The sequence below is a fragment of the Paraburkholderia sp. XV genome (assembly GCF_020177535.1).
GTDB lineage: Bacteria > Pseudomonadota > Gammaproteobacteria > Burkholderiales > Burkholderiaceae > Paraburkholderia > Paraburkholderia caribensis.
The window spans coordinates 57,672-103,027 of record NZ_JAGUUD010000017.1 but is presented as its reverse complement, the minus strand read 5'-3'; the positions used below and the strand labels follow the sequence as shown (position 1 = coordinate 103,027).

Annotated in this window: 33 protein-coding genes and 11 pseudogenes; 24 read left to right on the top strand and 20 right to left on the bottom strand. The window is 59.9% G+C overall.

Annotation, left to right across the window (positions count from 1 at the left end; all coding sequences use genetic code 11):
* The coding region (locus tag KFO72_RS12065) for an AraC family transcriptional regulator (protein ID WP_225032204.1) at positions 1 to 488 on the top strand (488 nt) is incomplete at its 5' end.
* 133 nt (positions 489 to 621) lie between these two features.
* Here KFO72_RS12065 and KFO72_RS12060 read toward each other — a convergent pair.
* The 5 genes and pseudogenes from KFO72_RS12060 to KFO72_RS12040 form a co-directional block, all read right to left on the bottom strand.
* Positions 622 to 879: an ATP-binding protein gene (locus tag KFO72_RS12060; RefSeq protein WP_318248444.1), complete on the bottom strand. Its 258-nt coding sequence runs from the start codon at positions 877 to 879 to the stop codon at positions 622 to 624.
* A pseudogene (locus KFO72_RS12055) lies at positions 876 to 1,250 on the bottom strand (IS21 family transposase); the annotation flags it as partial. The gene KFO72_RS12060 and the pseudogene KFO72_RS12055, both read right to left, overlap by 4 nt.
* 286 nt (positions 1,251 to 1,536) lie before the next feature.
* The gene (locus KFO72_RS12050) at positions 1,537 to 3,006 is read right to left on the bottom strand and encodes an NAD-dependent succinate-semialdehyde dehydrogenase (RefSeq protein WP_225032203.1); all 1,470 of its coding nucleotides are present in this window, start codon (positions 3,004 to 3,006) and stop codon (positions 1,537 to 1,539) included.
* Positions 3,007 to 3,093: 87 nt separating this feature from the next.
* Entirely contained in the window at positions 3,094 to 4,248 is a 1,155-nt protein-coding gene (locus KFO72_RS12045; RefSeq protein ID WP_225032202.1) for an alkene reductase, read from the bottom strand.
* A gap of 28 nt (positions 4,249 to 4,276) precedes the next feature.
* The gene (locus KFO72_RS12040) at positions 4,277 to 5,434 is read right to left on the bottom strand and encodes an iron-containing alcohol dehydrogenase (RefSeq protein ID WP_225032201.1); all 1,158 of its coding nucleotides are present in this window, start codon (positions 5,432 to 5,434) and stop codon (positions 4,277 to 4,279) included.
* Positions 5,435 to 6,126: 692 nt separating this feature from the next.
* On the opposite strand from KFO72_RS12040, the pseudogene KFO72_RS42520 reads away from it, so the two are divergent.
* From KFO72_RS42520 to KFO72_RS12020, 4 genes and pseudogenes are all read left to right on the top strand, one after another.
* Positions 6,127 to 6,306, top strand: a pseudogene (locus tag KFO72_RS42520) (MFS transporter); the annotation flags it as partial.
* Positions 6,307 to 7,214: 908 nt separating this feature from the next.
* Entirely contained in the window at positions 7,215 to 7,898 is a 684-nt protein-coding gene (locus KFO72_RS12030; RefSeq protein WP_412101778.1) for a glutathione S-transferase, read from the top strand.
* A gap of 242 nt (positions 7,899 to 8,140) precedes the next feature.
* Positions 8,141 to 9,595, top strand: coding sequence for an aldehyde dehydrogenase family protein (locus tag KFO72_RS12025; RefSeq protein ID WP_225032200.1), 1,455 nt, complete (start codon positions 8,141 to 8,143; stop codon positions 9,593 to 9,595).
* Between the two features lie 388 nt (positions 9,596 to 9,983).
* Positions 9,984 to 10,361 (top strand): hypothetical protein, encoded by a 378-nt coding sequence (locus KFO72_RS12020; RefSeq protein WP_225032199.1) that lies wholly within the window; start codon positions 9,984 to 9,986, stop codon positions 10,359 to 10,361.
* A gap of 463 nt (positions 10,362 to 10,824) precedes the next feature.
* On the opposite strand, the gene KFO72_RS42515 is transcribed toward KFO72_RS12020, so the two are convergent.
* On the bottom strand, positions 10,825 to 11,121 hold the full coding sequence (locus tag KFO72_RS42515; RefSeq protein ID WP_412101777.1) for a DDE-type integrase/transposase/recombinase: 297 nt from the start codon (positions 11,119 to 11,121) through the stop codon (positions 10,825 to 10,827).
* Positions 11,122 to 11,147: 26 nt separating this feature from the next.
* Between KFO72_RS42515 and KFO72_RS12010 the strand changes: the two are divergent.
* Positions 11,148 to 11,330, top strand: a pseudogene (locus KFO72_RS12010) (IS110 family transposase); the annotation flags it as partial.
* A 21-nt stretch (positions 11,331 to 11,351) separates the two neighbouring features.
* Here the strand turns inward: KFO72_RS12010 and KFO72_RS12005 are convergent.
* Positions 11,352 to 11,789, bottom strand: coding sequence for a winged helix-turn-helix transcriptional regulator (locus tag KFO72_RS12005; protein WP_225032198.1), 438 nt, complete (start codon positions 11,787 to 11,789; stop codon positions 11,352 to 11,354).
* A 90-nt stretch (positions 11,790 to 11,879) separates the two neighbouring features.
* On the opposite strand from KFO72_RS12005, the gene KFO72_RS12000 reads away from it, so the two are divergent.
* Entirely contained in the window at positions 11,880 to 12,473 is a 594-nt protein-coding gene (locus tag KFO72_RS12000; protein ID WP_225032197.1) for an FMN-dependent NADH-azoreductase, read from the top strand.
* 612 nt (positions 12,474 to 13,085) lie between these two features.
* Here KFO72_RS12000 and KFO72_RS11995 read toward each other — a convergent pair.
* Positions 13,086 to 13,340 carry a phage integrase N-terminal SAM-like domain-containing protein gene (locus KFO72_RS11995; protein ID WP_225032196.1) on the bottom strand — a complete coding sequence of 85 codons (255 nt, stop codon included), beginning with the start codon at positions 13,338 to 13,340 and terminating at the stop codon, positions 13,086 to 13,088.
* A 693-nt stretch (positions 13,341 to 14,033) separates the two neighbouring features.
* Here KFO72_RS11995 and KFO72_RS11990 point away from each other — a divergent pair.
* Positions 14,034 to 14,510, top strand: a complete 477-nt coding sequence (locus KFO72_RS11990; protein WP_225032195.1) for a hypothetical protein — start codon at positions 14,034 to 14,036, stop codon at positions 14,508 to 14,510.
* Between the two features lie 535 nt (positions 14,511 to 15,045).
* Here the strand turns inward: KFO72_RS11990 and KFO72_RS11985 are convergent.
* The gene (locus tag KFO72_RS11985) at positions 15,046 to 15,621 is read right to left on the bottom strand and encodes an H-NS family nucleoid-associated regulatory protein (RefSeq protein WP_225032194.1); all 576 of its coding nucleotides are present in this window, start codon (positions 15,619 to 15,621) and stop codon (positions 15,046 to 15,048) included.
* A gap of 755 nt (positions 15,622 to 16,376) precedes the next feature.
* Here KFO72_RS11985 and KFO72_RS11980 point away from each other — a divergent pair.
* Complete coding sequence (locus KFO72_RS11980; RefSeq protein WP_225032193.1) at positions 16,377 to 17,600, top strand: alpha/beta hydrolase; 1,224 nt, start codon at positions 16,377 to 16,379, stop codon at positions 17,598 to 17,600.
* On the opposite strand, the gene KFO72_RS11975 is transcribed toward KFO72_RS11980, so the two are convergent.
* The 3 genes from KFO72_RS11975 to KFO72_RS11965 form a co-directional block, all read right to left on the bottom strand.
* On the bottom strand, positions 17,579 to 20,794 hold the full coding sequence (locus KFO72_RS11975) for a CHAT domain-containing tetratricopeptide repeat protein (RefSeq protein WP_225032192.1): 3,216 nt from the start codon (positions 20,792 to 20,794) through the stop codon (positions 17,579 to 17,581). The genes KFO72_RS11980 and KFO72_RS11975 overlap by 22 nt on opposite strands.
* A gap of 231 nt (positions 20,795 to 21,025) precedes the next feature.
* Complete coding sequence (locus KFO72_RS11970) at positions 21,026 to 24,235, bottom strand: FecR domain-containing protein (RefSeq protein WP_225032191.1); 3,210 nt, start codon at positions 24,233 to 24,235, stop codon at positions 21,026 to 21,028.
* 89 nt (positions 24,236 to 24,324) lie between these two features.
* The gene (locus tag KFO72_RS11965; protein WP_225032190.1) at positions 24,325 to 25,803 is read right to left on the bottom strand and encodes a tetratricopeptide repeat protein; all 1,479 of its coding nucleotides are present in this window, start codon (positions 25,801 to 25,803) and stop codon (positions 24,325 to 24,327) included.
* 1,639 nt (positions 25,804 to 27,442) lie between these two features.
* Here KFO72_RS11965 and KFO72_RS11960 point away from each other — a divergent pair.
* Positions 27,443 to 28,273, top strand: a complete 831-nt coding sequence (locus KFO72_RS11960) for a hypothetical protein (protein ID WP_225032189.1) — start codon at positions 27,443 to 27,445, stop codon at positions 28,271 to 28,273.
* On the opposite strand, the gene KFO72_RS11955 is transcribed toward KFO72_RS11960, so the two are convergent.
* A complete protein-coding gene (locus tag KFO72_RS11955; RefSeq protein ID WP_225032188.1) occupies positions 28,230 to 28,709 on the bottom strand; it encodes a DUF488 family protein in 480 nt (159 codons plus the stop codon). The two genes, KFO72_RS11960 and KFO72_RS11955, sit on opposite strands and share 44 nt — an antisense overlap.
* Positions 28,710 to 28,924: 215 nt before the next feature.
* Here KFO72_RS11955 and KFO72_RS11950 point away from each other — a divergent pair.
* A pseudogene (locus KFO72_RS11950) lies at positions 28,925 to 29,308 on the top strand (transposase); the annotation flags it as partial.
* 67 nt (positions 29,309 to 29,375) lie between these two features.
* Here KFO72_RS11950 and KFO72_RS11945 read toward each other — a convergent pair.
* On the bottom strand, positions 29,376 to 30,098 hold the full coding sequence (locus KFO72_RS11945; protein ID WP_225032187.1) for an SDR family oxidoreductase: 723 nt from the start codon (positions 30,096 to 30,098) through the stop codon (positions 29,376 to 29,378).
* 132 nt (positions 30,099 to 30,230) lie between these two features.
* On the opposite strand from KFO72_RS11945, the gene KFO72_RS11940 reads away from it, so the two are divergent.
* A complete protein-coding gene (locus tag KFO72_RS11940) occupies positions 30,231 to 31,148 on the top strand; it encodes an AraC family transcriptional regulator (RefSeq protein ID WP_225032186.1) in 918 nt (305 codons plus the stop codon).
* A gap of 745 nt (positions 31,149 to 31,893) precedes the next feature.
* On the opposite strand, the gene KFO72_RS11935 is transcribed toward KFO72_RS11940, so the two are convergent.
* Positions 31,894 to 32,475: a TetR/AcrR family transcriptional regulator gene (locus KFO72_RS11935; protein WP_225032185.1), complete on the bottom strand. Its 582-nt coding sequence runs from the start codon at positions 32,473 to 32,475 to the stop codon at positions 31,894 to 31,896.
* 255 nt (positions 32,476 to 32,730) lie between these two features.
* On the opposite strand from KFO72_RS11935, the gene KFO72_RS11930 reads away from it, so the two are divergent.
* The 7 genes and pseudogenes from KFO72_RS11930 to KFO72_RS11900 form a co-directional block, all read left to right on the top strand.
* Positions 32,731 to 33,843, top strand: a complete 1,113-nt coding sequence (locus tag KFO72_RS11930; RefSeq protein WP_225032209.1) for an alpha/beta fold hydrolase — start codon at positions 32,731 to 32,733, stop codon at positions 33,841 to 33,843.
* Between the two features lie 10 nt (positions 33,844 to 33,853).
* Positions 33,854 to 34,054 (top strand): annotated as a pseudogene (locus KFO72_RS11925) (helix-turn-helix domain-containing protein); the annotation flags it as partial.
* 434 nt (positions 34,055 to 34,488) lie between these two features.
* Positions 34,489 to 34,740: an FAD-dependent monooxygenase gene (locus KFO72_RS42070; RefSeq protein WP_263627383.1), complete on the top strand. Its 252-nt coding sequence runs from the start codon at positions 34,489 to 34,491 to the stop codon at positions 34,738 to 34,740.
* Positions 34,741 to 34,935: 195 nt separating this feature from the next.
* Positions 34,936 to 35,058 (top strand): annotated as a pseudogene (locus tag KFO72_RS11915) (2-dehydropantoate 2-reductase N-terminal domain-containing protein); the annotation flags it as partial.
* Positions 35,059 to 35,286: 228 nt separating this feature from the next.
* Positions 35,287 to 36,811, top strand: a pseudogene (locus tag KFO72_RS42510) (ParB family protein); the annotation flags it as partial.
* A gap of 18 nt (positions 36,812 to 36,829) precedes the next feature.
* A pseudogene (locus KFO72_RS11905) lies at positions 36,830 to 37,160 on the top strand (STY4526/YPO1902 family pathogenicity island replication protein); the annotation flags it as partial.
* A pseudogene (locus KFO72_RS11900) lies at positions 37,141 to 37,371 on the top strand (helix-turn-helix transcriptional regulator); the annotation flags it as partial. The pseudogenes KFO72_RS11905 and KFO72_RS11900, both read left to right, overlap by 20 nt.
* Positions 37,372 to 37,879: 508 nt before the next feature.
* Here KFO72_RS11900 and KFO72_RS11895 read toward each other — a convergent pair.
* Entirely contained in the window at positions 37,880 to 38,821 is a 942-nt protein-coding gene (locus KFO72_RS11895; RefSeq protein WP_225032208.1) for a LysR substrate-binding domain-containing protein, read from the bottom strand.
* Positions 38,822 to 39,073: 252 nt separating this feature from the next.
* Between KFO72_RS11895 and KFO72_RS11890 the strand changes: the two genes are divergently transcribed.
* The gene (locus tag KFO72_RS11890) at positions 39,074 to 39,490 is read left to right on the top strand and encodes a nuclear transport factor 2 family protein (RefSeq protein WP_225032183.1); all 417 of its coding nucleotides are present in this window, start codon (positions 39,074 to 39,076) and stop codon (positions 39,488 to 39,490) included.
* A gap of 316 nt (positions 39,491 to 39,806) precedes the next feature.
* A pseudogene (locus tag KFO72_RS11885) lies at positions 39,807 to 40,008 on the top strand (conjugal transfer nickase/helicase domain-containing protein); the annotation flags it as partial.
* 111 nt (positions 40,009 to 40,119) lie between these two features.
* On the opposite strand, the gene KFO72_RS11880 reads toward KFO72_RS11885, so the two are convergent.
* Both KFO72_RS11880 and KFO72_RS42505 read right to left on the bottom strand, forming a co-directional pair.
* Positions 40,120 to 40,896: a DODA-type extradiol aromatic ring-opening family dioxygenase gene (locus KFO72_RS11880; protein ID WP_412101776.1), complete on the bottom strand. Its 777-nt coding sequence runs from the start codon at positions 40,894 to 40,896 to the stop codon at positions 40,120 to 40,122.
* Between the two features lie 124 nt (positions 40,897 to 41,020).
* Positions 41,021 to 41,634 (bottom strand): annotated as a pseudogene (locus KFO72_RS42505) (FMN-dependent NADH-azoreductase).
* Between the two features lie 88 nt (positions 41,635 to 41,722).
* On the opposite strand from KFO72_RS42505, the gene KFO72_RS11870 reads away from it, so the two are divergent.
* Positions 41,723 to 42,127: a winged helix-turn-helix transcriptional regulator gene (locus tag KFO72_RS11870; protein ID WP_225032181.1), complete on the top strand. Its 405-nt coding sequence runs from the start codon at positions 41,723 to 41,725 to the stop codon at positions 42,125 to 42,127.
* A 349-nt stretch (positions 42,128 to 42,476) separates the two neighbouring features.
* Here KFO72_RS11870 and KFO72_RS11865 read toward each other — a convergent pair whose 3' ends face one another.
* Positions 42,477 to 43,217, bottom strand: a complete 741-nt coding sequence (locus KFO72_RS11865; RefSeq protein ID WP_225032180.1) for an SDR family oxidoreductase — start codon at positions 43,215 to 43,217, stop codon at positions 42,477 to 42,479.
* Between the two features lie 101 nt (positions 43,218 to 43,318).
* The gene (locus tag KFO72_RS11860; RefSeq protein WP_225032179.1) at positions 43,319 to 44,317 is read right to left on the bottom strand and encodes an alcohol dehydrogenase catalytic domain-containing protein; all 999 of its coding nucleotides are present in this window, start codon (positions 44,315 to 44,317) and stop codon (positions 43,319 to 43,321) included.
* Between the two features lie 290 nt (positions 44,318 to 44,607).
* On the opposite strand from KFO72_RS11860, the gene KFO72_RS11855 reads away from it, so the two are divergent.
* Positions 44,608 to 44,937 (top strand): winged helix-turn-helix transcriptional regulator, encoded by a 330-nt coding sequence (locus KFO72_RS11855; RefSeq protein WP_225032178.1) that lies wholly within the window; start codon positions 44,608 to 44,610, stop codon positions 44,935 to 44,937.
* A gap of 18 nt (positions 44,938 to 44,955) precedes the next feature.
* On the top strand, positions 44,956 to 45,264 hold the full coding sequence (locus tag KFO72_RS11850; protein ID WP_225032177.1) for a hypothetical protein: 309 nt from the start codon (positions 44,956 to 44,958) through the stop codon (positions 45,262 to 45,264).
* Positions 45,265 to 45,356: the final 92 nt, after the last annotated feature.

Genomic DNA, 45,356 nt, shown 5'->3' with positions numbered 1-45,356 from the left:
TGCGATGGTGTATCGAGCGCATGAGAGAGGAATTGCGCGAGCCCCAGCCGGGTGGTGGCATTGTCGCGCAGCAGCTGGCTACGCTTGTGCTAGTGCAGGCGTTGCGGCTGCAGTTCGCAGGCGGGCGTAACGAAGCCGTCGGCTGGCTTTACGCGCTCGCGGATAAACGGATGCGCGCCGTAATCAACGCCATGCACGAGACGCCCGGCGCAAAATGGACGCTACAGACGCTGGCCGAGCGGGCTGCCATGTCGCGCACGAGTTTCGCGCTCCGCTTCAAGGAACTCGTCGGGCTCTCCCCGATGGACTATCTGACGCGTTGGCGTATGAACCTCGCCGCTGCGAGGCTGGCGCACTCGCGCGACTCGATTGCTGAAATCGGCCGTGCGCTCGGGTATGAGTCGGAAAAGTCTTTCAGCGCAGCTTTCAAACGGATCATGAAGTGCGCCCCGCGACAATACGGTCGCCGACAAGCCGACGGCGGCTAAAGCTGGCGCAATACGGCCTTCGCTCCAATTAAGAACCTGCTCACGGCCCCATGCGGACCAAACAGCAGTGCTGTGGCGCCTTTCTCAAGCCACGAATCGCCGGTCGCGAGCGCCATGACGTGCGCCTTCGAAATCATCGGCACCTGCTGAAGTCGAAGGTCGCAAGCGTCTTGGTCGGATCGAGATGCGACTCGGCACGATGTCGTTCGATGCGCCGTTTAGCTCGCTCGACCAGTTCATGTTCGAGCAGTGCGCCGATCAGCCGCGTGGCCTGCCAGCCATCCTTGCCGGAGCGCTCCGCAAACTCCAGCCACAGGCGGGCGATGGTCGGCAGGCACAGTTCCTTGAGCATCATGACAAGACGACCGGCGTCGTAAGCGCGCGTAGTCACGCTACCTCCTTGCCCAGCAGGTCGTCATAGCCGCTTGCGGGTGGCCCCTCAACATTTACGACGGAGCAAGCGGCGTGACGAGGCGCAAATTCGTCTCGCAACGCCTTCAGATCAGGCAGCTTGCCGCAACCAGCAACGGGTTCAGGCGCGCGGCCAGCAAGACCTCGACGCCATCAAGTGCGGCGAGTTCAAGTAATCCAACGATGACTTTGCACGCCTCGCGTTGAGTCAGCCTCGCCTCCACCTGCTTCCACGCCCGGCGATAGGCGTCACGCCGGAAACAGCTCGTCGCGAAACGCAAGCCCCTTGAAGGCCTGTGGCTTGCGTTTGAGGCTCTCAATGAAGTGCCGGTAATCCAATGCACGGCGTCCTGTACTGGAAACTGCGGGTCCGAATCCTGACGCTGGTCAACGCGATTTGTTCATGGACGTCATCCCTGCCACGGCCCTCGCTATTTCTGCGTGTCAAGGCGTCGTACCGCACGTGCACAAATCGTTCGGGTCGCTTCTAACGCGTCCGCCATTTTGCCTGGCTCCCCCCGAGACGTGATCCTGAAGTCAGATCCAGCTGCCGTGATAAAGCTCGTAGGGGACTCGAAGGTAATCTTGCGCGGCGCCCGTTCCTATCCTTCGGTGCGGCAAGAGAGCAGATCGATCCTCACAGGCCTCCCACACTCATGTACTTGACTTGCAGGAACTCCTCGATGCCAAGACGTGACCCTTCGCGGCCAATGCCGCTGTCCTTGACCCCGCCGAAAGGTGCTACTTCGGTCGTAATGATGCCCTCGTTGATGCCGACCATGCCGGACTCCAGCGTTCGCGCGACACGGAAAGCGCGCGCAAGATCGCGCGTATAAAAGTAAGCGGCGAGCCCAAACTCGGTCGCGTTGGCAGCAGTGATCGCGTCCTCTTCCTGCCTGAAGCGAAAGACCGCTGCCACTGGTCCAAAGGTCTCTTCATGGGCGATCAGCATGTCAGCGGTGGCGTCGACAATAACTGTCGGCTCGTAAAAAGTCCCGCCAAGCGAATGTCGCCTGCCACCGGCAAGCAAGCGGCCGCCCTTTGACAGTGCATCTTCGACATGCGCAGCGACCTTCTGAACGGCGGCCTCATTAATTAATGGCCCTTGCTGCACGCCGGCCTCGAATCCATCGCCGATCTTCAACGCCCTCACGCGCTCCGTGAAGCGCTGCACAAACGCGTCGTAAATGCCCTCCTGGACGTAGAACCTGTTTGTACAGACGCACGTCTGCCCGGAATTGCGATACTTTGCCGCGATGGCGCCATCGACCGCCTTGTCGAGATCAGCATCGTCAAAAACGATAAACGGCGCATTTCCACCCAGCTCCATCGACAGCTTCTTCATGGTCCCAGCTGACTGGGCGTAGAGTAGCTTACCGACGCGCGTTGAGCCAGTGAAGGTAAGCTTGCGGACGAGCGGATTACTGGTGAGCTCGCCGCCAATCGCGACCGCGTCGCCCGTGACGACATTGACAACACCTGCTGGAACGCCAGCCTTTTCGGCAAGTACTGCCCAGACCAGTCCGCAATAGGGCGTGAGTTCGGACGGCTTGACGACGACAGTGCAACCTGCCGCCAACGCCGGCGCAATCTTTCGCGACAGCATCGAGAAGGGGAAATTCCAAGGCGAAATGGCGGCGACAACGCCGACCGGCTCGCGGGTCACGAGGATCCGGTTATTCTTCCATGGCGATGGCACGATCTCGCCGTTGATACGGCGGGCCTCTTCCGCGAACCACTGGACATAGCTCGCCCCTAGCAGCACCTCGCCTCTGGCTTCGGCGAGCGGCTTTCCCTGCTCGAGCGTCAGCATTGAGGCCAGCAGATCGGCGTTCTCGCGTATCACCGCTGCCATGTGATGGAGCATGGCCGCCCGCTCGCTTGCCGATGTTGTCGACCAGCTCTTGAAAGCCGTGTGCGCCGCCTCGATTGCCCTCTTCGTTTCGATGGCTCCGGCCCAGGCGATGGTGCCCATGATGTCGCCCGTGGCCGGGTTCGTGACGTCGCAGGTCTTGCCGCTGTCGGCGGCGTGCCATTCGCCGCCGATCGCATTGTTCTGGCGTAGCCAGCCGTCGGCCCTGAGGTTAGCAATGGATTTGTCTGTCATCGGAATCTCCGTTAATTGCGTCGCACCGCCTGCTGATTCACATCTCGTTGGGGCGGCGCTCACAGTGAGCGCAGCCTCGACGGACGTTCAGGCTGTCTCCGATGGCTCTACATCACAAGTCTGGTGGAACGTCGGATAATCGGTGAATCCTTCCGCGCCGCCACCGTAGAGAAGCTCCGGGCGTAGCGTGTTGAGCGGCCACCCATTGGCGATCCGAGCCGGAAGGTCTGGATTGGCGATGAATGCCCGACCAAAAGCGACGAGGTCCGCGAGGCCCGCCTCAAGAAGGCGAGCGCCGCGTTCGACCGTGTATTTTCCTGCGTAGATTATCCTGCCTGAATATGCCTGCCGGACCGCTTGCCGAAAGCTCAGTGGCAGGTCCGGTGCGTTGTCCCAGTCAGCTTCGGCAATCGACAGATAAGCGACACCGGCACCTTCCAGCAGCCTGATGGCCTCGATATAGGTCGTATGTGGATCCTCTTCGACGAGGCCGATATAGACACGATCCTGATCGGTGCTCTCGAAGAGTGGTGTAAACCGTACACCGAGCCGCTCGGGGCCGACTGCCGCTGACACCGCCGAAACAATTTCGCGCAGGAAGCGCAGCCTGTTTTCCAGCGAGCCGCCATACTCGTCTTCACGACGGTTTGCGTGGGCCGAGATGAACTGGTTTACCAGATATCCATTCGCCGAGTGGATCTCGACTCCATCAAACCCGGCGCCGATCGCATTGTGCGCTGCCCGGGCATACAGTTGCACCAGTTCCTTCACTTCAGGCACTGTGAGAGCGCGGGGTGTGGGCGGCGACACCAGATGTCCAACACCAGAGCCCGTCTCAATGAACGCCTTGACCCTCTGAGGCGCGATGGCCGACGGCGCGATCGGGGCGTCACCGTTCGGTTGCAGCGCGCTGTGAGAGACGCGACCGACATGCCATAGCTGGGCAAAGATCACACCGCCAGCATCGTGGACCGCCTGTGTGATTTTGCGCCAGCCCGCAATCTGCCCCTCGCTGTAGATTCCCGGCGTCCACGCATAACCCTGGCCGCGGGGTTCTATCTGGGCGCCTTCGGCGACCATAAAGCCTGCGCTCGCCCGTTGGCGATAGTACTCGGCCATCAAATCCGTCGGGATATCGCCAGGCTGCGCCGCGCGCTGACGGGTCAGCGGGGGCAGAACAATGCGATTTGTCAGTATATGTCGGCCCAATTGCACGGACGTGAAATAGATTTGATTCTTCATGATTCGTGATGTCAGATGGACCACGCCGTCAGCCAAAGGCAGCCTGATAGATCCGAAGGGCATCTTCGAGCGTGACGGGACGTGGATTGTTGATGAGGAGACGGCCTTGCTGCATGGCTTCCCCGGCCATATCGGGCAGGCTACTTTCCGGAACGCCGATCGCCTGCAGCGTCGCCGGCAGGCCGATCGCCGGGACGAGGTCACTGAGAGCATCGATCATCGCCTCGGCACGCGTGACTTCAGATGCCGCAGCCAGATCGGGAAAGATGTCGCATGCGATAGTCGTGTAGTCGCGGCGCGCTTCCGGCAGGTTGAACCGCATGACGTGCGGCAGCATCAGGCCGGTCGAAACACCATGCGCAACATGGAAACGGCCCCCAACCGGATAGGCGAGCGCGTGCGCCGCAGCTACAGGCGAGTTCGCAAACGCCTGACCCGCGAGAAAAGAGCCCAGAAGCATGGCGCTACGCGCACCCAGATCGTCGCCATGATCGACGACACGACGGAGATTACCGCCCAGCAGACGTAGTGCCTGCCGCGCCAGACCTCCAGAGATTGGGTTGCGGTTTGGCGATATCGATGTGTAGGCCTCGATGGCATGAACCATTGCGTCGATCCCGGTAGCAGCCGACACAGCTGGCGGAAGGCCGATCGTGAGTTCGGGATCCAGGATTGCGGCATCAGGCAGCAGATGAGGTGAGATGACGCCTTTCTTTGTCTGACTGGCCACGAGGATCGCCACTGGCGTCGCCTCGGAGCCGGTGCCGGCGGTCGTCGGGACAAGTACCAGCGGCAGACGTGGCCCAGTGGCGACATTCACGCCATACACCTGGCTCAGGGTCTGACCGCTGCCGACCACCAGCGCAACCACCTTGGCAACATCCATGGCAGATCCGCCGCCGAAGCCGACGACGCCCGTTGCTGTCATGTCCCTGGCTATGTCTGCGGCGGTTTCGACATTCATGTCCGGCGGCTCCGGCAGGACGCTGTCGAAAACAGCAACCGTTGCCCCGGCCTTTTCAAGGGCTGCGATGAACGGATCAGCCAGGCGAAGGCGGGTGATGCCCGCGTCGGTGACGACGATCACCCGAGGACCAAGCAGGCTAGCAATGTGGAGCGAGGGCGTGCCCGCTATGCCCGGGCCAAACCAGATCGCTTTCGTCGCGTGGATAGTGAATGGTCGCATGGACCGTGGCTCCTCTCGTGCCGGGATGTATAAGGATTGAGGCGCCCCGCCAGGTCAAAGCTCTGGATGCAGGACTCGGACGGTGCTCACGCTTACAGGCTGGGGCGCGACCGTCGGGATCGACGACCCTGTAAGCGAGCTATCAATGTCTGGACGTTGATTGGCAGACCTTCCCTGCTCGTGCCGAACAACATGAGCACTCCTGACCGAGGGCAGTAACGTTGGGCGGCACGATCGCGCCCCGCACGTAGGTGGCGTCGACCATCGAGTCCTTGACCGTAAACGGCACGCCGTGAGGAACGCCGATCTGGTGATCTCCGCGAACCGGGGCGTCCGCCGCCTCTGTTCTTTGCCTGGATTAGATCCAGATGGGCCTTGACGTCCTCCATCCTGGAGATCCCGCGACTGCCGATGATGTAGGTGAGTCTTGTCGCATCCGAATAGATCATGTTGTGACTCATAGCTTTCTCTTTTAGGACGTAGCGTTGATTGACAGCTTCCATACCTATCGTTCGTTAGGTTAACCATACGCCGTTGCGTTTCCACTTGTCAATACTTAGGGCCACCCGTGCGTTTGCGCCTGATCAAGCGATCTTCGCACCAGGACACTATGGAAGCGGCGGTAGACGGGATGTAGGCGCGGCCCAGCAACCGTCGTAGAAAGCGAGCGTCGTTACGATCAGTTGGCCGCGGTCGGTTCCCGTGTCTTGCAGGGCGTCAGTGGCGACCTCCTCGCCCATGCGGCGCAGATGATGATCGCCCGAGCTGCGGGCAAGCACATGGCCCGCGTGGCAGGCTTTATGGCGCATCCTGTTCTACTCGCACCGGTGGCGGGTCCGGTCATCGCTGGCGTCATCCTGCAATACGCATCGTGACGCTGGCTGTTTCGGGTAAATCTGCCGGTCGGAGGTTCGCCGGTCAGATGCTCATCGCTGCCTTTTTGATCTAGGCGTGCGGCCGCGCGCCCGATGAAATGGGCTGGACGCTCGCGCCGCAGGGCGTCGGCATGATTCGCAGCGCAGAGGTAGAGAAGAACATGGCTGCGATGTTTGTACACCCCTGGGCTCGAGCGCTCTGCCATCGCCCTCCTGGACCTCCATTGACCACCGTGTCAAGCACAGAGGCGCGGGTCCCGCATTTCGCTCCGGCGAACGCCAACACCTGGGCCCCCAAAAACCAGGAATGCGTTGGTCACGACAATTCTCCTGGTTTGAACGCGATGCCAGAAGCCTCGCCTACTTTCGCCCTATCCCCTTCGCCGACAGCTGCGGCTCAAGGTGCCGAAGTCGTGAACGCCTACCGGAACTGACGCATCGCACCTTCTTTCGTTTTGAACGTCGAATAGCGGCAAACGGTCGAGTCCCGAGTCCATGAGGCGTTCTCGTGCGATATAGCGACCTAAACACCCTGCTCGCGCAATCGCCCCTTGAGCTTGGGCAACCCGCGCGAGGAACCTCAGCAAGCTCCACGGGTCTGGGGCTCGGTCCCTAAGGTTCGCGGTCCACGCGAAACAGCGAGCCCATTCGATGTGCCTCCCATTCCGACGCCCTCCGAACAGCTCGCGGCCCGCCCCGCGTGCACCCGCGCACTTAGCGCAGCGGCCATCAGCACTCTTACTCTGGCCCAATCCCGAGTCGTTCGTCATTGCGATGGTTTTGGCGAGACGAAATGACTGTTGACACTGGGAACCACAACCGTTATGGTAAACCTACCAAACGTTAGGTAGAGTAATGCAACTCCGCATCCCGCATCCCAGATACAACCACCTCGAGAGGTACACATGACATTAAACATCGTTGATCCCGCAGTTACCGAACTTCCGATCATGACGATCCACGATTTCCCGGAGGGGCCTTATCCGACACGAGTACGTATCGCGGTGGCGGAAAAGAATCTGCAATCGCGCGTCGAGTTTGTGATGGTCGACCTCTATAAGGGTGAGCACAAGAGGCCCGAGTTCATCTCGGAGAAAAACTACTCGGGAACGTTGCCGGTTCTTGAGCTGCCTGATGGGACCTGCATCGCCGAATGCACCGCGATCACCGAATATCTCGACGCGCTCGATGGCGAACCCACACTGACCGGCAAAGCACCGCTCGAAAAGGGCATGATCCACATGATGAGCAAGCGCGCGGAACTGGAATTGCTCGACGCCATTAGCGTCTATTTCCACCACGCCACGCCTGGGCTGGGGCCGGAGGTCGAGCTTTACCAGAATCCGGAATGGGGGTTTCGTCAGCGCGACAAGGCCGTCAGGGCAATGCACTACTTCAACGACATCCTGAAAAAGCAGCCCTTTGTGGCAGGAAGTGCGTTCTCGATGGCCGACATCACGGTCATTGGTGGCCTGGTCTTTGCGTCGATCGTGAAGTTGTCGGTGCCCGCAGAGTGCGAAGCCCTCCTCGCCTGGTACGCGAGAATGCGCGAACGCCCAAGCGTCAGTAGCCAGCCGGCGTTCGCCTGAAATCCCAACCCATATTGGCCTTCATTGATGGGCGACCGATCCTGTCCGCAAAAACACGTCGATCGCTGCACATGATTCCATAACTAATAGTCAGTCACAGCCTGACGACTCGGACGCAAGCGCAGTGCGGCGGGTCAGTCTGTCGTTTCGGCATCGCGCAATGAGTTGCGGTGCTCAGCTCTCACGCGGGTCTCGTTTGCACCGATACAAATCAACCACACCTTTCCACCGGAGAGTCATTCATGTCCGCATCACCACAAACAGCTCAACGCGTAAGCGTTTTCGACGGTCCGTACTATCTCAGTATCGCCGGCAAGCTCGTCGAGTCGAGACAGACCTTCGATGTCGTTAATCCGGCCACTGGCAAAGTCATGGCCCAAGCCCCGGCGGCAACCGCCGCGCAACTCGACGCCGCCATTGCTGCAGCCAAAGCCGCGTTCAAAAGCTGGTCTGCACTTGGCTACGATGGCCGGCAGGAATATCTGGACGCCTATGCTGACGCACTCGAAGCGCACCGTGACGAACTGGCACGCCTGCTCACACAGGAACAGGGCAAGCCGCTGAAGACTATGGCTGAGCCGGAGGTGGACCAGTCGATTTCATGGATTCGACAGATCGCCGAGCGACGCATCCCCGTCGAAATTGTCGAAGAAACGGACGAACATTTCGTCGAACTGCACCACACGCCGCTCGGCGTGATCGGCGCTATCACGCCATGGAATTTTCCGGTACTGCTCGCGCTCTGGAAGGTGGCGCCAGCGCTGATCACCGGCAACACCATGGTAATCAAGCCTTCGCCATTCACGCCACTGTCCACACTGCGGTTCGGGCAAATCGCCCAGTCTGTCCTGCCGCCGGGCGTGCTTTCCATCGTCTCGGGCGGAAACGAACTCGGACCTCAACTGACCAATCATCCCGACATCGCGAAGATAAGCTTCACCGGTTCGACAGAGACCGGCAGGCACGTTCTGCGCGCCGCCGCAGGTACCATCAAGCGCGTCACCCTTGAACTGGGTGGCAACGATGCCGCTATCGTACTTCCGGATGCCGACTATCGGTCAATCATCCCGCAGTTGTTCTGGGGAGCCGTTGGAAACTCGGGGCAGTGGTGCGTCGGCATCAAGCGGCTGTATGTCCATCGCTCGTTCCACGAGGACTTCGTGGACGCGTTCGTCAGTTACGCACGGCAGCAAAAACTGGGCAACGGACTCGATCATGATGTCACGGTGGGCCCCGTCCAGAACAGGATGCAGTTCGACAAATTAAAAGCGTTGCTTGACGACATTAAGGCTAACGGCCAAAGGATCGTTCTCGGTGGTGACATCGACAATAACCTGTCGGGATATTTCATTCCCGTCACCGTGGTCGACAACCCTCCCGAAAGCTCCAGGATCGTGCAGGAAGAGCAGTTCGGTCCGATTGTTCCAATCATCGCTTACGACGACGTGGAAGACGCAATTGCACGTGCGAACGAGGGCCCTTTCGGATTGGGTGGGTCGGTGTGGGGAAGCGACACGAAGGCAGCAGTTGCTGCTGCCAACCGTCTGGAGACAGGTATGGTATGGGTGAATGAAATTCACACCCAGGGCGTCGATATTCCGTTCGGAGGCCACAAGCAATCGGGCCTCGGCACAGAGCATGGCTTTGAGGGCCGGCTGCTCTTTACCAATCCGAAAACTGTGCTGATCCGGAAATAGCGTTCAGCCTGCACCCTGCCCTTCCTGCCAATCGGTTCTGGGGTGCCTCACCTTACCTGCAGGACCCAGCAGCCTCGAAGGCGAAGTGATAGTCGACGTCGTTGCCGCGCCAGCGCTGTCGTATGCGCAAGAAGTGTTCAGCGGCGAGCGCCATTACCCGATCGAATTGCCGATCGTGCCTGGCTGCGGGGCTATCGGTCGCGTGCGTTCGGTTCCGACACCACACATCTGAAAACGGGCGGCCGGGTTTTCTGCGATCCGACCGTGCGTTCACGCGACGATGCGCTCACGCCCGACGTTACATTGTGGGGCTGAGGTTCACGTGGCGACGGCGGCCTGCGGCTCGCGCGCCAATTCCACGACGGGCCGATTCGCCGCATAAATACGCGTGCCGACCGAGTACGCCATTCGCATCGGTGAAATTGATCCCACCAATGCCGCGAAATGGTGCGCGCTCAACACCATGCTGGTTCCGTGCGGCGGGCTGCTTGCATCGAATCTGCGGGCTGGCAAGCCATTGCTCGTGAGCGGCGCGACCAGCAACTTTGGCGGCGAGTGCGTCGCCGTCGCTCCCGCGACGGGTGTGCGCTGCGTGGTCGCGCCCGGCCGCAAGGAATGCGTGCTCGCGGATCTGGAAATGCGCATCGGCGAACGCATCCGTACCGTGAAGCTCACCGGCAACGAGGACGACGATCGGGAACGGATGCGTGCGGCTGCCGGAGCCCCCATCGACTGCGTAATGGATTTGCTGCCGCCCTCGCGATGACGAGGACGGTGCGCGCAGCGCTGATGTTCTTGCGCAGCGAAGTCGCTGCAGCGGGCGCACACCGGGTCTTGGACTTTTGCCTGGGTGAGCGTGCGCCATTCAGCGAGTTTCTCAGCGCGGAACGATGACTTCGCAAAGTTGAGGTTGACCCGGTCCAGCGGACAGATCTGCACTCAGAGATGAATGTGATTTAGCCTCCGTCGAGCGCTGAGCAGCGGGTTGTCCACGGACGGTAAGCGGGGCGCCTCTCTCCCCTACGACGCTGCCCGGCGGAGGGCAACCCGCGATGCGATGTCGGTCGATTATGCACGTATTCAGATTCGAGCGGCGAGCAATAACCGATGCAGCTGTGCAGGCGGCGTACGTTGTACAAGCCATTCCGGGAATGAGAACACATGTTGACGCGCCTGATAATGAGTTGCGAAGTGCTCGCGCGACAGCAACTCCGCTTCAAAAGAACGACTCACACATCGCGTTGCCATAGGCGTCGCCGGCCGTTGTCGAGCGCACGCAATATCAGTTCCGTGTACAGACGGTTCGGCATCGCCGAGCCCACGATGCGGCGGCTAAACACATCGAGCACCACAGCCAGATAGAGAAACCCCTCGCCGCTCGGAATGTGGGTGGCATCTGCCCACCCACAGCACGTTCGGCGCGTCGGCGCTAAAGTGCCGGTGCACCAGATCGGGCGCACGTCGTGCCCCCGCACGCGGCCTCGTACGTGGCCAGCGCGCCGGCTGGCACCACACGGGCCGGCCATGCGCACCAGACGCGCTACCCGCTTGCGTGCTAGTCGAGGCCGCTTGAGGCTACCGGCACCCGGCACGTGTCAGCCCCGAGATTCAGCGGCGACATGAAGGCATCCCCAAGCCCATCGTCGATCGCGCCTGGGACGCGCAGGTGCGACTGTGCCGGCGTTATCGCAAACTCGTCGCCCGCGGCAAGGAGAAGAACAGTGCGGTGGTCGCTCGTGACCTGAGATCATGCTGACTACCGACGCGAGCCGCCCTCTCCCCGCCGAACGGCGGGCCTGCCAGACCCGCGTCGATCGGAGCGAGCAGGTTCGTCCTGATCATAGCGTGCCCGGTTGTTCTCGATCTCGTCGAGATGCTCTCCCGCCCATGCACCCAGCGCACGAACCGGCACGGCGAGGGATTGTCCGAGCGGCGTCAGCGCATACTCGACCTGCGGGGGCACCGTCGGGTAGACCGTGCGGCTCACCATGCCGTCGCGCTCGAGTGCCTTCAGGGTACGCGTAAGCATCTGCTGCGAGATCCCGCCGATGGTCCGTTTGATCTCGTTGAAGCGGCGTGGCCGATCGATCAGTACCCTGACAATCATTACCGTCCATTTGTCGCCAACGATGGCGAGTACCTTGCCAACCTTATGGCACTGGGTGCTGACGCCCGGGGAGGCAGGCATATCCATGTGACCTGGTCCTAAAAATATGCGTTCTTGGCGGATCGCCTCTGGTTATTTAGCATAGTGCTGGTCACAAATCCAGACCAGAGGCCAAAAGTGAACCTGCTTCATCTCGATTCCAGTATCATGGGCGCAAATTCGGCGAGCCGCGTGCTCTCTGCCGCCATAGTCGAGCGGATTGTCGAAACACACGACACCGTAAATGTCACCTATCGCGATCTTGCCAGCGAACCGCTCCCGCATCTCTCCTTCGACGCGTTCATGACGCTCGACGCCGGCAACGACGTGCAGCAGTTCCTCAACACGGACGTCGTGGTGATCGGGGCGGGCTTCTACAATTTTTCGGTTCCCACCCAACTCAAGGCATGGATCGATCATATCGTCGTACGCGGCAAGACCTTCGCACGCGGCGAGAACGGACCGATCGGTCTTGCCCAAGGCAAGCGCGTGATCGTCGCGCTGGCGCGCGGCAATGTTTACAGCAAAGAATCCCCGTATCAGGCGTTCGAGCACGCCGAGACCTTGCTTCGCTCGGTGTTCACGTTCATAGGCGTGTCCAATATCGAATTCGTCGTCGCGGAAGGGCTCGGGCGCAGTGAGGAGGTGCGCCGCGCCTCGATCGCGAACGCGCTTGAAGCGGCGCGCAAGATTCCTCCGAACGCTGCCGCTCCAGCTACCCCCGGAGCGTGAGGGCACGGGCGCGAATACACCGCATGTCCATGTTTTTGCGCGCCGCAAGACGAGGACGGGGTCGGTGCGCGCAGTTCCTTATTGCTCTCACACGACACCTGTCCAGCAACCAGTGTTCAGCGTCCTCGGGGTGTACGGGACGAACGTTTTCGGTCCAGTTCGCGTAACTCAGGCGTTCGTCCCGTTGTCAGGATCTGCTGGTCCAGGTACCGTCGTGAAGGTAAGTCGGGGACCCGGCTCGGCAAGTTCTTGCTTGCCGTCCTCATGGATTGCGCGACGTAAGTCTCATGGCGCTGGAACGCACCGCGGCGCGAAGATCCGTGGCGTCTAGTGGCAAGCGACGCTTACGATGCATCGCCGCCGCAGGCAGTTGTCGAAATTTCGCGCAAGGCCGACGATGGTCTGGCGAGACGACTCGTGTAGTCCACGTGACATGGGGAGAACGATTTCCGACACGCCTGCGCGCCTCACCATGCTGCTCGCCGGCGGGCTGTCACTGTCCAATAGAAACGGATACACCTGTCGATTAGATGCGGATACAGCGGACGCTATCATCCCGCTTCGCCTTACTGGGCGTGGTGTATCCCTTCGACATGGGATCTCATCGATCAACTACTCGCGTTTGAGCGTGACGGTGTACAGGAAGCGCAGCGCGGCGGTGGCTACCGCCAGCGTGCTCCGGGAACGCCGCTGGATCTCGGCGAGAAGCACCTGGTAAGCGCGAATCTCCTCCGGGCCCAGCAGCGAAGGCGAGCGCCCGAAGTACTGGGCGAACCCACTGACCTGCTGCAGGTACGCGCGCTGGGTATTGGCCGCGAGGTTGCGCACGCGCATATCCTCGACCATGCGTCGACGAAGTGCCGTCATGACCGACTCCTCTCGAATGGACAGGGCAGAAACTGCACTGCCATGGTCCCATTCAAAGGAACGCAGTCCTGCGGAGCGCGCCGGAGTCGACGCCGTCGGCTAACTACTTGCTACCGCGTCAGCGGTTTAGTTCAAGAAGAATTTTCATAATAGCCGTGCCTGCAGGCACTGCTTGTGCAGGCGGCAGCATGTCCAGCTTTCAGCGAGACGGGGGCAAGGTCGGCAACGCGTTGACCGCAATACGTCGCTTCTCCCCGCGGATGTCATCGCCTCATTCGTCGCACCCCGCCTCTGCCACTTGCTTTAGTACGCCGGTTGCGCACATCCGTCGGGCACAACTCGCGCGGTGCAAGGGCCCCAAGGGCGCGACTGAAATCTCCCTGCCTGACGGCGGGTTTTCGCCGCTTCGAAAATCCCGCTGCAAATGGGCGGTCATTCCCCCGTCCCATCCAGCCCTCGTCCGGCAATACCACGGGCAGGCATCTGTAATCATCAATCGCTGGAAGCGCAGGTTCCAACCTGACATTCGTCGGAGCGCTACTCGGCGAGCCTGCTCATCTACTAAAGGTAACCTGACATCTGAACAAGCGAGATATCAAACTCCGGACCGCGGTCGATGCCCACGCAAATACGGTCGACACGCTGCTCTCGTATCTGCGCGACTGCCACTTCGAGAAAACGCATCTCACGCCGATGCACCTAGCACTGGTTATCGAATACGCCTATCAACGTCATCCGAGATTCTGGCGCGATCTCAGCACGTCGGTGTTGAAGGACACGATGTCGCGGCACATGCCGAGTTGGAGTACGGCATCCGCGATGATGCACGGTGGCGCAGACAACCTCCTACAAGAGTTGGGAAAGATCCTGCGAATTAACGCGTTCGACGAAGCGAATACGGAAATGTTGTCGACGCTGCCGGTGGCCGAACGTCCGACAACGCCCTCTGCTGCATTCGCGTGGATTTCCACCGAATTAGAGACCAAAAGTCTGACGGCAGACCTCGAGTTCGCGCGACCGGACGCCGAACGCCGCGGTGAAAGAGGCGCTGGTTGCCTACGTAACGGACTGTCAGTCCAGGAACCACATCCACGTTTCTGGCGAGACCCGAGGCTAACTTCCGCCGTCGAGGCGATAGTGCGGGTGTTCCTTGACTGGAAGCCCAGCTGAAACAAAGCTCCGCGCCGCCGTCGCTAGAACCTCGTGCGGGAGTTTAGAGGCGGGCTGGAAGTCGCCGCTTTCGACAAACTAACGTCGGAATGCTCGGCTCCCATGCCGGTGCATGAGCGTCCTGATGACCGAAGGTCAGCAGCGGATTGTACTTGTGCCGAATATCGACGCGACGGACGAGTGACAGAGATGCAGAAACAGCGGTTGGAACGATCCATAACCTGACGCGCGAAGAACAGACTGCGGCTACCGCAGCATGTCCGGTGGAAGACGAGCACGGTTCGCAGGACGCGAGCAGGATTGAGGCACCCTGCTCGCCATTGTCAGAGCAATCAAGCGGCGGCCGATTCAGCCGCGGCAACGTTAGTCGGCGCCGGCGCCTCCGGAGCAGCGACCGTTTTCTTCGCGGCAGCCTTCTTCGCCGTCACTTTCTTTGTCGCGATTTTCTTCACGGGTGCCTTTTTGGCCGTTGCAATGCTCTTTTTGGCGGCGGCCTTCTTCTCAGCAACCTTCTTGTCACCTACCTTCTTAACACCTACTTTCTTCGCGGCAGCTTTCCTGTCGCTACCATCTTCGTCGCCTTCGGTTTAACGTCGCCTTCGCCAGCACCGCCGTCAATCAGAAATGCCGTGCGGTCCTTCGCGTCGGCCAACCATGCCGGCGCTGGTCCACGCCCACTCCAGGTAGCTCCGCTCACCGGATCACGATACTTGGGGGCCTGCGGCCCGCGAACATAGTTTCCGGCGTTGGCTGCCGTCCTGGCAGCGGGCGCCGGGGCGTCCGATGCGACATCTGTCAGAAACTTACTACGGTCCTTTGCGTTCGCGATCCAGGCTGGGGCACGTCCGTGACCGGTCCAGGTTGCGCCGCTCTTCGGGTCGCGGTACTTTGCAGCCGACGCAGATTTTCTGGTGGCGACCTTAACGCCTGACTTACGACCGCGCTTCTTCGAACCACCGATGTGCGCCTCAATGTCGGCCTTGGTCAGCCCGTGCTTTTCCATGATGTCGCGAATCTTCGCGATTACACTGGACGACTGCTTTGCAGCCAGGGCTTCCGCCTGCGCCTGAAGCTTTGCGATTTGCGCCTGGACCTTCTCGAGTGTTGACATTTATATATCTCCCCGTAGTTAGCAATGGTCGCACTATGCCACCATGCCGATAGACCACACATCTACTAACCTTATCAGCAGATACAGAATTTCCGAGTAATATTCTGAAGGCACGGAGTTTGTACTGGTTTAACAGATTGCCAGCATGGTGCAACGGTAAAGCGGGGTATCTCATGGATGAGAGAAAGCGCGATAGCATGGTCTGTCCGATCCCGCCGCCATGTCGCGCTCCCTTGCCGACTATCAATCCCGACGTGTTCGTTGTCTTAGGTCCACATGGAAAAGCCCGCAAACTACCGTTCTTCTCCGCTCACGATGACGTGCGCATAATGTAGGTTTGGTCCAAACATTTTCCCGATGTAGTTGCAAAAGCCTGCATCTCGTTTCTTAAACGCCCCATTGCTGTCCACGTGATCTCTGGCTCCGGTGCGCCAGACGGCGCACCGCATGCCTACGTAAGAAAGGCGCGGTGCATCGCGCTGCTGCCCCCCTTGGCCCCCGGTCAATAGCGGCCACACGGCGCCAATTTCGCTTCGCTCTACGTGTGCGCGGTCCCACCCTTACAGGTGAAATTCGCTAGGTGCGGTTCACGCGAGCACTATCATATCGGAAGTGTCGGTGCACAACGCGGTCAATGGTACAACGAGGCGTATCGCTGCAATACGCCGCTCGGCAGCACGATAGTGACATTCCCGACCGGCATAACTGCAAAGCAAGCGCCCAGGCGCTTACTTTGGTCGACAGGAGATGACATCATGAGGTGCGTCAAATTTGCATTTCTTGGCGTCATGGTCTCAATGCTCGCCGGGTGTGCAAGTCAGAGTAACGGCGGGTCCCCCAACGTCGCTGTCCCGCCCGCTGACCAGTTGCCCGGCTATGAGCTGATCGCGCCTCCGACACTGGATGAAACCGGATTTGACGCGACGATCGATTCGCCTCGCGGCGCAAATGGTGGTTCGACACAACAGCCATCGCCCAATGCACCGGCATCCTATGTGTCAGCACCTTATAAGGTCGTGCCAGTATTTTTTGGGACCGACCGCGAGAAAATAGGCTCCACCGGATTCGGCGGGACCCGCTCAACTACGATCAGTTACGGTCAAGTTTCTGTGAGCATTCCGCGAGACCATCAGATGGGCGCACTGGAAGATCGGTCGTGGTGGAGTCTGCGGTTTGCTTCGTCCCCGGAGAAGGACGTTATGGTTCTTAGCATTTCGCCCCAGTCTCCCGATGCATTCTTTGCAGCCCTGCGTGCCAAGGTCTCGAAGAGCCCCAAAAAAAGCCTGTTTGTATTCGTTCACGGCTACCACGTGAGTTTTGCCGATGCTGCACGCCGTACGGCGCAGATGGCGTATGACCTAGGATTCGACGGAGCGCCTGTGTTTTTTAGCTGGCCGTCCCAGGATCGCATGCTGGCTTACATGGTCGACGAGCAAAGTATCGCCGACGCAGAGCCTCATTTAGAACATTTTTTGAAAGATGTCCTGAAGCAGTCGACCGCGGAGAACGTTTACCTCATTGCTCACAGCATGGGAAACCGTGCACTCACCCGAGCACTTGGCACCCTGGCGGTCGCTGCACCGCAAGAGGTGAAACGGATCAAAGAAGTCATCCTCGCCGCGCCGGATATAGGCACCGTCGAATTCACGGAGCAGATCGTTCCGGGTCTCAGGGAACTTGGGGCACCGATCACACTGTATGCATCGTCTAACGATCGCGCACTAGTGTTGTCCGAGCAATTGCATGGAGGAAAAAGAGCCGGCGAGTCTGGAGATCACCTGGTTGTTCTAAACGGCATTGAAACGATCGACGCGTCAAATACTGACACTGACCTCGTCGGACACTCGTATTACGGCGACCGGCGGACCGTCCTCGCCGACATGTGGTATCTGATCAACGGCGACATGCGGGCTCATCAGCGCTGCTGTTTGAAGCCAGAATTGTTTCGTAGTCGGCCCTATTGGATTTTCTTGAGGTGACGATCCGCGCAGCGATCGTCCACCCGGGTAGCACGACGATTCAGCGAAATCACTTCCGCCCCCCCCTCCCCCACATTCACGAACGGTGCCCAGAATATCGGATGTGCAAACTTTTCCTGATTCCCGCCGTCCAGCAACGACACCATCGCCCGCCGCAGCGCCTCTGCCCGACCGATCTCCGGACTCTCGGCTAGTGTGCGCGTCGCTGTCGTCATGATCGCCGCGGTCGAGTCGGACGCAACCGACCAGTGACTAACGAGCAGTGCCCGGCTGCCAGCAAAGAAGAACGCCTTGGCGAGCCCCGACAGTCCTTCGGCACCTGCCCGTCCTTCTGGCGCGGCGGTGTTGCAGGCCGAGAGTAACACCCAATCAGCGTCGAGCTTGAGCGTCGCGATCTCGCTCGCCGTCAGCAGACCGTTGTCGGTGGACAGCATCGTCACAGGAGGCGTAAGCACCAACGCGGGCTCCGCTACGCCACGAAACTCGCCGGCCAACACTCCGTGCGTAGCAAATGCAACAATCCGATAAGAGGCGAGGTCCGTCTGCATGACCATCTGCTTGGTCGCACGCGAACCGAAGTAGAGATCGCTGTCGCTCGCGTTTAAGGCACGTGCGACGGCCGTAAGTTCATCGTGCGTTTGCGGCAACGGAACTAGTGTCGTGCGTAGCAGCGCCGGATCGATACCTGTGGCCAGTCGGTCGTTCAGTAGCCCACGCGTTGCCGTGCCGGTTCCCTTCAACACCGGGTCCCCGAAACCGATAAACGGCTTTGGCGCCCGCGAATCCTTCGTGACTGTCCGCAATACTATGAATGAGCTTATCGAAGGTTCGATCGAAAATGCGAAATGACGGGTCAGAAAATCGAACCGGGCAAAGTCCCGCACGTTCTTCGGCGGCCCATCAACGGGCGTGCCAAGCAACACGGACAACGGCAGATTCTGCATCGCACGATCGACGATGGCCACGATGTGATGTACGCCAGCCAAGTCTGACTCGAAAGGCCGGAATAGCTGCTCATACAACATGCACGCCGACGTGACATCGAACGGCGGCAGATCCGAGAGTCTACGGGCGTTGCGCAAATCAAGGCCCTTGCGGATCGAATCGACGGCCTGCTGCAATTGCGCGCTGTTCAGGTCCGTGCGTACGAACCTCAGCGTGCGTCCCGTGACGAGGAAAAGATAGGTTGCGCGCGCCGACGTAACTTGCAGCATCAGTGCCTCCGCCGGCTTCAACAAACCTTGGACAACGCTAGCAGAGACCGGACGCGGATTCGTCAATTCCGCGTAATCTGGAAATTCTTGACGTAGCGTGTCGTCAAGCTTATCGATCGATTGTGCAAGTTGCGCTAGCTTGGTACGGGACCCCGGGTTGTTGTCCAGGTCAGGCGCCGCGCCTTGCATTTGAGTCAGCCCATCGACGACGGAACGGTCGAGTGCGCGCCAGCGCTCGACGTTGTCTTGCCGCTCGCGCACCAGCGCCGCGAGACGCCCCTTGCCAGCACTGAAGCGCGCTGCCATCTGGCTGACCGCGCCGGCCGTGCCGCTCAGGTGTGGGAGTTGGGCGACTTCGAACGCCTCGCGCGAGAGCGCGTCATCGGTCGAAGCGTGATTGACCCAACTGAGTTCCAGGAACTGTTCGAAGAGCATGCGCGCCTGCAGCTGTTCGCCGAGTGCCGACGACGAAAGGGCGCGTTGCGCCACATCCAGCCGCCGTTGCGCGATGCCGACCGCCTCCCGCGAGGTGCCGAGCGCGTCCATCGGACGGCCCTGGGCGAGGCGCAGATTCGCGAGTTCGGACAGACTCTCCGCAAGTCCGGCCGCCGTGGCCGCCCCATCCTTACGGCGGATCAGGACCGCTTGAGCCAGTTCGCGGCTTGCATCGTCGAAGCGGCCCTGCACGCGATGGATGCGCGCGAGGTCAGTGAGTCCTGGCGGCAAATCGGAAGACTGGCTGCCGCGCACCTTGCTGATGAGCGCGAGCGACATCACATAGGTTTCCGCGGCCTCTTGAATGTCGCCCGTGCGATGAAGCGCGCGTGCAAGCACCGCATTCGCATAGCCACGCTTGAGGTCCCACTTTCCGGACAGGCGGTTGTAGATTGCGAGCGCGCTGCGTGCCTCGCGAATTGCATCGTCGGCGTGGTCCGCGTCACTCAGCAGCAACGCATATTCGAGGCGAGTCGCGGCAACCGAAGCGTCGTTCTCACCGAAGCTCGCCATGAAGATGTCGATTGCGTGCAAATAGAGGCGCTCGGACTCGCCAAATTGACCCAAATCCTTATAGACGATGGCAAGGCAATGCAGTGTGCGTCCTATCGCCGGATGGTTCTTACCCAGCATGCGCCGATAGATAGCGAGCACTTCCTCGTAGACACGCTCAGCCTCAACCGCCTCGCGCCGGAGGATCTCGATCCAGCCGATGTTGTAGAGCACCGATGCCCGCGCAAGAGCGTCGGACGACCGCGAAGCATCGAGCCGTTTCAGCGCTTCATCAAGACGCTCCTTTGCGCTGTCAAGCCGGGAGTCGCGGATGTCGATCTGTGCAAGCATTACGTCGGCTGTCGCGAGCGCGGCGTCGTCCGTGGGCTGCTGTGCGGCCAGTATCGCACGCGCGGTCGTCGCCTCCGTCCTCGCTTGTTCGGTGGACTCTTGGCTCAGATGCACGGTCGCGAGATCGAGGTAGGCACTCGGCGTCGCAGCACCGTTGTCGCCACTTAGAACGCGCGTTGCCCGTAGCACCTCGGCGAATTGCTTTTCCGCCGCATCGAAACGCGAAAGTTCGAGATAGGCGACGCCGAGGTTGTGCGCAATCTGAATGCTGCGCTCGTGATTGGGTCCGACGTTCTTCACGAAGACCGCATAGCTCTCTTCATAGAGCGTCGCGGCCTGCTGATACTGCCCTTTCGCCGCGTAAATCGACGCAAGGTCTTTGACGAGCCAGGCGTGTTCGTTTGAACCGCTACCTTTGGCTTCCTTGACGATATCGACTGCCTGACCAGACAGGCGCAGTGCCTCGTCGAATTTTTGCCGCTGATAAGTCCAGGTGGCGAGGTCATCCAGGATATAGGCGACGTACACATGGCGTGGACCGTATTGCGAGCGAGCCATGCTGAGTGCTCGCTCACCGAGTGCGATGGCCTCCTCGTACTGGCCGGTCGATGCAAGAACGCGCGCGCGTCTGGCGATGTCCACAGCCTGGCCATCGGTTGTCGCCGATGGAAGGGAGGCGCCTGTTTCGGGTACCGATGTTTGCGCTCCGGCAGCGCCCGCGTGGGCGGCGAGCGCGAGCAACAACATAGTGAGCAGGATTCGCCTTGTCCGAAGCTGCAACATGTCAGCGGGCATTCTACCGTCGCGTCTGGAGAGCGCCAAAGGAAAGACCACCGAACGGCCGTCTAGGCCTTTGACGCTCGTTTCGCGCGTTCAGTGCGAACGTTCTGCGCCAAAGGTACCAGATGCCCTGTAGGGAGTGCCCGCAGTCTCTTGGATCACGAAGCGCCCAGCGACAGCCGGAGGCGGCATGCCCGCCGGACTGCCTCCCGGCGCCTGCACGAAATTGCCGACGAGCCCACCCTTGCGCGCAGCGTCCGCCGCTGTCATCGCGCCCTGGAAGACCGCTGTGCCGTTCATGATCTGCGTCGGGCCCCGGTAGTGTGCGCCGTCGAAGTTCATATCGGCCGTGCCGGTGCGCTTCGCGAAGTCCCATGTGTTCTCATAGGAGCCGACCGCAGTGTAAAGCGCCGTGCCGTTCACGACGTTGCCGATGGCGTGACCCGAATAGCTAGCCGTGCCGGTCGTTGGCAACTGGCTCGGATCGGAAAGCCGGCCCGCCACCCACGTGCCCATATGCAGATGCTCAAGATCGCCCCCAGGACTGCCGGCCGTATCGCCGAAAATGAAACCCCATTGCAGGTACTGATACTGCGAGATCGGTTGCCCGTTGGGCAGCTTCAGTGATGCAGGCAAGTTGCCACCCGCGTCGCGCAGCACATTTGCGTTGACCATCGCGACCGATGAGTTTGCCGCCGCAAAACGACTGTCGTCGATCATCGCCGAGCGGTTTTCAGGACCGCCCAGCGTCATGGGAAAATGCCCTGACAGCTGCAAATCGACACGCACCCGATTGTTGATAGCATCGGTTGTCACAACGAAGTTGCCGGGGCTGGTTCCGGTGCCGATTGGCGTATATGTCAGGAGCTGGCCTGGACCGTTCTCTTTTTCGCCTATCCCTCCAGCCCACCCGGTGAGCGTCGCGTTGCTACGTGAACCGACCGACACCTGGCCTGCCGTTCCAGTCGCAAGGCGCAGCATTGCATAGCTGGTGTCGTTTGCCGTCGAACTGCCGAGCGAATGCTCGGTGCCACCGAGAAGCTTGACTTGACGATTCGACACATCCTGATCGCATATCGTTGCACCGTCGCACGGAGGTGCATAGTTCTCGAGAACGAAGTAGCCCGCATAGCCGGCCCGATTGATTTGCGGATTGCCACCACCAAACGACGTGCTCATAATCGGGCTCGAAATCGCGACCGTACCGACCGGACCGCCGGTAGTGGTTCCGTGCGAGGAGCCGATGGTACGACCGCTCGCGACCGCGCTGTATTGCAGGATGCAACCGCCACATGTCGGGAGAAGGGCGTACGTCACATCGCCTAGTGTGACGGAAAGCGTCGACTGTTGTAGTCCGCCGGCGCCTTGCATGCCGAAGTCGGCGTGCAGGAAGCCATTCGGTGCTGTCGTGGGCAGATTTGGGCCGTTATTGACAACGAAGAAACCTGAGTCCGTCAGATTGAGGCCCAGACCCGTCGGCATTCGCAGGAAGGCACGGGTGTCGGAGGCGACCGTCGCGTCCCGGAGGCTCTTTGGGTCGAAATTCTCCGAAAGGCCAGCGGATACAAAAAACCGGTCGACTCCGAAGGTGTTTTTGAAGTCGGCGTTGAGTGTATTCGTTCCGTCCGCTTTAAGAGTAAGACGTCCCCCGTCGACATTGCCGGTTGCAAAGATAAAGCGTTCGGGGCGGCCCGAGTCGAGTTGCGGACAGGGTGGTGCAGCACAGGAGTTGTTTTGCGGGTCGAGTTTCCCTGGACGCACCTGGAGAAGAAGAAAGTTGTCCGGATTCCGCTCCATCGTCATCCGTTGGTTACCACTTGGAATCGTCACCGATACTACCTGAAACCCGGCCTGCAAAAACTCCCAGTGCGATGCCGTGGTATTGAAACCAGAGCCATTCCCGACCGAGTTTGCGGTGTTATCCTCAATATCCATAGTGATAGTTGTGCCAGAATCTTTCGGTGATGTGGGCCATTTAATGGAGGGAAATCCCGAGAGAAAGAATGGTGCCGTCGAGTTGAACGATCGTCGTGGACTGACGTCGTAGAGAATATGAGTTGCCCCCGGGGGAAGGGAGGAATCTCCATCAGCTGGTTTGGTTTGACCCACCAGTTCGATACCCAGGAGAGCGCCATCTCCACTCTGGTCTGTACGAAATATGTATTGCAATTGCGGATCCGGCGGGTACGGTATCACTGTTCTCGCCCCCGTGCTGGGATCGACGTCAAATCTGTCCGCGATCACAAACGGGGGTGGATTTCCGGACCCGAACGTCTGTGAATATGGGTCTAACGAAGTGGAACTGAATACCCGGTTGGTAGTTGGAGCCCGCCCCCTCACCTGCTCGTTGAGAGCGCCATTGTTGAACGTCGCATTACCCCTGTTCTGTTCAAGCGATCTCACGGGGGTGGCCGCATCCGTGGGCTGACCTAGTGCCAGGACCTTGTTTGGATCCACGCCGCTCCCCGGCGCGAATCCACTGGCTCCGAATCCACCCGGTGTATCGCCGATCTCTCCGAATGTCGGGGATATCGGTGGAGACAGCGGTGTTTCGACGGGACCACTAACTGTCCCCAGCGGCTGTTGCTCCGTCGCGAGAGCGAGCGTACTCGTCCCCAGTGCGACCAACTCCGTCAATCCCACTCTGCCCAACTGATCCTCCTGCTCTTTCGACAAACCCGCCAACTGTGCGGTACCGAGCGCAAACGCATCGGTCGCTGCCATGCCTTCAGGCTGCCTGACCGGTCGCTCCGGGCCCTCCTTCCCCGCCAGCGAAACCAGTTCAAACCCCGGCCTCTGTGCACTCTGCGTCTGCCCACCGTTTCGCAACTCCACGCCCCGTCCAAACAGCAGACTTGTGCGGGTTCGCCCTTCCGCACTGACCTCCACCACCGCCGACGCCGCATCAAGCCTGACTTCGCCCGCCGCCGTCTTTACGATGACCGGCGCACGGTCATTAAGCCTCCCGCCCGCCACACGCATGAGCCCCTTTTCCATTTCCAATACGAGCCGGTCGTCGCCCGTCTCCGAATAATCGAACGCCTCGACTTTCATATCGCTGACGGGTGCGAGCGTGACTGAAGTCCCGTCTGGAAACAATATCTCGCACACCTCGGAGCTACCGGTTATTACGCGCTGACCCGCGCCGACGGTGCCACGCGCCATAGTCACCTGCGGTCGGAGCCCCTTGCCCGGAGAAAACGTCAGCGATGCCCCTTCGACACTCGCTTCTGCGGGGGCCGCCAATACTAGCCCAGCCATCAGGGTAGACAGCGTTCTCATCTTTGACTTGAACCTGAACATGATCGGTCACTCCTATTAGCTCACCGTGCACGCGGCCTCATCCTTGCTTTCCGCCTGTATCACGCCTTACAACGCAGCACACGCATCTATCAAAAGCTCCATGCGAGCCCCACGCTCGCGCTGGTGTCGTGGTACTTGAAGTTGGGCAGCGTTGAGTTGTTGTTCGTGTACTGCACCACGGCCGTCAGCGTGAGCGTCTGCGTGATGCGCACGTTGTGCGAGAGGACAATGTCGAGCCTGTTATCCTGACGCTTGACCGTCGGATCAATCTGCGGGTCCGCGTCGTTGTAGATACTGCGGTGCACGCCCAGATAAAGAGACGTACTCCAGGAATACTCGGTCCAGTGAAAGGGTGCGGGATAAGTTTCCGTAACGCCCGCTCCGAACCCGACTTCCTTAAACGATTCGAAGCCCGCATCGGAGTTCCGCTGCGCGAGACTCACTGCGGTAAACAAGCGCGTTGCAGGAAGTACCTGATAACCGACGCTGCCGCGCAACTGGGTATATAGACCCGTTCGGTTAGAGTTAGTCGGAAACGCATCCTGGTCAAAAAAATGTTGATCGCTCGTTTCGAGCGTCAGGTCAAAGTACGAGGACGACGCGAAGATCTTCTGCAGATTGACGCCGCCGCCGTACCCGCCCAGATAGTCTCGGCTGTTCAACAGCATGTAGGTTGCCGACACGAACGGCCGTACTGACCAGTTCGGATCGAGGACGTTGCCCAGGTAAAAGCGCGGACCGACGTCCGCGCCGAAGCTGTTCAGATTCAGCAGGTGTGTGTCCTGGTAACGCCGATTGAAGGTTGTGAAATTGGCTTCGAGGTCGTTGCCCGCTTGGCTGTCGAAGGCATAGGTGTAGTTCAGCGTCGCACCCACTTCTGCGGACCAGTCGCTGTGGCCGACCGCCTGTTCGTTAAGTAGACCCTGCTGGCCCAGCACCCTTACGTCGCGCGACGAGGGACCCGCATTCGCATTGCTGTCATAGCGCCCGCCTGCATATAAGGACCCCGTGAAGAAGTGTTTATGCTGCGCACGGTCTGCCTGACCGAGCAGCGATTGCGCGCGTTGGCGCAATGGGCCAGGAACATCGGGGGCGAGCAGAGCCTGGCGCAAATAGACCGCCGCAAGATCCGTCGCGCCTGCGCGCAGATACAGCTCGCCCAGTTGCAGGCGGATGTTTGAGAGCCCAGGATTGATCTTCAGGATGCGTTCGAGTGCGGCAATGGCGCCGCGCAGATCGCCCTGCGCCGCCGCCAACGTCGCAAACTGGAACGAATGCTCAGGGTCGGTGGGATCGGCAATCATCGCTTCGAACGCCGCGCGGTACTCCTGAGCCACGTTTCGTTGTGGTTCCGGTGCAACAGCAGCGTGCCGATCCTCTTCGGCTACAGCACTTGCCCCGAATGTGGCCGGTAGGACCACGCCAACTGTGGCAAATGTCAGGCAACGGCGATACAGAAACTGGACGTTTCGCCTTCGGAGTTGCCAGCCGGAAACGGCCGTCACTTCTGGCGGACGGAACGTCTGCCTTGTAAGCAAGGCAGCTACGCGGCGGTTCTTTTTATTCACCTCTCCCCCTATTGGGGAATTGCCACTGTGACACAAATACCGCAACCGGTCGTCTGCTTGAAAGACGAACGATGGGGGACAGATTTCAAGCCGATCGTGCTATGACAGATGCGACGAAATTTCCCGCCCTCTAATCGCATCCATTACCGAGTCGATTTAATTATGTGATGCTCCAGACTGCCGCTCGCCCTCGACAACGCCGCATGCCACGAACTGGCGTTCAGATTGCATCTCATCGTCGTGCGCTTTAAGTGCCGTCGACAGGCTGGCCCATTTTCAACCAAAGACATTACAAGACGATCCATACGCGTCGAAGGTCTCATTCATAACAGCTTCCCATTTAACGACGACGGAGCGTTTAAAGAGGAAAACGTCGGGGGATGTTCCGTCGGCGATTACTGACACTGTCCGGATCAATCCGGACAGTCGCTAACAACCCGGCTCGTTGTGCTGCTAGCAACCGGCTGGATCGATGTGCCGTCGATGGGTGGGTCATCGCATCTGTCTTCCAAGAAACGCTCGACTCCTCACTGAGCCGATCTAAACGCCGCGCAGTATCGCTTTAGCAGGCGTTTACATGTCTATCATGACATCAATTCGACAATCGATTACGCACGTTTCAAAACCAGGAATTTGCGGGACGGTGTATCACCGCGGGTCCTCCCGCCACAGATTCAATCTAGATAACAAACCATGCCAATGCAAATTAAACTGGCCTCTGTAACGTCTCTATCTTTCAGAATATGAGACACCGACACGGGTCGATGCATTGATATCTGACGACGCCCGGTCGGAAGTGCCACCGCATGGACACTGTATATTGCGTCGTGCGATACACCGCTGCACTGTTAGACCGAACACTTCTAAGTGTTCGGTCTAACAGTCACGCCTAAGGTCGCTCCGAGTCGTCCCCTGCCTCGAGTTCGTATCCTGACGGCGCCCGGAGTACCCGCGCCTAGAGTTGTCGGGCTTCCCGTGGCTGCGTATGACGTGCCCAGTGGAGCGTTGAGTGTTGGCACTGTAGGAAAGCCGCGCCCCCCGCAGGGAGCTACCTTCGCCCACACGGCGCTGGTCAATGCCGATCTGTTCGGCCGTAAGCCTTGGCGGCCGACTAAACACCATGACAAGAGATGGCGTGCTGCCCACTTGTTGGCTTAGCGTGGGCACAAACCGCTTCTTGAGAGCACTCCGATATGTCTGATTGTGTTGCCCCGGGGGCCTCGCTGTCCGCGAGATAAAGAAACACGACCGACCTCACGCAGGCAAGAGTCCCGAATCCCGATGAGTATCGATTAATGTATCGAAGATCTTGATGTCCGAAGGACTGCGGGTCATAAGCTGAGCACCTGCGACAGCGGAGAAAATAGCGAGTGCTCACCGTTTAACTTGTTTCGGCCCAGCGATGCCCGCAGCCCGAAGAACCTTCCCGAGCCAGGTAACGTTCACGTCCGAGAAAGTCTGGACTTCCTTCTTTACGATGTCCGGCGCCACCTCGCCGACTGCCCGCCTCCGCTAGCATCAAAATGCTCCCTGTCGCCAACTTTTCGATATGGGCACGAAGTCCTGTAGAATCGGCGGGTATCAGTGGCAAATAATATTCAAGAAAAATCTATGAGAACGTGACCGAGGGTGAACAACAATGGCACTTGGACGTGTCGAGCGAATTTTAATTCTGGCTAAAACATACCCATCGCCTAGCGCGCAATACATTGAAACATCCTGCGTCGCAGGAATTGCTGAAAGCGGTGGAATGCGGCGCCTCTTTCCTGTTCCGTTTCGCTTAATCGAGGACGGTCGCCAATTCGCGAAATGGCAATGGATCAACGCCCGAACTGAGAAGGCACCCAAGGATCATCGTCCGGAGAGCCACAAGATTTTCGTCGACACCGTCTCCGGCGGACCCAAGCTTGGAAGCGAGAAAGGTTGGGAGAAAAGGCGCAAATGGCTGGACAAGGTTCCTACCTTCAACGACTTCGAAGATATTGATACAGCACGGTGCGAAGATCGACTCTCACTCGCGTTGTTGCGGCCCAAAGCCCTAGTCAGCCTAGAGATTAGCAAAGCGCGCAACGCCGACTGGACTGATGAAGAGCGCGAGAAACTGCTGCAAGAGCAGATGCAAGGCAATCTCTTCTCCGAGGCGGACGAGCGGAAACGAGTGAGGCAACTCCGAAAGATTCCTTTCGACTTCTACTATCGGTATGTTTGCGAAACAGCGGATGGGACGAAGGAATATAAGCACAAGGTTGTTGATTGGGAAGCCGGGGCCCTGTTTTGGAATTGCCGCAAGTCTCATGGCAAGGAATGGGAAAAGCCATTCAGAGCCAAGCTTGAGACTGACTTGGGAAGCAAGGATTTAATGTTTCTGATGGGCAACCAGCACCGCTTTCAGGACCAGTGGTTGATTATCAGTTTAATCTATCCACCTAAGCGAAAGATCTCTGACGATCCGCAACACGCGCTGTTTTAGAGCTGGACGAGATGTGCTCAACCTCCGCCCCGCAGTGCGAACGCACTGCAGCTGCAACCATCATGCGATGGCAATAATTGTAATCCGCTTCATAGCAGAGCAACGCGCAAGTCGACATTTCTGCTAGGTTAGAAAGCTCTTCAATTGCAGCTGCCTGTGTTTTCAGATAGCTTGAGAACCCTTTCTTGTATTGACTCCAGTCGCCGTCTTCGCGAAAACGATTGCGGACTGGCTTCGGGCATCCCAAATCGGCCATGTGAATATATTCGAAGCCAGACACGTTCAAAAAATTGGTCAACGCCGTCTTGGAAAAGCCCGGTTTGCGCGACAATGGAAGTTCCCTGATGTCAACCACGGTTTCAATCTCGTGGGAATCGAGCAATGAAACGAAATCGTTGATGCCCAATCCTTCGTAGCCGATCGTGAATAGTGTCATGCCAAGTCCTCCACAGGGACTAGATTTTAGCCGAGAATCGCCTCTCGAAGAACGATCGGCCACCCCGCGAGGACTGCCTTGCAGCCCCACTAGATCAAGAGCAGGAAGACATGCCGGACGCCACGATCATGTCCCTTACGCAACAGGCCATTGGGCCGGCCCCCGCGAAAACCGGACACTGGGTAACGCTTAAATTATGAGGTAGTCTTCCGCCTATGTTTAAGCCCAGTCACAACGTGGAACCCGTCGAAGTTCTAACCCAGCCGGAGCAGCGCCGCCGGCGTTCTGTCGAAGAAAAGCTCGCAATAGTGCGCGAGACGTTCGAGCCTGGCGCCACTGTTTCGGGCGTTGCGCGTCGCCATCAGATGAATGCCAACCAGGTCTTTGGCTGGCGCAAGCTCTATCAGGATGAAAGCCTGTCGGCGGTCAATGCCGGCGAACAGGTGGTACCGGCATCGGACGTGGCTGAAGCGATGAAGCAGATTCGCGAACTCCAGCGATTGCTGGGAAAGAAAACAATGGAGGTGGAAGTCCTCCGTGAAGCAGTGGAGTATGGTCGAGCAAAAAATGTATGGTCCACGGCAACCCTGCACGGCAGACAGCCTGGACGCTGCGTGGCGCACGCCCCATTTCATTTACCCGACGCATCTGAGGTTTGCAGAACGACTACACGAGGGTTCCACCGCCATCCACAACCACAGCTTGACCAGTCGTGTAGCCCCCTCGCATGAACGAAAGGTAGGCCTCAGCGAGATCGTCAGGTGTGCCAACTCGCTCCACGGGCAGCTTCGCAGCAGTTTCGCGGAAGATGTGTTCGCGCGTTTCGGCCGGAATTCCGGACCAGAGATCGGTGACGACCATTCCGGGCACGACCGCGTTGACCCGGATGGGGGCGAGTTCGATGGCGAGGGCCCGCGTTAGCGACTCGATAGCCCCGCAAATGCTCGCCGCAAACGCAAAGCCCGCCGGCGGCCGCCGTGCGGAAGTCCCGCCAGTCAGGACGATCGAGCCGCCGGGACGCATGTGGGGACTTGCCGCCTGCACCGCAGCGAGCACGCCCCAATAACGCAACTCGAAGAATTCGCGAGCGGCCGCCAGGTCGGTGTCCACGACGCGTGAACCGAACGGAAGCGGCTCACCCGCGGTATAGGCCAGGTGGTCGAACTCACCCAGTTCTGCGAAGAGCTGTCTCGTGGCATTCGCCGATTTCAAATCCACGGCCCTGCCTGTGGCGGAACCTTTTGGGAGTCGATCCACCGCATCGGCGACGCTTTTGGGCTGACTGGCGACGATGACGATACTGGCTCCTTCTAGCACGGCCTGCTCGGCCACGGCGAAGCCGATGCCGCGAGACCCGCCAAGAACGACGATACGTTTTTCTTTCAGCATGACCTGAATCCACGGAGAGTGTCGATGAACAGGTCCGATACGGCGGACCCGCTGATTGCCCAGTCATCGTAGACTGCGGTACAAGTACGGTCGATAGCTAAATGACCGAGAAACTTTATCTCTCGTCCAAATATGGATCCTTTCCTCGATCTGATCGGCCTGCTTCGACCGAGTGCCACCATGTGGGGCGGCCTCGAGGGGCGTGGAGCATGGGCGGTATCGTTTCAGAAGCGGGACGATCTCCTGTTCTGCTGGCTATCACGCGGAGAATGCCAACTGGTTCGTCCGCGCGTGCCGCCTTTGCGTTTGCGCGCCAACGACTTTGTTCTCGTTCGTACCGATGCACCCTTCGTGCTCAGCTCGGACCTCTCGATCGAACCGATCGAGAGCGAGGCGGCAGTCGCCCGGACGAAAAAGACGACACTGCGAGTCGGCAGCGGCGCGAAGTCGCCGGTCACCCTTCGCGGCGGTCGATTTCTGTTCGATACGGCAAACGAGACCCTGTTGACGGGCTTGCTCCCTTCGCTGGTGCACATCCCGGGAAACGACACGTACTCGCCGCGCATTCGCGCCCTGATGAGCATGAACGAAGCAGAGTCCTCGCACCCGGGGCCTGGAAGCGAATTCGTCGTCGCACGTCTATTGGAATTGATCCTGGTGGAAATTCTGCGCGGCGCCCGACTTTCTACGCAGCCGCAGCACGCGGGGCTGATCGCGGGTCTAAAAGACCCGATAGTGGCGCGTGCGCTCTCAGCGGTCCACCGCGACGTGCAGAAGGACTGGACCGTAGCCGACCTGGCTCGGCTTTGCGGCGTCTCACGTTCCGCTTTTGCCGTTCGTTTTCGGACGACCGTCGGGATGGCACCCGTCGAATACTTGCAGCATTGGCGTATGGCGCTGGCAAAGGACGCACTGCGACTCGGTACGCGAGGTATTGGTGAAATCGGGCTGTCTATCGGATTTCAATCACCAAGCGCATTCAGCACCGCTTTTACCCGGGTTGTCGGAATTTCACCGAAGCGGTTCGCGGCCTCCGTTCGACAGCGATAAAGCGTGCGCTCCCTGCGCGAGTCGAAAAAGTAAGGAGCCCTGCAGAACCGAAGTTCTACGGCGCTGGTGCCTTCTGCTCGAGCGGGGCAGGCCCTTTTGCATCGCGAGCAATCTAGTGGCCTGGCCGGTCGCATTCGGCACACTGGTCCCGCAGGTCAGGGTCGGCCGTACCGTGACCCACAACGGCGCAGGCAAATTCCTGAGCGTCGGCGGCTAATTCACGCTGGCCAACGGTCAGGCCGATCTGCTCTTAAAACGTGGTCCCCGCGGTCATCCACATTCGTGAGGAACCGGGCCCGTCAACGCTGCGACGGTGTAACGAGCGCATGAGAGAGGAATTACGCGAAGCGTAGCCGGGAGGTGGCATTGTCGCGCAGCAGTTGGCCACCCTCGTGCTCGTGCAAGCTTTGCGGCTGCAGCTTGTGGGCGCAATAAAGCCGTCGGCTGGTTTTCCGCGCTCGCGGATAAACGGACGCGTGCGGTGATCAAGCCGTGCACGAGAGGCCCGCCGCAAAATGGACGCTACCGGACGCCGGCGGAGCAGGCAGCCATGTCACGCACCACCTTCGCTCTCCGGTTCAAGGAACTCTCGTGCTTACACACCGATGAATTACCAGCGGCGTTGGGCGTATAACCTTGGCCGCTGCCAGGCTGAAGCACTTGCGCATCAAGCGCACTCCCCGCCAGCGGGCCACCACCCTCAGACGCATGACGGCGAATCGTCCGGGCGGGAACAAAGGGTGGATCACCCGTCTGGGGTCGCCCATCTCTGGACGCTGACTTCCGCGAGCGCCTTGAACACAGCAGGCGAGCGCTCGAGACGAGCGATCGTGCGGGCGCCCTCAAGAGCGGCGACCAGTGCAGAAGCGGTGGAGGAGGCTCGCGCGGAACTGAAACCACACCGTCGGAAGTGCTCCGCAATAATTTCGGTCGAGTCAGCAAAACCGCGCGCTACCCGCCCGGTCAGCTCAGCATCGAGCGCGGGCAGCTCGTTCGCAAGGTTCTGCATCAGGCATCCATACTGGAAATCGGTGGCCACCATTTCCGCCGCGAATGTGGCGAAGATCTGTTGAACAAATTCCAAAGCATTGCCCGTCGTGTTCGCCGAGATGGCCCGCAGTACGCTCATCCGGCTCAAGATGTAGTTATCTATCGCTTCTTCTGCAAGTTGTGCCTTGCCGCGTGGAAAATGAAAGTAAAACGATCCTTTGGGCGCACCGCTTTCCTTAAGGATCTGGATTAATCCGGTCGCAGTGTAGCCCTGGATGCGAAACAGCCGTTCGGCTGTGGCAATTGCGCGCGCGCGCGCATCGGTCTTACGTGTCATTTTGAAACGGTATCACGTCTCGCTTGACGAATCTATGGTGATCGACATACTATGGTGATCACCATATATCGGACCGCAACGATGCCGCCTTACCAGCTCAAGCCATCGGCGTCCCGGCGAGCCTTCCTGGCGATGGGCGCCGCTGGCCTGGGGGCAGCCTTGCTTCGACCCGCGCGGGCAAACCTCACAGGAGCAACTGATTTGGCCGCATCAACATACGGCGAAGGAACGCTTCCCAATGGCGTCCGCTCGCGCATGATCCACGGGGTCAACGGCCTCGATGTTCATATTCTCGAGGCCGGTTACGAAAGCCCTGACCGACCGCTCGCACTGCTTCTGCACGGCTTTCCCGATCTTGCTTATGGCTGGCGGCACCTGATGCCGATTCTGGCTGACGCCGGCTACCACGTCGTGGCCCCCGATCAGCGGGGATTCGGCCGTACCACCGGTTGGTCGAACAACTATGACGCACCGCTCGCGCCCTTCAGCCTTCTGAACATGACGCGTGACGCCCTCGCATTGGTCCTGGCACTGGGATATCGGCGCACGGCAATGCTGGTCGGGCACGACCTCGGCTCGCCGGTGGCCGCCTATTGCGCGCTGGCCCGACCTGACGTCTTTCCCTCAGTGGTGCTCATGAGTGCACCGTTTCCCGGTCCGCCGGCGCTGCCGTTCAACATTGCGCACAGCGAGGTAGTGTCGGCTCAACCGAACGATGGCAATCAAAAGCTAGCGGCCGCGCTGGCAGCGCTCGATCCGCCGAGGAAGCATTACCAGCAGTACTTGAGCACACGGCAGGCGAACCAGGACATGTGGCACCCGCCACAGGGTTTGCACGCGTTTCTCCGTGCATTTTTTTACGCCAAAAGCGCCGACTGGCCGGGAAACAAGCCGCATCCGTTGAAGGCGCTAACCGCCGCAGAGCTTGCCCAGATGCCCGCCTACTACGTCATGGAACTCGGCAAGACGATGCCCGAGACCGTCGCTCCATTCCAACCGTCCGCCGCCGAGGCTATGGCCTGCAAATGGCTTACCGAATCAGAGCTTGGGGTGTACAGGTGGGAGTATGGCCGCACGGGATTCCAAGGCGCCTTGCAGGCGTATCGCGTGTTTTCCGATCCTGAATTGAACGCAGAGTTGCGCCTATTTTCCGGCAAGACGATCGATGTCCCGTCGCTCTTCATTGGCGGCCGGAGCGATTGGGGCACTTATGCAGCACCCGGCGCGCTCGATCTGATGAAGACGAAAGCAGCGACGAGAATGGGTGATACCGAGCTTATCGACGGCGCGGGTCACTGGATCCAGCAGGAGCAGCCGACTCGGCTCGGCGAACTCCTGCTTGCCTTCCTCAGAGATTCGGCAAGCTGAGTCTCATGGCGCTGTCGGTCTGGCGCCGATGGCTTACCTGCTGAACTGGCGCATGGCCCTGGCCAAGACCAGGCTCCGGCGCGGCGAAGCCGGTATCGCCGAGATCGCCGAACGCGTCGGCTCAGCGAGCGCGTTCAGCGTCGCCTTCACCCGACACGTAGGTCAGTCGCCGCCCCGCTATGCGCGGCAGTCTGGCGCTGCTGCGTCCTGACGGTTATGAGCGGCCCACAAGCTAAGCGCCCTGCTTTTGAGGGGTGTTGTCGGAGCATGAGTGCCGCCCGGCTTGGCATTGCTCTTGACGCACGCACCCGCCAGGGACCGCTGCAGCCGGTGCAGAGAAACGCCGATCAGCATCATGCAGATAGTTGTCAGACACGGAGCCTGCCTATGCCGGCGTGTCCTTCGTCGAGACCTTGGCGCCGGCGGCATGTTCGCGCTCGAGCCGGGCAAGGGGATCGCTGTGTACAGGGAACCGGCAGGCGTGCTCCACACTTACGTTCAACTGATGCGGCCTGCGGAGCTGAATTCGACGGCTGGACATCGGCGCTCACCACCCTGATCACCGGCAGCGACACGGCACCGGTCCTGCGAACGATCAACGCGCTGCCAGTGGGTCACCGATGGACGCGCACGCCAGGCGTGACGTTGCTCGGCGACGCCGCGCATCTGTCGCCGCCAGCCGGCGACGGGGCAAACCTGGCGATGCTTGATGGGGCCGAGCTTGGTGAGGCTATCGCCGCTCGGCCTGGAGACATCGAGACCGCGCTAACCATCTATGAGGCGGCGATGTTCTCGCGCTCCGAGGTGGCTGCCGCGGGCGCGCACCGGGTCTTGGAGCTTTGCCTGGGTGAGCTTGCCCCCTTCAGTCTCATCGACTTTCTCAGCGCTGAACAATGAGGCCACATCACTATCGCTGGGGTATGGCCGCCTGACGGCGAGCCTCAGTACATCGAGAGAGCGGCCTCGACGATTTGCCTGCCCGAAGGTGGTCGCCGATGTGATGAAATAGAAGACGCCGATGTGCAGATTGTCGACACGTCACTGGTGATTTTTGCTATCGAAGCAGGATAGTCTATTAAAACAGGAGAGGTAATGACGATGTCAGGAAATCCGACGATCGCCATCGTTGGGCCAGGTGCAATCGGCACGACGGTGGCGGTAGCTCTTCATGAGGTCGGACGCACGCCGACGCTTTTCGGTCGCTCAGCGCACGAACCTTTTTAATTTATTTACCCCGACGCCAGTCAGTTGCGCAGTATTGCGGCACCGGATCTTTCCGCGGTGTGGGGGCTGGCGCCGCAGTCTACTGGTGCGAAAACGAAGTGCGTTCGAACCAACACAACTGTCTAGGTCGACACCGATGACCGCGCTCACGCCCGACGACATGGCTGCGAAGCTACTCCTGCGAAGCTGCTCGCCGACGGTTTCGAGCGCGGCAGTCCTATGGCGTCATCGCTCACCGACCCGATCGCCGACACGCCGATGGTCATGGCGCTCGACCAGTTGCGACCCTACGAACTCAATCCGCGCTACGACGATCTCAAAACATCGATCCGCGAGCGTGGGCTGGATGCGCTGCCGGCCTTCACGCGCCGCCCGGGCGTGCCGCACTACATCATCCGCAACGGCGGCAACACACGCCTCGCTATCCTCAACGAACTATGGGACGGAGATCCGTGACGAACGGTTCTTCCCATCGCTTTCCTGTTCCGTCCGTGGTCGCCACGCGGCGAGATCATCGCGCTCACCGGCCATCTCGCCGAAAACGAACTGCACGGCGGCCTGACCTTCATCGAGCGTGCACTCGCGGTAGAAAAAGCCCGCGAGCTGTATGAACAGGATGAACAGGAAAGCAACGGCACCCTGTCGCAGTCGGAACTGGCCCGTCGCCTCACGCGCGACGGCTATCCCACACCGCAACCGCATATCAGCCGCATGCAGGATGCCGTGCGGTATCTGTTGCCCGCCATTCCGACGCTGCTCTATGGCGGACTCGGCCGGCCACAGATCGAAAGATTCGTTGCCTTGCGTTGGGCCGCCGGGCGCACGTTGGAACAGCGCGGTGGCGCGGGGGCGGATTTCGCCGCGATGTTCCAGGACGTCCTGGCGACCTCGCAAGCTTCACCGCCCAGCGCGTGCAGGACGAACTGGTCGGGCAGATGGCCGAACGCCTCAGCGTCGATTACGAGACGCTCTGTCTGGACCTTGAGGAATCGGAGACCCCAACAGCGCGCGCTGCATCGTAAGCCCACCGCGCGGAGAACGACGCGTCTTCCGTCTCCCGCGAACAGTCACCGTTACCGCCGACCGACGCAACGTCGGCAAGTGCCGCGCCCTCGGCCGACGACGCGGCACCGCTGCCGGCAACGCCCTCATCCCCTGACGCAGCGCCATCCTCCACGCCGGACGGTGATCCCGATCTTCGCGCCACCCCATGTCGTGTCGCCCGCGGCGAACACGGAACGCCTGCACGAGATCCAGCAACTCGTCGCCGCGCACAGTGGCGGCGATTCGCCACCCGAATTCGCCACGACCGTCATCCAGGCTGTGCCCGTCCAGGCCGGCGGCCTCTATCCGGTTTCGGATATGTGGGCCATCGCGCCTGCCCTGGATGATCCGTTGCCACTGCGCACCCACATCGCGCAGCTCGCGCGCGAGATTGCGGCCGAAGCCAACGTCGATGCCTGCGTGGTGGCGACCGACCAGGGCATTGGCTACAGCATCGATGACATCGGCCCACCGCGCATCTCACCGCTGCCGTTTTTTTGCGCGTGCGGTGCGCGGACTGCTCCAGGCTCTGACGCTCGTGTTACCGGACGCCGTAGCAGCGTCGGGCGATAGGGCCTTCGCCAGCCTGCGTCTGTCGGACGCTCTGGCTCCCCTCCCACTGGGCGGCACCGCCGCATATCCGTTGACGCGACTGAGCGATGCTGCCCGCGTGAAACTCCACCCGGCGCAGCGGACGGCACACGCATGGAGCTCCCTGATGTCGACGCCCCACCCGCTGAACCTGGCCGTAACCGCCCCAGGCCCTGCATGATCTTCGACATGGTCAGCTGCGCCCCTGCAAGGCGATGGGCTTTCGCGCTGAAGCGCTCCGAGAAAGTCAGTCTCCTGGTCAACGCGTCGGTGGCGTAGTGCAAGTCCAGCTCAATGGCGACGTGCTGCATCGTCTGCTGAACCAGGCGCGTGATGTCGAGCAGCAGATTGAAACCGTGGACCGCATGCTGCGCCTGGGCGCAAACACGGAGATGGCGAGCCAGTTCTACGGCCTTACCCATCAGGAGGTCGCCCTGCGCCGCAGCACTATCGCGCTCCACGTTCTTTGAGAGGTTCAAAATCGAGGTTGGCGTCCCGCCCATGGAATACCTGCTCGCCTGGCGCATGGCTTTGGCGAAGAGCCTGTTGCGGCGGAAAGGGGATGGGATCGCGTCAGTCGCGGAACAGGTTGGCTATAGCTCTGCGAGCACGTTCAGCGTCGCATTCACGCGATATGTCGGACTGCCACCGACCCAATATGCACGATAAAATGTCAGATCGTGATCGTGGCCGAAGAACGACTTCTTCGTTGGAAGCGACAGAACGTTTGCGCCAGGCCCCGCTCCGCTACCTCGTGTACCGCATACGCCGGAGCAGCCCGTCATGACGAACAAAGTGGTGATAAACGCCGCTCACAGGTACAAGGCAAACAGCGCCACGAGCGCATACGCATCGACCCGGTCCGGCGCGAGGGTCGTAATCCTGGAAGTTTGGTGTCACAGCATCTGGACGGCCCAGGGCGGCGGGGACTGAGCCGCTGAGATCCATCATTGTTGATGCACGGAAACCTGACCCGGCGAAGGCACATGGCAGCATGCGTGAACAGACGGTAAGACCATCCGTCCACAATGCGCGACGTTCAGTATCACGATGTGTTTCGGCAGTGGTTCGTCGTTCGTCGCAATGTGCGTCGCGGCGTGGCCCAATTGCAAAGCAAGTCGCGGGTCGAGTTCGTCGCAGCCTCAATTCTTGAGCACCGTTCGCGCAAAGTCGGCATTCAAGTGGGTCGCCGAATCTTTTGTCGTTTCGGCTCGTCTGCCTTGGTGACCAGGCACTTGCCAAAATGGGTGCGCACAAAATCGACGAACACCCGCACCTTGGGCGTCATTTTCCGGCTGCTGGGCCATACCAAGTGGATACTGTTGGAATCCGCCACGTATGGATCCAGTAAGGTTTTCAGACGCCCATCGGCGAGCGCGTTCTTGACGGAAAAGTCAGGCACGCATGCAATCCCGCGCCCTGCCAGCGCCATATAAACCAGCATGTCCAGGCTGTTGCACACCATCGACAATGGCAACGACGAGACCGTCGCTGTGAACATCGAAGGCCGCAGCGGCCACTGGTACAGTTTCCCAGTGGGTGTCCAGCGATAGTGCAAACAGGCATGACCAAAAAGATCATCCGGATTCGCTGGCACTCCCTTTCGTTTCAGATACGTCGGCGAGGCGACCAGACAGGCGCGCCACGAACCCAGCGGGCGGGAGACGAGCCGTGAATCGCGAAGCGCGCTCCCGCGAATGACGACGTCGAATCCTTCATCGATCACATCGACCAGCCGATCAGTGAAATCAAGATCAAGTTCGATCTCGGGATGCTGCTCCATGAAGGCTGAAAGCACGGGAAATGGGAGCCCCGCCGAATGCGACAACCCAACCCTTAACCTCCCTCGAGGAAGCCGGGCCATTGCGCTGAGTTCATCTTCGGCCGCCTGAACCTCCCCGAAAATCCGTCGGCACCTGTCCAGAAACACCTCGCCTTCGGACGTAAGACGGACGCTTCTCGTGCTGCGCTGGAAAAGCCGCACGCCAACGCGCTCTTCCAGCCTGGAAATGCTTTTGCTGATGGCCGACGCCGAGATGCCGAGCTCCCGCCCGGTGGCGGCGAAGCTCCGGGTTCTCGCAGTGTGGACAAAGACTTCCAGCCCTCCCAGCGCACTCAAATTTTCCACATGAGCCCCTACATCTTATTCATGACATTTTTGTCATGGCTAATGTGAACGCTAACCCGATTAATGATGACGGGTCAATGCCCTTACGATGGATTTAAACGACAGCCGGCCCGTACGGGATGCCGGTCGCACTTCATGCAGGCCGCAGCGCACCTGTTGCAGAGATCGAACAAGGAAAGCGCCAGCGTTCTGGAAGCTCAACGCGCCGTACCGGCGTAACGGTTCTATCAGGAGAATAAGGCTATGGTTACCACTGAACATCTCGACGCCTACCTCAAGGCCATGGGCAATCGCGACGTCGAAGGGACTAGGGTCCATATGGCGGACAATGTCGTACTCAGAAGTCCGATTGTTCCCGCCCCCTTCGAGGGGAAGGAGCATGTCGCGACGGTTCTCACTCAGTTGCTCGCGACTGTTGACGCCTTCGAACCGAAGCTTCTCCTGCGCGACGGAGCCGACTTTGTCGCCGTTTTTACGATCAGACTCGGCGATCACGTCCTTGACGGAATGGATCACATGCATCTGGATGAAGCGGGCCTCGTAGACAGCATGACCGTGGCATGGCGACCGCTTCCCTCGGTTGTCGCGGTCCAGCAAAAGCTTGCCCCGAGATTGGGGGGGAAGGCGATGATGCTGGTTCCATCGGATCCATCTGCCTGAATCATCGGTCCCGACCGCAACGGCATGACGGTGTTGGCCGCGCATCTCGAAGGTACGTGTATCGAACGGTCGACACTCATTCGTTATGCTGATAATGGCGACTGGCTGCCTGGAAGTACCGGGCTGCAGTCATCGTCAAACAAAAAACAAGCGAGCATGAGAGCCATGCCGCAGGCGAACGTCGCTGCTCGACGCGCTTGCGTCGAAGCTCGTAAGCCAACGCAAAGACGTTTGCCATCTGTCGTAGGCTGCACGATGCCGTGTTCCTGCAGCACATCGAAGAGCATTGGGTTGCTCTCGGGAAACCGAATGGACGTGCGCGCAGAAACGCTTTGAGCGTCTTGGTCTGCATCGCAAGCAGACGACGGACTCAACATCTGGACCTGCGAGGTAACAGGACTCGTAAGAGCCGACGGCTGCACGGCTATCTGCTCGAAACACCGTCGCACCTTTTCCTCGATACGCCCCCCAACAACCCGTACCTCGCACTCAAGGAAGACACAGCCTCCCCGGACTGAGCGAGCATAGTCAAAGGGCGACCAAGTGACATTGCACAGCAATCCACCAACCACGACCGATCTCGAGAGATCTTTCTGTGCGTGCGGACTGTTCCACGCGCTTCCGCAGTGTCAGGGGATCGGCACTCCGACCGGAGCCTCGCCGAAGCGATAACTCGAAGCAGTGATGGCGCCCATAAAGGTTTGCTCGTGATAGACCCGGTTGCCGGCATCGTCGCCGGCGGCGCCGACCGCGACCATCAGTGGGATCAAATGGTCTTCGCGAGGATGGGCAGCACGCGCGGCCGGTGCGTTGGACCAGCCAATCAAACGACGTCTGCGTTCCGGCGACTTCGAGTCGACCAGCGTCTCGTCAAGCCATTGATCGAATGTTGCGGAAGCCACCTCGCCTGCCCCGCTCAAGATGCCCCGGGTGTCGTGAAAGCTGAAACCGCTACCGACGATTAGCACACCCTGGTCGCGCAATGGAGCAATCAGCTCACCGACCCTGATATGCTCAGCCGGATCGAAGTCCTTCTTCATCGAGAGCTGCACCAGAGGTACCGTTGCCTCGGGATATAAGACGTGCATCAGTGAAAACGTGCCGTGATCATAGCCACGGTCCGGATCGAGCCCGGTCGGCATACCGCCATGTTCAAGCATCGCGCGTACCGTTTCTGCCAGGTATGGCTCACCGGGCGCAGCGTAGCGGATGCGGTACGTGTGCTCGGGAAAGCCGGCATAGTCGTAGTACATGGGTGGGCGAGCGGCAGAGGACAGCCAGAACCGGTCCGCCTCCCAATGTGCGGAGATCATCAGCACAGCACGCGGCAGATCCGCGAGCTCCGTGCGGATATCGTGGAGCGACTTTTCGAGCCGGTCATACGCGCCGGGACGGAACTCTTTCATCCATGGCCAGGGGCCACCACCATGGGAGAGGAAGTATGTCGGTAATCGATGGTGCATCCAGGTTTCCTTGCAGAGGCGTGTATCGGACTGGTCGGCCTGTGCACCGGCCAGAGCTTGAGAGAGATCAGGCCGCGAGCCTTTGAACGGCGTCGCGCGCCGACGCGATTGCCTTTTCCCTGATATCCGGGACACGCACGCCTTCGGCGATCACCGTCTCCAGGTTCCTTACGCCGATGAAGCCCAGCGCTAGCCGCAGAAACGACTCTGCATGCTCGGCAGCCCCGGGAGCGGACTGTTCGCCGTAAACATCGCCGCGGGCGATCGCCAGTATGACCTGCTTGTTGCCTGTCAGACCTTCGGGGCCGTTCGGCCGTAACGGAACGTAGTTCCCGGCACGATGCGCCGGTCGATCCAGGCCTTGAGTTCTGACGGCAGTGCAAAGTTATACAAAGGAGCCCCGATCACGACGATGTCGGCCTCGATAAACTCTTTCAGGATCGCATCGCTGATGTCACGCTGGTCCTGTTGCCTGGCATCCAGCGTCAGGACGGTTTTTGCGAGCGGATGGGCCGACGGTGCGGTCACAGCGGTGAAATGCGGCAGATCCTCGGCGACGAGATCGCGATAGATGATGTCCAGCGCTCTTCTTTCGCTGAGCTTTTCGACGATGAGCTCGGAAAGCTGGCGTGAGACCGAGCGCGAGCCGTTGATGCTGCTGTCGATGTGCAGAAGTTTCACGGTTCACGATTCCCGTTAATAACCAGGTTAAAGTATGTGCCTACCCTGATGGGCCCACAAGAACGCACAGATTTGACACCTAAGGCACATGAATGTGACTGATAAAGCTCCCGAAGATGCGCCCGTTCCGCGCCGAGGTGGTGCCTGCCTCAAGGTCTCGCAGGTCATTGGCCGCATCGGCGATAAATGGACCGTGATGGTCATCATCCTGCTGCGCCAGCGCCGTCACCGGTTCAACGAACTCAAGCGTGAGATTGACGGTATTTCGCAACGCATGCTCACACTCACGCTGCGGAATATGGAACGCGACGGCCTCGTCACGCGAACGGTCACGCCCTCCATCCCGCCTCGGGTCGATTACGAACTGACGGACGTCGGTCGATCCCTGGCGGAACCGGTCAAGGTCCTGGGTGACTGGGCTTTCCAGAACCTCAGGCACATCGCTGCCGCCCAGGCGTCGTACGATGCCCGAACCGTCGGGAAGGCGTTGTAGCGGTGTGCCGCGACGGCCTCGAAGGGTACAAAACGCGCAGCTATAGCTCGACGCTCAAAGCCTGACTATCGGCGAAAGCCAGTGGCATATCGATGAGCACTTCGCGACGGCCTTGAGGCTCGCGGCAATGAGAATGGCCAGTGTGGGCGCAATCGCGGCAACGAGAAGAGCAACACAGATACCCATGATCTGCGACACGATCAGGCGGGGTCTGTCGAGGCGGTCGCCAAGTGGGACGAACAAATAGCATTCCGATCGCGGACCCAACTTGGTTGCGCCCGGAATAGCGCCAAGCCGAGCACGCATTCCGCAGCACAGCGAGCGGCACTGATGGTGGATGGGCTTTCGATCAGGAAAACCCGCCATTAACCCGAATGGTTTGGCCATTCACCCATTCACCATCGGGCCCTACCAGGAAGGAAACGGCCCCGGCGATATCGGCTGGCTGACCAAGACGTTCTAGAGGCGAGCGCATGGCGGCCTGCGCCAGCATTTGCGGCGATTTGTCCTTCAGGTAAAGGTCTGTCGCTGTCGGGCCGGGCGCGATGCTATTCACCGTGACAGCCCGCCCGCGCATCTCCCTGGCAAGGACAGCCGTCATCGCCTCCACCGCAGCCTTGGTTGCAGCGTAAGGTCCATAGGTGGGGAACAATGTCGCGGTCGTTCCGGACGAAAGATTGATGATACGGCCGCCGGGTCGCATTCGCCTGGCCGCTTCCCGCAGTGTATTGAAGACGCCCTTCAGATTGATGGCGATCATGCGGTCGAACGCTGCATCCGTCATGTCAGCGAGCGTCGCAAGATTCTGGATGCCGGCATTATTGACGAGCACGTCGATAATGCCGAAACGCGCTTCGATCGTGTCGAACATGCCGTGGACCGCAACCGCATCGCTGACGTCAGCATGGATCGGAAACGCGATGCCTCCATCCTTGCTGATCTTTTGGGCCAGCGCCTGGGCCAACGCCGTGTTGCCAGCGAAATTTATAGCGACCGTGAAGCCGTCACGCGATAAACGCTCCGCAATGGCGGCACCTATTCCGCGAGATGCGCCGGTCACGAGTGCGACCTTGTGCCCTTCATCACTCATGCTTATCTCCACACCATAACGTGCATGTATGCCGGGCCAGCCGAATGCGGGGTGCGAAAATCATCCTTTCACCGACACATGATGGCCGCGTCTACCGCGCTCTATGCGAGTAAAACTGCCTTGGCACCGGACGTCGATTCGTAATTCATCGCCTCGGCAATCTGGTCGAAAGCGAACTCCTTTCCGATCCTTGTCTTGAACATCGGCTCGTCGATCCATCCTTCGAGTTCCTTGAGCGCCGCTGTGAGCTTCGCCGGATTCTTCACCGTTTGGCTCTCGAAATTGCTGAATCTTTTCACGACCAGATTGTTTGTCAGGAACAGCGTGGAGGGAAACGAGATCGACGCGGCACCGCCAAGGAGCCCGTAGATGTAAATGGTAGAGTTCGGCGGAAGACTCGGCGCGATACGGCTCGTAAGATCACCTCCCACGCCGTCGAACACCGCGGTCGCTTGAAGCTCGGCGGCCAGTCCGCCCAGCCTGCGCTCAAAGTTGTCGTCCGCCGTCACGATCACATGCTCGATGCCGCGCCGCTGCAGGTTTTCCTGCGCGGCCAGGGAGCGCACCAGAAAAATCGCGGGCATGTTTCGCTTCCGCGCGAGGGAGGCCAGTGCATGACCGGTCGCTGCACTCCCGGCGGTGACAATGATTCCACGATGTCGCTCCGCGGCGATCTCCTGTAAAAACGCGTAAGCCGTGATGGCATTGACGAGCGATCCGCAATAATCCCGCATGCTGACATCGTCGGGCAGAACGAGGCAGCTTCGGTAAGGAACCATCGCTCTTTCGGACCAGAGCCCGACCGTGTGCGGGCTGCCTTGAAGTGACCGATAGATCGCCACCTGTTTGCCGGCGTAACCGGATGGAACGTTCGCGCCAAGCGCGACGACCCTCCCCGCTCCTGACGCGCCCCATACGTCGTAGCTGCTACCCGGAAAATAGCTACCCGTCGCCAGTGGCCTGGTGAGGAAGGTTTTGTCACCGGGGTTGATCGCGGAGGCATCCATATCGACCAGGACATGGCCCTCGGCCGGTTCGCTCAGGAACGGGATGTCACGAACCTCCAGCCCTCGACCTGATGTTACGCAGATAGCTTTCAAAGCGTCACTCCCTGGGTGTGGGAGAGGCACGAGTACCTCTCACCGGCGTCCTGGAAACAGTAAGCCGATAGCTAACCATTCACAAGTACGGAATTTTTTGTTAGTACTTCCCTTTTCGGAGTGCCCGGACTATCGTTTGAAGAAGCTGTCTTCTCCCTGTTAATACGGGAGCTCAGGTGGGCTATCGTCCGAGGCCCGCCAGGACTGACACGGCCGGGGATCAGACCATCTCTGGACAACAGGTTCTAGCGCCCCCGGATTCCACACGATTTTTCTGGATTGCCCCCTTTATGAAAGCTCCGACGCAATGCCCGGTGGCCTTCACCTCCCGGATCATGGGAGGGAAATGGAAAGCGCGGATCGTATGGGCGTTGATTCGACAGGAGCCCCTGCGCTTTTCCGACGTACGCCGGGCGTGTCCCCCTATCAGTGATCGCATTCTGTCGAAGGAATTGAAAGAGCTGGAGGGTTGGGGCCTCATCGCGCGGCGGGAATATTCCACCATTCCACCCAGGACCGAATACAGCCTGACTGCACTCGGGCAGACGCTTGTTCCCGTGATGGCAGCCATGGCGGCGTGGGGAACTGAACACCGCGCGACGATAGCCGGCCAGAGTTAGCCGTTATTGACGGCCGTGATGAATCGCCCGGGTTTCGCCTTCGAATTAGATCGCTCGCTTTTTTCGCTCCTCGTCCGCGTCTGGCCCATGGGCACGGTGGGCGTGACAGAACTCGCTGCCACGGCCGACCAGAGGGTTCGCGAGGCACGGCTGGGGGCACAACGGGCAGCCCATGCCAATGCGATCACGAGGGCGCGGCGCAAGCTTCCGGGCGAATTGCTGGACGGTTGGGCGGACGAGATCGTCAAGCGCCCGATCGCCTCTTACAAAAAATTTGTCATATTGCGTCACGCGCAGCGGACCATATTTCCACAACGTCTTGGGTAGCGAGGCCAGGCCCGGTGCTCCATCTGCGGGAGAGACGCTCATCGGCGCTCGTTACATTGATCACCGGCAGCGATACCGCGCCGGTCCTGCGA

Excerpts from the sequence above, each read along its gene's own strand:
- KFO72_RS12050 (WP_225032203.1), bottom strand. The coding sequence starts at position 3,006 with ATGACAGACAAATCCATTGCTAACCTCAGGGCCGACGGCTGGCTACGC.
- KFO72_RS11850 (WP_225032177.1), top strand. The coding sequence starts at position 44,956 with ATGAATCGCCCGGGTTTCGCCTTCGAATTAGATCGCTCGCTTTTTTCG.
- KFO72_RS11990 (WP_225032195.1), top strand. The coding sequence starts at position 14,034 with ATGCACCTAGCACTGGTTATCGAATACGCCTATCAACGTCATCCGAGA.
- KFO72_RS11970 (WP_225032191.1), bottom strand. The coding sequence starts at position 24,235 with ATGTTCAGGTTCAAGTCAAAGATGAGAACGCTGTCTACCCTGATGGCT.
- KFO72_RS11980 (WP_225032193.1), top strand. The coding sequence starts at position 16,377 with ATGAGGTGCGTCAAATTTGCATTTCTTGGCGTCATGGTCTCAATGCTC.
- KFO72_RS11930 (WP_225032209.1), top strand. The coding sequence starts at position 32,731 with ATGATCCACGGGGTCAACGGCCTCGATGTTCATATTCTCGAGGCCGGT.
- KFO72_RS11865 (WP_225032180.1), bottom strand. The coding sequence starts at position 43,217 with ATGAGTGATGAAGGGCACAAGGTCGCACTCGTGACCGGCGCATCTCGC.
- KFO72_RS11960 (WP_225032189.1), top strand. The coding sequence starts at position 27,443 with ATGGCACTTGGACGTGTCGAGCGAATTTTAATTCTGGCTAAAACATAC.
- KFO72_RS11880 (WP_412101776.1), bottom strand. The coding sequence starts at position 40,896 with ATGAAAGAGTTCCGTCCCGGCGCGTATGACCGGCTCGAAAAGTCGCTC.
- KFO72_RS11855 (WP_225032178.1), top strand. The coding sequence starts at position 44,608 with ATGAAAGCTCCGACGCAATGCCCGGTGGCCTTCACCTCCCGGATCATG.
- KFO72_RS11935 (WP_225032185.1), bottom strand. The coding sequence starts at position 32,475 with ATGACACGTAAGACCGATGCGCGCGCGCGCGCAATTGCCACAGCCGAA.
- KFO72_RS11890 (WP_225032183.1), top strand. The coding sequence starts at position 39,074 with ATGGTTACCACTGAACATCTCGACGCCTACCTCAAGGCCATGGGCAAT.
- KFO72_RS12005 (WP_225032198.1), bottom strand. The coding sequence starts at position 11,789 with ATGGATATGCCTGCCTCCCCGGGCGTCAGCACCCAGTGCCATAAGGTT.
- KFO72_RS11985 (WP_225032194.1), bottom strand. The coding sequence starts at position 15,621 with ATGTCAACACTCGAGAAGGTCCAGGCGCAAATCGCAAAGCTTCAGGCG.
- KFO72_RS11945 (WP_225032187.1), bottom strand. The coding sequence starts at position 30,098 with ATGCTGAAAGAAAAACGTATCGTCGTTCTTGGCGGGTCTCGCGGCATC.
- KFO72_RS11870 (WP_225032181.1), top strand. The coding sequence starts at position 41,723 with ATGAATGTGACTGATAAAGCTCCCGAAGATGCGCCCGTTCCGCGCCGA.
- KFO72_RS11940 (WP_225032186.1), top strand. The coding sequence starts at position 30,231 with ATGGATCCTTTCCTCGATCTGATCGGCCTGCTTCGACCGAGTGCCACC.
- KFO72_RS12045 (WP_225032202.1), bottom strand. The coding sequence starts at position 4,248 with ATGAAGAATCAAATCTATTTCACGTCCGTGCAATTGGGCCGACATATA.
- KFO72_RS12030 (WP_412101778.1), top strand. The coding sequence starts at position 7,215 with ATGACATTAAACATCGTTGATCCCGCAGTTACCGAACTTCCGATCATG.
- KFO72_RS11995 (WP_225032196.1), bottom strand. The coding sequence starts at position 13,340 with ATGACGGCACTTCGTCGACGCATGGTCGAGGATATGCGCGTGCGCAAC.
- KFO72_RS12040 (WP_225032201.1), bottom strand. The coding sequence starts at position 5,434 with ATGCGACCATTCACTATCCACGCGACGAAAGCGATCTGGTTTGGCCCG.
- KFO72_RS12025 (WP_225032200.1), top strand. The coding sequence starts at position 8,141 with ATGTCCGCATCACCACAAACAGCTCAACGCGTAAGCGTTTTCGACGGT.
- KFO72_RS42515 (WP_412101777.1), bottom strand. The coding sequence starts at position 11,121 with ATGGCCGGCCCGTGTGGTGCCAGCCGGCGCGCTGGCCACGTACGAGGC.
- KFO72_RS11955 (WP_225032188.1), bottom strand. The coding sequence starts at position 28,709 with ATGACACTATTCACGATCGGCTACGAAGGATTGGGCATCAACGATTTC.